Raw genomic sequence first — 57,097 nt, 5'->3', positions numbered from 1 at the left:
TCGCAAATTTATTAATTGAAAAGTCGCATGGCGATCAAAGAAATTTATTTTAATTAAGGTTATCGGGATCGTCGGGCTTTATTTGTCATGCCCAATCCAAAATAAGCAAGTGTAAAATGATAACATGTTCAATTAGATCGAGGTTGTATTTTACATCACCCGATGACTTCACTTTCAAATTTATCAATTTGATTGTTGGTTCCGATGATGACCATTACATCATTCTCATTCACGACATCACCCGCCGTAGGTGCAATGATAATGCCATTTTTTTTATTGATAGCGACAATGCTGCAGCCATACTTAGCACGAGGATCCAGCTCTCTGAGAGCAAAGCCACATAGATTCTTAGGCACAGATAATTCCACGATCGTATACTCTTTGGAAATCTCAATATAGTCCAGAAGATTAGGTGATACTAGTTGATGTGCAACACGAATCCCCATATCTCTCTCCGGATAAATTACACGGTCAACACCTAGCTTATTCAGTACTTTCCCATGCAATTCGGACAATGCCTTAGCGACAACCTTTTTGATCCCCAAATCTTTAAGAACAATGGCCGCTAGGATACTCGATTGAATATCATCCCCAATGGCTACAACAGCGCAGTCGAAATTTCGTACGCCCAGTGATTTCAATACCTCTTCATCCGTCGCATCCGCAACTACCGTATGGGTAAGCACAGAACTCAGCTCGTCAACGACTTCTTCATCTTTATCAATACCCAACACTTCATAACCAAGCTTTATGAGTTCTTTGGAAATACTGGCCCCAAAACGACCCAGCCCGATTACAACATATTGATTTTTTTTCATATTCGTAGTTCCCCTTATCCAATCGTGATTTTACCCTCTGGGTATCTATATAGTTCTTTCTCTTGCTTCGGTTGCAGGGCATAAGCTAATGTGATGGTTCCCAATCTTCCTGCAAACATCGTTATACAAATGAGAACCTTGCCAAATGTCGTTAAATCTGGGGTCAACCCCATAGATAGACCTACAGTTCCAAAGGCAGAAGTGACCTCGAACAAAATTTTCAAAAATTGCGAATCCTCTGTTGTCGATAATAGCATCGTCACTAAGATTACCAGAAATAATGCCATCATCGTTAAAGTAATAGCTTTGAGAATGCGGTCTTTCGCCAAGCGGTAACGATAAATAACAATGTCTTCTTTCCCTCGAATCATGGTAATGATAGCGCTAATAAGAATTGTGAATGTGGTTGTTTTGATACCTCCCCCTGTAGAGCCAGGAGATGCACCGATAAACATCAGAATGATGATAAAAAATTGAGATGCTTGACGAAGAGCTCCAATATCTACTGTATTCGGACCGGCTGTACGCGGAGCAACGGATTGAAAGAAAGAAGCTAATACTTTGCCGCCCATATCCAGTGAACCCATGGTTCTGTTATTTGTAAATTCGAATATAAAGATGACAAGGGCTCCAAACACAATTAGAAAACCCGACATGCTAAGAACAACTTTGGAATGCAGGGTAAGCTTTTTCTTGTTCCGGAAGTCCATCAGATCGGACATAACAATGAATCCAATACCCCCAAGCACAATAAGCGCCATTACAACAAAGTTCACAACAAAATCGTCGGCATAGGCTGTAAAGGAGACAAATGGTGCATCGACAGTTCCAAATAAATCGAAACCAGCGTTATTAAACATCGAAATCGCATGCCAGATTCCGAAATAAAGGGCTTGACCAAAATCCATATCAAATGACCAACGAATCGTTAAAATCACTGCTGCAATGGCCTCAATCGATAACGAATAAATAATAACTTTACGGATAAGTCTGACAATACCTTCCATACTGCCTTGGTTAAAAGCCTCTTGCAGAACCAGTCGTTCTTTTAACGTAATTTTTTTACGGAAGGCAAAAGCGATTAAAGTCGCCATTGTCATGAAACCCAAGCCGCCAACTTGAATCAAGCTCACAATGACGATTTGCCCAAACATCGTGTAGGCACTACCTGTATCCACTACGACCAAACCTGTCACACATGTTGCCGAAGTCGCTGTAAAAAGCGCATCAATGAAAGCAATCGAATGTCCTGTTGCCGAAGCAAAAGGAAGCGTCAAAAGACCTGCTCCTAAGAAAATAATAGCAGCAAATCCGAGAACGAGAATTTGTGGAGGCGTCAATCGCCAAATATTCATTTTTTTAATCATAGTGCCTCCTGTGTTTGCAAAAAAAGACATAAGGATTCCCAATACATTAACGGTAGGATTCCCCCGTTATTATTTAGAAATTCCGAACGTTATCCAATTGATAGGTATTATATAATTGTTTTTAATTCTTTACCACTAAATTGGCTTTCTTTTTAAACTATGATAACGTGAAAGATGTGATTTCAGAATCGAGAATGTAGAAGGGAACTCACTATGATCAGGCCAAAATTAAATCGTTTTCTCCTTTTCCTTGCATGCATTGGAGTAGCTCTTTACTTGGGAATATCCGCTTTATACGGACTTCAGGCCGAAGAAACGTCGGCAGAAGACAATCCATCCATCACGAAGCAGCAGGCTGCGGATCGCGCAGCTCAATTTGTAAGTGAGCGCTACGATGTGCATAACCCGCAAACCTTTGTTGTTTATCAATCCAAGAAGGAACGCAGCGGTTATTTGCAAAAGGAGCATTTATTAGAAGTCTATATGAAGGAATATGGGGAGCGTTACCCCATTGATTATTATCGAGTAAGCGTAGAAGACACCAAGACCAACCGTCAGTTTGAAGTTGAGATTAATTACACGAATGCATCCGTTATTGGATGGCGTGAAACGCAAAATCCATCCGATCAGGCAATCATCAGTAAGCAGAAAGCAGATATTTTGGCCAAGCAGGAAATTCGGAAGCAAGGATTTGAGCCGGATGACTTCGTACCCATAGATAAGGGGACTGCCGAAGACGATCAAGCACATGGAACAACCTTATTTTATGAAAAGCAAACGAAACCGCTTGGTGAAGCAAAGTTACAAGTTCGAGTTGATTTCGATGATAAAAATCTGACCGGTTATAACGTGCTGTTTAGCTTACCGGCGTCGCATCAAATCTGGATCGATCAGCAGGATCGCTCCGCATCAATCATGACTTGGATTTCCATGGGCTTTACTCTCATCATGACCATTGCCGCGATTGTATTCGCCATTATCTATAGAAAATATATGAAATTCAGTAGAGGCCTTCTTTTGACAGCCATTTTCTTAGCCATTTATATCACTAACAACTTTAATATGTACCCTGCTTTTAGATCTATGAGTGGAGCTATGAACGATGAATTCGCAACATGGGCAACTATTATGTTCATGAATGTAGTGACTGTCCTGCTCGGCATATCTCTCTACTTAGCTCTAGTAGCAGGTAATGGATTGTGGCATTCAATCGGAGAGCGGAAATGGCCGGCTTGGAAAGAATCCTCATTTGGGACTGAGGTTTATAGCGGCATGGGGCGCGGCTATTTGCTTGCTCTCTTTATCTTAGGCGTTCAGCAGGTGCTCTTTTATACAGGTGAAGTGAATTTTGATGTTTGGGCTGTGAATGATCCGTCCGATTCTGTTCTTAATATGATTGAACCCCGCTTCTTCCCGCTTATGGCCTGGGTTGCTGCCATATCGGAAGAAGCGACCTACCGGCTGCTTGGCATCATTCTATTCAAGAAGCTGTTTCGCTCAAACTTCATTGCAATTGTTATTCCCAGCGTGATCTGGGCGGCTAGTCATACCCAGTATCCCATTTATCCAGTCTATACTCGGCTAATCGAGGTCACCATCATAGGCATTATTCTTGGTTATGTCTTCCTTAAGTACGGTTTCATTACCGCCGTATTCGCTCATGCCTGCATGGACAGCATCCTCATGGGGATGTCCCTCTTCTACCTCGGACATATAAGCGATGTGCTTGCTGGCATTTTCTACATCCTGCTGCCTGGTTTGATTGGCTTGCTCCTAGCCTGGCTGCATGGAAAAAGGCGGGGTCCCCTTATTCCTGGGGAGCCGCCGCCTCGCCTTGAAGCGCTTTGAGAATTTCGATAGCTAATTTCTCACCTATACCCAGAGGCTTGAAGTCTTGGACTTCAGCCTCTTTTATTTTGCGTACGGAGCCAAAATGCTTAAGCAATGCCTTCCGGCGTTTCTCTCCGATGCCCGGAATCGCGTCCAGCTGTGAAACAACCATTGACTTCGCCCTTGTTTCGCGGTGGAACGTAATCGCGAATCGGTGAACCTCGTCCTGAATCCGCTGCAGCAGGTAGAACTCTTGGCTGTCACGCGGCAATGGCACAACTTCTGCGGGATCTCCGATCATGAGCTGCGCTGTTTTGTGCTTCGCATCTTTGACGAGTCCACAGATCGGAATGAACAGGCCTAATTCGTTCTCAAGCACGTCGACAGCTGCTGAGATCTGCCCTTTCCCTCCGTCCACGACGATCAGGTCAGGCATCGTGAGATTGTCTTTAAGCACACGCTCATACCGCCGGCGGATGACCTCTCGCATCGTTTCGTAGTCATCCGGGCCAACGACTGTTTTGACTTTGTACTTACGGTACTCCTTACGATCGGGCCTGCCGTCCACGAAGACAACCATCGCAGAAACAGGATTCGTCCCTTGAATGTTCGAGTTATCGAACGCTTCAATGCGGCGAATCGTTCCCACGCCGAGCCATTCTCCAAGATTCTCGACCGCTTTGGTCGTACGGCGCTCATCGCGCTCCACCAAACGAAATTTCTCATCCAGCGCATTGCGGGCGTTGTCTTTGGCCATATCGACCATTTGCTTCTTCAGCCCACGCTGAGGGATATGCACCTTGACCTTGAGCCATGATTCCAGTGCTTCGCGGACATCCTTCTCTTCGGCCTCTACTTGAGCCACAACTTCCGCAGGGATTTCGGCAGAGATGTCCATTGATGCTTCAGTGGAGGCTTCAATAAGGGCATCTGTAGGAGCAGCTGTAAGAGTATCCGCAGCACCTTCTGCCCCCGTCATGGGAGCAACAGCCGCATGCACGGGTATCGACGGCAGGAAGATCTCCTTCGGCAGCGCCGGATTATCGCTGTAGACCTGAGTAACGTAGGTGATGAAGTCATTGTACTCATCACCGTAATACGGAAATAGCGAGACGTGCCGCTCAATGAGCTTGCCCTGCCGCATATACTGGATGTGCACAGCCATCCAGCCCTTGTCGACCGCGTAACCAAAGACATCTCGGTCTAGCGCATCTGCCGTCGTGATCTTCTGCTTCTCCATCACGGCGTCGATGTTCATGATATGATCGCGCAGCTCCTTGGCGCGCTCGAAGTTCAGTTCCTCCGCTGCGGCCAGCATTTTGGCCGTCAGCTCTTCCTTAATAACGTCGTGTCCCCCGTTCAGGAAACGGCTGATCTCTTGCACCATCCGCTCGTTCGTCTCGGCGGATACATCTAACACGCAAGGCGCCAGACACTGCCCGATATGATAGTATAGGCATACTTTCTCGGGCATCGTCTTGCACTTGCGCAGTGGATAAAGCCGGTCCAACAGCTTCTTCGTCTGCTGGGCCGCAAAGGCATTCGGATAAGGGCCGAAGTACTTGCCCTTATCCTTGAACACCCGCCGCGTGACTTCTAGGCGCGGCTGCTCTTCATGTGTAATCTTGATGTACGGGAACGTCTTATCATCCTTCAAGAGTACGTTGTACCGCGGATGATGCTGTTTAATCAGATTACACTCAAGAATCAAAGCCTCCATGTTCGAGGAGGTAATTATATATTCAAAGTCGCGGATTTCGCTGACTAGTTTTTGCGTCTTCGCACTGTGGCTCCCCGTGAAATAGGAGCGCACACGATTCTTTAGTACCTTCGCTTTTCCCACATAAATGATGGTACCCTCGCGGTTTTTCATGATATAACAGCCTGGCTTATCCGGTAATAAGCTCAGCTTGTGTTTAATTACTTCCAGACTCTGTTCGCGGACTCCAGCGTCCTCATGCTCATGCTCGGTCATGCATCCAATCTCCTCTCGCACAAAAACTTACACATTTCCTAATTGTCCATCCACTCAAACAATTGTTGCATGTCAAACAACATAATCGTCTAAGCAGCAGCCAATTTAAACGCTCCCCTATTATCGAAAAACAAAAAAAAGCTCTTTTTCAGCATAGCAGAAAAAGAGCTTTTTCTCACGAACAATTGTTTCTAGTTTGTAACAAATTATTGATGACGAGAAACAACATTTTTCAACGCTTCTTTGGATTGGAAACCAACCACTTTATCAACAGGCTGTCCGTCTTTGAAAACGATCAATGTTGGGATACTCATAACACCGAAGCGAGCAGCTGACTCTGGATTGTCATCCACGTTTACTTTTGCGATTTTCAAGGACTCAATTTCTTTATCCAGCTCTTCCAAAACGGGAGCGATCATTTTACAAGGTCCGCACCAAGGTGCCCAGAAGTCTACAAGTACTGTACCTTCTCCTTCAACTTCAGCTTTAAAGCTGTTATCAGAAACATTCACGATTGACATGATAGTTCCTCCTTCTAAGAATGGATTTGATTTATAACATCAAGTAGTACCTAGCTACCGATGAACGTCAACATGTAAAGTATACCACACCAGTGGGTCATTTCAACCAAGCCATAAGTTAGCAAAAAGGTTGAAGTTGGATCTACTTAGCAGGAAAACCTACAGGCAGCCCCTGAAGTCTTTGCTGCTCGATATAAGCAATACGATCCTTCAAATTAGCTTGCAGCAGCTGCAGCATCTTCATCTGTTGTTCGATTTCTTCGAGCTTCTCTGTGTAGAGTGGCAGCAAATCATCGCACATCGACTCCTGATTTTTCATGACGCAGTTCAGAAAGCTTTCAATTTGTTCGGTCGTAAACCCTAAGCTCAAATAAAACTGAATGGTTTTCACGCGCTCAACAGCCATCTGGTTGAACACCCGATATCCGTTTTCTTCACGCTGTGTCGCGATTAGCCCTTTCGCCTCATAATACCGCAAAGAACGAATGCTGGCTCCGGTAAGCTTGGATAACTCACTAATCCGCATGGCCTTCACCTTTTTCCTTTTCCTTGATCAAGTAAGGATGATTTCATTGTAAACCATGACACTAATGTTAGAGTCAAGTCTTATTTTAACCTTTCCGCTGCTATCCGTTATTGTTTGCACAATTGTCACTTTGATAAGCTTTACAACTTTCGACGAATTTGGGTATACTAAACTTAAACATACGAATGTCGGACGTTGGGGGGTAACCACATGAGCGATCCTAAACACCCTGAGCTTCACGTGTACGAAGAACCGCGTAATGATTTCATGGATGTAGGCATTGGCTTTGGCGCTTTCTTTGGCTTTTTGTTTCTAATTGCAGCCATTGCAACCGTGATTCAAGTTATGAAATAGGAATGTCCAAGCTGGCCTGGAAGAGAACCGCTTTGCACGCCGTGTGAAGCGGTTTTTCATACCGTTTGTTATTAGGAAAAACTTATATTTTATTAGATGGTCAAAAAAGCTGTGCAGATGAACTCATCTGCACAGCTTTTTATTATTTCCCACGCTTGTTCGTACCTGTTACCACAACCACATCGACAAAAGGTCGAATTCGGTCCATAATCCGCTGTCCCTTGTACTCCTCGTCACCATCTTTATTCGTGAAGCTAAAATGCTTCTCCAAATCAGAAAGTGCATAATTGGATGTGAAAAAGGTCGGCATACGATTCATGCGATGATTCACGATAGCGCCAATGACATGATCTCGCAGCCACGGATTCAAATTCTCCGCGCCAATATCATCGAAAACTAATAGATCCGTTTCCTTCAGTAGATCAATCGTTTCCTTCAGCTTGTAGGGCTCCTGGAACATCCCCTTCAAGTCCTCGGCAAAATCCGGCATATAGACGATTGCACCTGTCATACCGACTTTGGCCAGCTGGTGCAACATATAGCCCATCAGGAACGTCTTCCCCGTTCCAAATGATCCGGATAAGTAGAGTCCTCTTGTCTGAAGCCCCTCTTCCATTGTCAGGCTGACATAGTCGTTAATTTGCATAACGGCTTTTGCCCGATCCAGATCCGTTTCAAGGATGTCTTCAAAAGAGTAGCTGCGCGAAATCATCCGCGGATCCACATGAAAGGTGCGGATTCGGCTGCTTATGGCATCCTGCAGCTGCTTCGCGTTGAACTTCTTGCAAGCTACCTTTTCCTCATGAACAAACGACTTTTCATTGACGGAGTCTGCTGTTAACATCGTATAATGCCCTGTCATATCATTTGGACAGTTTTCTAAGCCTGGGCAGTTCGAACAGTTTTTGAACTCTGTCACATATTGATACAGCTTGTTCATATTAATCTTAATGGTATAGTCATCGACAAATGGATACTTTTGGCGAAATTTGTGAACTAAGGCGTCATCCATGACGACTTTAATTTTCGCTTCTGCCTTTCGTCTCCATTCGGATTGCGGCATTGATTTGAGTAAGTGAGACAGGGAATCCATGCTTCCTGCACCTCCTTATAATTCTCTTGTACGTTGTCACCTTACCGCTACCTCAGCTCTTCCGATTAAAGCGCTCGTCCAGCTTCTTCGCCATCCTTCTCGCGGCTTCCAGCTCTTCATCTGTCAGCCTCGAAGCAGCCGCTGTGCCGGCATCCGGCACAACGATCGGAATGTGAGGCTTCTGTGTTTTGCCTTGCCGGCCTCTAGTTACAGAGCCACCGCCAGCTTTAGCGGCCTCCACCTTGGAGGCTGCCTTCTGTTTGTAGCTGATTTTCTCACGCACATATTCCACCGCTTGTTCGTAAGTAACAATTTGCTTGCCCAGCATATCCGATGCGACCGCTTCAATCGAAGACTTGGCCCACGAGCGGCGGTCGATATGTAGGAAGTGGATCAAGACATTAATGACTTCCTCTTTCAATCTATAATTCAAATCAATCTTCTCAAATATATTAAGTACACCGTCCGGAATGGAGCCCTGAGTAAAGAACATTTTCAGAACTGCCGTGTACGGCTCATTTCGCATAATGTAATTGTATTGATGATCTGTACATTCGCCGCGCAGCTGCTGCGGCACTTCTAGGTAATAAGCCATTTCAACTGACTTGTCTCCAGACGTATCTAGCATATCCTCATTTGTATCGCTTTGCGACTTCTCTTCTGACCTGGACAACGTGCGCTCTCGTTCCTCATCCCGCTTCTTGCTCTGTCTGTAGAACAGATTCGCATTATACTGCATAAGATCCATCTGCAGCTCGCCCTCTTCGGTGAATGCGCCATCCTCATCCAGCAAACGGCATGTTTCCTGAAGTGATAGGTTGTACTTCTTCGCCACAATATTAATCGCAGCCATCTGATCCGGTTTATGCTTGAGAGCTTCAACGTAAACGCGATTACTCGCTCCTCGCGGAAACCTCATAATGATATCCGCATACTGGAAGCCTTTGGTTGTCACGTCCATGCGAGCGTCTCCCTGTTTACTGGCCGAGGCCTCATACAGGGCTTGCTCCAGTTCGTAATCAACCACCTGGGTATTGAGGCGGAATAGATCATAGAACGGAACAGACAGGTTCTCTTCACTCGCGTCGCGGCACTCTTCCGGCTCCGGCGAGAGCAGCTCTTCCCGAAGGGACAGGAGCATGAACTTCCCGACCTTATCACGGAGCAGCAGCGTCAAATGCTGATTGCGGAAAAACTCATTGGGCCCAAGCGGAGGGAACAAGGTGTATACGAAGATATAGTCTTCTTCACCTGGTAGAAACTTGCGAGTTGTCTGCAGGAGCCCTATGGCTTCTAGCTTCGAAGATTGCTCAATTAGATATTTACGCCCTCGCTCCCCCTGCTCAAGCTCGAGCAGCAGAAACAGCTTTCGCTGTTGTTCTAGAGGCGAATATCCGACTTTTTCTGCACTCATCTGCAGATAAAGTGCTTGATAGAGACTAATAGCCAATCCGCCGATCATAGGCTGATACATAATAGCTAACATTTTATAATCCAGACTGCTCAAAGAAAACTCACGGTTCACACAAAACCTGTGGTTCTCGGTGAAATGCAGCATATTCGTCATTCTCATTCCGTTACAGCACCATCCTGCCTCAACCGATTGCAGCTATGAAAGCTTATCGGTTTCTCTCTATTAGTCTACCACAAAAATCGACACGCTTGGTATCTACGAGAGAAAGATAATATTACCTAATATGAAAAAACCAACCTTTCGGACGGTAAAATTCTGACAACTTAGCCGTTAGACGCGACACTCCGACTTCTTTTTGTAAGCATTGCCCCAATCTTTCATAAGTAAAATAATAGGGACCAATGTTTGTCCGAATTCTGTCAACGAATATTCGACCTTTGGAGGCACTTGATGATACACCTCGCGGTGGACAATGCCGTCCTCTTCGAGTTCCCTTAGTTGTAGAGTCAGCATTCTCTGCGTAATGGATGGACAGATTTTTCTGAATTCATTAAATCTTTTGGTCCCTCCAATCAGGTGATATAACAGAACACCTTTCCATTTGCCCCCGATAACATCCAATGTATATTCAACCGGGCAGCCTTCATCATTATGAAGGTTGCCGTACCCGCTTTTACGATCACGCAATACGATTCAACTCCTTTATAGTATACAAATTGATACTACATAACACGATTTGCGTACTTACTATTTTATGACGGATCGAATAAACTAACAACATAGAAACATTTACTATAAATGAGGAGATGGAATTATGTCTACAAAAGAAACAATGAAAGCGGTAGGTCTTTATAAGTATTTAAATATTGCACATTCAGAAAGCTTGATTGATGTGGAAATTGAAAAACCGGTTCCTGTAGGTAAAGATCTACTTGTCAAAGTTAAGGCTATTTCAGTAAATCCAGTCGACACCAAGGTTAGGGCACCGAAAGATAAGACTGAAGTATCACCAAGAATTCTGGGATGGGACGTCGCGGGAGTAGTGGAACAAACAGGACCGGAATGCACATTATTTCAACCAGGCGATGAGGTGTATTATGCAGGCAGCATTACGCGCCCAGGCGGAAACAGCGAGTTTCATCTTGTCGATGAACGTATCGTCGGAACAAAACCTTCAACGCTTGATTTCGCTCAATCGGCAGCACTCCCGTTAACAGCCATCACAGCTTGGGAGGCACTTTTTGACCGTCTAGGTGTGTCCCAAAATAAAGATAGGAACGCAGGTAAGGTTATTTTGATCATAGGTGCTGCTGGAGGTGTAGGATCCATTGCAACACAACTAGACGAAGTATGCCGGCCTTACGGTGATCGGTACGGCTTCTCGTCCCGCATCGATCGATTGGGTGAAATCAATGGGAGCAGATCATATCATCAACCACTACAGTTCTTTCGTTCCTCAATTGAACGCTATCGGCTTACAGAATGCTGACTATATCCTGTGTTTAAACAGTACGGAGCAGCACTGGCAGAACATGGCCGAAGCGATTGCGCCGCAAGGCAAAATTTGCTCCATCGTTGAGACGGACCAGCCACTCAATTTGACTTTGCTTAAGAATAAAAGTGTAACGTTTGTATGGGAATTAATGTTCACCCGCTCGATGTTCCAAACGGCCGATATGGTCGAACAACATAAACTGCTGAATGAAGTAGCACAATTAATCGATTCTGGCATCATCCGTACCACTTTGGCTGTAAAGTTGGAACCCATCGATGCAACAAATTTGCGGAAGGCCCACGCTATAATTGAGGCAGGCAACACCGTTGGGAAAATTGTTTTGGAACATTTTTAATTCTTATGTAGAAAAAATAGAGCCTGTTGAGTTTTCTCAACAGGCTCTTCCATCTATCAGCTGGTTTAATGGAGTGGCGCTTGACTTTCCTGGATATCCTCGCCATACATGTCTGGATTCAGCTTCTTTGCAATCGCTAAGTCCAAAAGTACACGCTGTGTCTGAATATCTTCCAGGCTGTCTACCCACAGGCGAATCAGGTCATTCATCCGAGAAGGGTTCTTAGTCGGAATTTGATGTTTAGCATCCTTAATGAAATAGAGTGAGCTATGCGGCAGCTCTGCATGAAGTAAGTTCGCATACCGATGAAAGGTGTGGTCCTTCTGACCATAAATCAATAAGATAGGATGCTGGATACTTCTGAGACGGCGTGTACATGTATACGTAAGGGATTGCTCGTAATAGGATTTTACATCATTCGCAGCATCGCTTAATGAGCTCTCATATAGACTATGATAGGTGTTTTCATTATCCGCATTTCCAAAAGTAATTGCTTTTTTCAGTAACTTCATGAGTGGCCCTGAACCCGCCATCCACGAAGCGAGCCACAGCCTGCTTTTGTTATAAATATCCGTTAATTCAGACATCCCACTAACCACGATTCCCCCAAGGAAACGTTTAGGGTACGTAAGCAGCGCTTCCAGCACTAACGCGCCACCTGTTGAATAACCGCACAGGAATACTTTTTCGATACCTAGGTAATCCAGCAGCTGCCTTAAATCCTCAACAATAAGAGCATAGCTAAATGGACGTTCTGACGACTTGCTGGCTCCGTGCCCCCTGAAATCAAAGGTAATGACTTGGAATTGACCCGACAGCTGTTCTCTTTGATAAGCAAAATTCTGCGAGGTTAATAAAGGTGGATGAAAAAAGACGATTGGGGTGCCAGTCCCCGTAATCTCATAATTCAATTTCGTTCCGTTCACGTGGGCGAAAGGCAAAATAGTTTCCTCCGTAAGGTCAATTTAGGCAACTCAACCTTAGGGTGACCAGTTCTGTCTTTTTTTATGAGAACCTTAAAACATTTTGAAGCCTCTAATCCGCAGCGCTTTAATGGCCGATCCACTTAAAATAGCGCCAACCAAACCACCGACAGCAGGAATAATATCAACTATTGTGAAGTTCTCTCCGCTGGAAAGAAAAGACGCCTCTCCAATTGAACCATAAATAACAACACCGATAATCAAAGCAATAAAAGCATAAAGTGGAAACCATGTTGTTTTCATTAGCATATTCAAAATAAACCCGATCCCAAAAAATAACACTATCATTAAGACAGTGGCAATGATCATTTGTAACAATGTATGTTCCCCCTTAACAATGTAAGAAGCCCGTTCATCTATCTGACTTCCTTACTAATTGTAATCGACGAATTGGCACAGGTAAAGTGTATCACAAATTGAACATTTCCCTCTTCACCCTTTGTTCATTTGCCCTTTCCCCATGAATTGGATACAATGTAGGGGATATTAGCCCTTGAATGGAGGAAAACCAATGAGTGAAGCCGTACAAACGCTGGAAGGCTGGTATGCGCTCCATGATTTCCGTCTGATCGATTGGAACGCATGGCATGCCGCAACCCCTCAGGAGCGTAAGCACGCAACGGACGAGCTGAATACATTTCTGTCTCAGTGGCAGCAATTCGAAAACGATAAACTAGGCAGTACTGCCGTTTATAGCATCGTTGGTCAGAAAGCCGACTTTGTATTCATGCAAATGCGCGAAACGCTGGAAGAATTGAATGAACTGGAAAATACGTTTAATAAATCAAGCTTCGCCGCATTTACAATCCCGGTCTATTCCTACGTATCCATTGTAGAATTAAGCAGTTATCTAGCTAAGCCAGGCGTGGATCCTTCGGAAGATCCGGAAATTCAAGCCCGCTTGAAGCCTATCCTGCCTAAATCGAAGCACATCTGCTTCTATCCGATGAATAAGCGTCGCGATGGCAATGACAACTGGTACATGCTCCCTGCGGAAGATCGCAAAACGATGATGCGCAGCCACGGCATGATTGGACGCACATACGCAGGTAAAGTCAAACAAATCATTACAGGCTCCGTAGGACTGGATGATTGGGAGTGGGGCGTAACCCTGTTCTCCGATGATCCTCTTCATTTCAAAAAGCTCGTTTATGAAATGCGTTTCGACGAAGTGAGCGCACGTTTCGGTGAGTTCGGCGACTTCTACGTCGGCAACTTGCTGACACCTGATAAATTTGCTAAATTAATTCAAATTTAAGAGATAACTCAAGAGTGAAGGACTCCGTGTCCTTCACTCTTTTTGCATCACTGTACAATCAACATTGTACACATTTTTGGAAGAGGGTAAACAGCTATTGCAGATGAATAAAGCAAAAAAGAAAGCTCGCTCAATGAAGAGCGAAGCTTTCTTTTCTATGAATTATTCCTCATCATCATCGTCACGCAGGGCAGCTTCTAATTCAGCTTCCATCTGCGCTTTGCGAGCTAGATACACTTCCGTATCACGGTCACGCTGACGACCTTTTTCCTTCAAACGTTCAATCGCAGGAAGAATGAGGATATCAATTTCCTTTTGCACAACAGCTACATGATCATAACGTTTCTCAGTCTCTAAGAAGTGACCGACCTCGATCAAGGCATTGTAACGATCCAGTTCATCCCGGGTAAGAAGTCCTCTTACTTGGACACTGCAGTGCCGCATGGCGATCCCCCCGTTAACTAATGATGATTAGAAACGTCCTTTACGTATAACAAGTGGAATACCGCCGATAATGTAGAGGTATCTCATATCAACCACTTTTTTCATCATGGCTGCAACGTTACCTTTAAGCTTACGGGAACCAACGATACCGATGGCTTGACCTTTACCTAAGGAAGCAACTGTACCTTTGTTGGAGAATTTGAAAGTTTTCATTTGCGAACCGCGAATGGAAGCAATCAGGTTGTGTGCAACAGCTTCACCTTGCTGCATAGCGATTTGAGCTGTTGGAGGGTATGGTCTGCCTTCATCGTTCATCACGATGGAACAGTCACCAACAACATAGATGTTATCGAAACCAGGCGCATGCAGGTGCTCATCAACTTTAATTCTGCCGCGCATCGTTTCGAAGCCGGCTTCATCAAGCATATGGTTACCGCGGATACCGCCTGTCCAAACAACTGTTGCTGCTTTGATGAACTCATCGCCAGCGATCAAAACACCTTCAGGTGTACATTCTTTAATTGCTGTTCCGATTTTGAAAGTAATGCCTTTGTCAGTCAAAACTTTCATCGCATACTCAACAAGCTCAGGATCGAATCCTGGCAGTGCCGTTGGAGCTGCTTCAATATTATAAATCTTCACTAGGGAAGGATCCACGTCGAATTCTTTGCAAAGCTGTGGAATACGGTCAGCAAGCTCACCAATGAACTCGATTCCAGTAAATCCTGCTCCACCGATAACAAATGTCAGGTAATCTTTGCGATCCGGCTCACGCTTGTACTTCGCGAATTGATACTCAATATGTTCACGAATGAAACGAACGCTGTTGATACTGCGAATGTTCAATGCGTTTTCTTTAAGCCCTGGAATACCGAAAGTTTCAGCTTCGCCACCAAGACCAATAACCAGGTAGTCGTAGGAAAGCGTACCATCTTCGAGAATAACCTTTTTCTCATGCGGACGGATTTGTGTAACAGTCGATTTCACGAAATCAACTTTAAATTCATCAATCAATTTCAAAATGTTCACACGTGCATTTTCAGGATTATCTGTCCCTGCAGCAGGCATGTGAAGATGGGTAGTAATGTAATGGTAGTCATGTTTGTTTACAAGTGTTACATCAGCTTCGTTGTAATTTAATTCTTTTTGCAAACGAATTGCGGATAGGATCCCGCCATAGCCTGCTCCTAAAATAACGATTCTTGGTATTCTACTCATTTCTCTCTCACTTCCATATCCGTATTTATAGTTCTATGGTTTCTCTATCTTGTGAAAAATTACACAAACAGCTCCAAAAGTAGTATACTGCTTCTAGTTTGCACTCAGCAGCAGCGAATTATGATGAAACAGGATGAAATTAGTCACAACATGCGTAAACCGATTCTCATGATATAATATAATTTTCATAAGTAAATATCAAGTGCTATTTTGCTTTAAAATAAGGCTTAAAGGCCCGTCTAGCCTGACCATCCTGTGTAAGCATTATTTATCATTATATATAAGCGATTTATATAAAGAAATCGCACTTTCCTGTTTCCTTCAATAGAAGAGACGTTTATAATGAGATAATGATTATGGCAATACCAAATAATTACCACACCAAAAGAATTGAATCGGAGGAGTCTAAGAATGAACGAGAGAGAAACAAATCAAGATATCGTAGATATCATTGTAATTGGTGGAGGCCCTGCTGGAATGTTCGCATCTTTCTATGCGGGTATGCGCCAAGCATCTGTAAAAATTATCGAAAGTATGCCGCAGCTTGGTGGTCAGCTTGCAGCTTTATATCCGGAGAAATATATTTACGATGTAGCTGGCTTCCCAAAAGTAACGGCACAAGAATTAGTGGACAACTTGTTAGCTCAAATGAAACACTTTCAGATCAACACTTGCTTGGAAGAGAAAGTACACCAAGTGATCAAAAAAGAAGAGCGTCTCTTCGAAATAACAACTGACAAAGGCACACACTATAGCCGCGCTGTTATTATTTCAGGTGGGGTTGGCGCATTCGAGCCGCGTCGTCTTGAGTTACCGGAAGCCGCGCAATTCGAGAAGAAAAACTTGCATTACTTCGTTAACGATTTGAATGCATTCGCTGGCCAAAAAGTGTTAATCAGCGGTGGCGGTGATTCAGCTGTTGACTGGGCCTTAATGCTTGAGCCTATCGCGGAGAAAGTCACACTTATCCACCGTAGAGATAAATTCCGTGCACATGAGCACAGTGTAGAAAACCTGATGAACTCCAAAGTAAACATTGTTACTCCTACGGAAATCACCAAACTTCACGGTAGTGACCGCATTGAGCAAGTAACACTTAAAAATATCAAATCGGGCGAAGAAACCGTACATGAAGTCGACGCTGTTATCATCAACTTCGGTTTCGTTTCTTCCCTTGGTCCGATCTCCGAGTGGGGACTTGAGATTGAAAACGGCTCAATCGTTGTTGACTCCAGAATGGAAACAAACATTCCAGGCATCTTCGCTGCCGGGGATATCACAACTTATCCAGGGAAATTAAAACTAATTGCTGTTGGCTTTGGTGAAGCACCTACTGCGATTAATAACGCTAAAGTCTATATCGACCCTAATGCCAAGCTTTCACCAGGACACAGCAGTAACTTAAAATTTTAATCTTCTTAAATAAAATGGGGTATTCTAAACCTAATCTACGGATTAGGAGGAATACCCCTTTGTCATATATATGTCCGGTTTGCAACGGCCTACAAGAGCTGAATATTGAGTGTCCTGTTTGTTCAAAACAGATGAATGATTGCGGGAAATGGAGTGACTATCTTGGCCCCTACTCCCCTTATCGAGAGATTGATGATATCGCCATGTCAGATGGGCCACTTAATCAATGCCTTCATCTGGTAAACTGTACCGACTGCCACCAGAATTTTACCATCCAAATAACTTTATAAAAAAACGCTCTAGTTTAACGGGGTTTCATCCTTGATATAGACGTGAAGTTTTAAATTACGTCTCTGTATTTCTGCGAGCAATAGGTCAACAAAATCTGATTCCAATCTCAAATCCAATGCTTTGTAATAAGAGTCGATCAATGTTTCGTCACTAATTTGTCTCACTGAAATCACCTTTATTCTATAATTTGTAATTATATTATCATGGGGGCAAAATTAGAACAAGCGTTCCGTTATCCACAGATACCTGTGCATATCCTGTGGGTAGATTGTTAATATGTCCCAGAAACGTACTGTATTAATAGGGGATACTGTGTATAAAGTTATGCACACGCTAATCTGTCACTCTGCCGATAAAAAAAATTGATCGAAATATCAGAAATATTTTACTTACACTTAACAAATCCTTAAGCTTGTTCACACAATTGAAAAGAAATTTTAATCGTCATTTAATATTCATAGCCTACAATGATAATAGAAAGACAAAAATAAAGGAGTGAAAGATATGATCGTCTACGATATTGTACTAAATGGCGAAATTAAAGAAACGATTAAACCTCGTAAGAACCGTTTGAAAGAAATTTACGCATTTATGCTAGAGCAAAGTAAGCTCATGAAAGCCAAGTATGGTGATAATGTTAAAATTAAAGGCCGCATGGTGTATTAGGGATTAGTAACCCTGAATACACTCGCGGCCTTTTTTCTTCCATGCCATTAGATGATCCCTTTGCGATGAAGAACCGTTAATAATCGATAGAAATCATAGCTTCCTTTCTCCGGAGTATCGATTAATGAGGCTTTTACCGCAGCTTCTACAGCAGCTTTGGCCCATTGCGGTACGACCTCCATTGCCGCTTGCTCCTCTAGGGAACTAACTCTATTTTGTAAGACTACGATTTGTTCCTGCAGTTTCTCTAACATACGAATGACCTCCTCATCAAAGTGAGTTAAAGCATAGGTTTGAATAATCGTATTCAGTTTACTAGCATAAGAGGGATCCGTTGCATATCCACTGCTTTGTAATGCTTTCACTTGCTCACCAGGACTTCTTGCCATTCTGACACTAGCATAACGAGGGGATCCAAAAAGTAAATCCTGATCACGAAATCCTGCCTCAAGAGTAGGATATGCGCGAAAATCTCCTGGTACGTTATCATAACGTATACCTCCAATGACTTCCCATGTCGTTGCGGAAACGCGATCTCCCTGCCAATAAGGCGTCAACACCCCATTACCAACCTTATATCCGACTAGATTGTTCCACGCGTTCAAATTGCCCCCAGTCTCCTGAATGGCTTGCGCGATTCTCACGGAAGGATAGATCGGTGAGTTCTCTAATCGAAGCTTTACTGCAATAGGTGCAATCATCTCAATAAATTCCTGTCTAATTGCCATCGATACACCTCCTCTTATATCTCTAGTAAACTAAACCTTTCAATCTATTCTATTCTTTCCATGCTTAAAAGGGTTCGGCTATTTTTTATTTTTTAAAAATAATGTAAAAAAGGCTCCCACAAGTGCGACTATCCTGCACTCGGGGAGCTACTGAATCCAATGACCAATCAACATCATAAGTAATCCAAATATAGCCGAATATCGCTTTATCGTTCGGTTCGTCTTCGGGTGAAACAAAAGCAGCCAAATAATAAATCCAATAGGAATTAAAATACCAACCTTTAAATTGAATGTACCTAAAATGTAGTATCCAACTAATTTTAACCCTAAATATCCTTCGTCCTCTTCCCTATTTCTGTAAAACAGTATTAATACGAAAACAACAACAATGGCAGAGATGATTGAAACATTAAAATTCCAATTCACGTATAGGATTCAACTCCTCTCACCAACTGCAGGTTTTCCTTTTTATATATTGTATCACTTGATGGTTTGTCCTTACTAAGATGAAAATAAAAAAACCTCCCAAGTCAGTGTATTTAAACATACACACCTTGGAAGGACTGGTTCTAATTATTCATTAAGCCTCGACTTTATCGTCACACTTCTCAGGTGCGCCTTCTTCATCTTTTACTTTAAAAGAAGAACCACACCCACACGAAGCTACGGCATTCGGGTTGTTGATGGAGAACCCGCCGCCCATGCCTGCGTCCGTGTAGTCAATTTCAACACCGTATAAATATTTGGAGCTATCTTCGTCCACAACGACCTTGAGGCCATGTATGGTGAATACTTTATCGTCGTCTTTCTGCTCATCATCGAAGCCCATGCCGTAAGAGAAACCGCTGCAGCCTCCAGCCTTGACACCTAGACGCAAGAACAGGTTCGGTGATTCTTCAGAAGATAGAAGCTCTTTAATCTTATCAGACGCTGATTCACTAATGTTAATCATAACGGAAATCCCTCCCTAAAGTTCTCCTTATGGAAAACTGGCATTATTCTAAGTTTTCGTAATGCTTACTATCAAGTATACTCCTATCCGGCGCATTGCTCAAGGGCAGCTGCGCAGTCATTCATAGCCATTTCAGCCATAAACTTTACGGTTACGTCGTATCGCGTAATATTGCAACAGCAATTGATCGAGCTCTCGACTGCATTGCTGCACTTCAGGATGAAGGAAGCCGTATGCGGTACCTAAGGAAACCATTTGGCCTCGAAGCTGTTCTATTTCTATATTTAATCGTTCCTGTGGTTCGGTCACGAATACTGGTATCACGATATAATCACCTTTTGCCCTACGTAATCACATTGCAATAGTATACAGGAATTTGTTAATATTGGGAATAACATTTCCTAATATAATAGGAATAAACATGTCATATTTGTATATTGTCAATTTATCTCCATCTAAATGATATTGCCCCTCCCAACACGTAGGTTTATAATGGGATGGATGGATTGCACGTATAGAAGAAACAAAGGGGAGAAACTTTGAGCTACGCTCAAAGACCCCTATATTATTAAGGGTGTGAATGCCTGAACCGAACTGGATGAACAGGTATGCGAGCGTCTCACATCGCCTAACGCATTTGGTCCTTATCAAGCTGAATGCGTCGATTCAGTATGGACTTTATTTACTATTCAGAGGAGGAATAATAATGAGTGTTGTGACTACAGACCCGGTCAAACGGATGGCCGAAATTGCTGACAAAGTTGAGAACGGTCAACGTCTATCTATGGAAGATGGGCTATTTTTGTATGAATCAGACGATTTGCTAACCATCGGTCAATTAGCAAACAAAGTAAATACGCGAATGAACGGAAACAAGGTTTATTTTGTCCAAAATATGAGTTTGTACTTTACGAATGTGTGCGAGGAGCATTGTGCTTTTTGTCATTTCCGCCGCGACGAAGGTGAAGAAGGCTCATACACACTTACACCTAGTCAAATGTTAGATTATGTCGCTGAACATTTTAATCCCGAAATTAAAGAATTCCATATTAGCCAAGGGCATAACCCGCATTTGCCTTTTGAATATTACGTGGACTGTATCCGCCAACTGAAGCAAGCTTACCCTGACGTTACGATTAAAGCACATACAGCGGCTGAAATTGAATTTTTCTCGCGTATCAGTGGTCTCAGCTTCCGAGATGTCCTCAAAACGCTAATGGATGCAGGTTTATCCACTCTTCCAGGCGGAGGAGCCGAAATTCTGACTGAGCGCTACCGGACTAAAATGAAAGTAGAAAAAGCGTCCTCGGAGGAATGGATTGACGTACATCGTAACGCTCATATGCTCGGAATGAAAACTCATGCAACGATGCTGTATGGCTCCATTGAAACGAAAGAGGAACGCATTCGTCATATGTTGCTGCTTCGTGAGCTTCAAGATGAAACAGGCGGCTTCTTAGTATTCATTCCTAATTCCATTCAACCAGCAAGCAAAAACGCAGGACTCAAACATCGAGTAGCAGCTTGGGATGAATTGAAAACCATTGCGATTAGCCGTTTGATGCTGGATAATTTCCCACATATTAAGGCTTATTTCATCAACATTGGTACGAAATTGACCCAGCTATCCTTCACTTTCGGTGCTTCGGACGCACATGGTACGATCGTGAAAGAGAAGATTTCCCATGCTGCTGGTGCATTGTCACCAGAAGGCCTTACACGTGATGAGCTTGTTTATCTCATTAAAGGTGCAGGACGAGTTCCCGTTGAACGTGACACCTTTTATAATGAAATCAGGGTTTATTAGTCATACTAGAGAAGAGATATTGTTCAGAAGGGATATTGGATGGAATGAAAAAGTTTGTGATTCTCGGAGGAGGTTATGGCGGTTTGACCATAGCCTTAAACATGCTGGAGAAGGATTTACCAGAAGATACACTGCTTGTACTGATTGACCGAAGCCCTTTTCAAGGATTAAAAACAGAATATTATGCACTGGCTTCAGGTACGATTGCTGAAACACATATTCGTGTTGCCTATCCGAATGACCCTCGGTTGCTTTTAACATTCGGGGAGGTTTCTAGCGTCGATTTGAACAACAAGCAAATTCTTTTTGCAGACCAAGAACCGCTATCGTATGACTGGTTAGTTATCGGTCTGGGCTGTGTGGATAGTTATCACGGAATAGTCGGTGCTAAAGAGTACTCTTCCAGCATCCAGACTCTTTGCCAAACACGTGCCACTTACCAGCGTATTAACGATATTGCGCCATACGGACAAGTCTCCATTATTGGAGGAGGTCTAAGCGGTGTTGAGATGGCAGCGGAGCTTCGTGAAAGCCGGGCTGATTTGAACATTCGATTAATTGATCGAGGTCCAAGCTTACTTTCGGCTTTCCCAAGCAATCTGCAGCAGTACGTCCGGGAATGGATGACGGAACATCATATTGAGCTCCGTCCGAAGGTAACGTTAGTCCGACTAGATGGTGGAGATTTGTATAACCAGGATGAAATTATTAAAACCGATGCTACGATCTGGACAGCAGGCATTCAGCCCAATCCAATCGTAGAGGCTTTGAATGTGCCCAAAGACCACCAAGGCCGGATCCTGCTTAACGAGTATCATCAAATTCCAGATTATCAAGAAGTGTTCGTCGTAGGCGACTGCGCTTCCCTGCCGTTCTCTCCAAGTGCGCAAGCGGCGCAAGCGCAAGGCAAGCAGATTGCCGAAGCCATGCTATCGATTTGGAAAGGTGATACGCCTCGACTTGGTAAAATTAAACTCCGAGGTACGCTGGGTTCACTTGGTAAAAAGGCCGGCTTCGGCATCATGGGTAAACGTACGTTAATGACGGGTAAAATCGCTCGTATTCTCAAAAGCGGTGTACTGTGGAAGTCCAAGCGTCACTTCGGGTAAGATCAATCTCCGAGAAGTTCGTACATCGCTTCAATTTCTTTTATACGGTCTAAAATGCGCTCGTGAAGAGCATCGGCACTTTCAGCTGCAATGATTTCACCATTCACAAGCGCATAAGGTTCCATGTAGCACTGCCCGCAATTGCCTAGACAGCCGTATTCCATGACGTCGAAGTCAGGGTTTTGTTCCAAAGCTTTCATGACTTTATCGGTTCCATGGTGCATATTACTGGCACAAAACTCAATGATTGGTCTCATTATATAAATTCCACCTTATGTTGATATTCAAGTTGAAAACCATTTTCATTTAAACATTATTGTAATATAATAATAGAAGAAAGGAGATGAATCAAATGACTGAAAAAACAAAAGAAGTAATTTATGATGAAGTCCTTGAGGTTTTAGATAAACTCCGTCCTTTTCTACAACGCGATGGCGGTGACGTAGATCTCGTTGATGTAGAAGACGGTATCGTGAAGCTGAAACTTATGGGTGCCTGCGGCAGTTGCCCAAGCTCAACAATAACGTTGAAAGCTGGTATTGAACGCGCATTGGTTGAAGAGGTAGAAGGCATAACAGAAGTCGTACAGGTATTCTAATTACGACTATATCATAAGAAAGAGCTTACCTCTATGGTAAGCTCTTTTTGCATATATGATAAGGACTAGTTTTTCCGCTGATTAAGCACCGGTAATGGTTGGATCGGATCTAGACCCCCAGAAATATCCATGATATTTCCAGTTATGAAATCAGATGCAGGTAAACATAGGAAATCAATGACTCTAGCTACATCTTCGCCAGTCCCGGGTCTCCCTACCGGTGTTTCCCCATCAATCTCCAGACGCGCTTCTTGCATCGTCCGTTCTTTGTTCTTACCTCGAATATCGCCAGGGCATATCATATTGACTGTGATCCCATGACTCGCTTCTTCTTCAGCCAATGTCTTCGTGAAGGAAACTAAGCCTACCTTAGCCGCGGCGTATACGGCGCGATGGGTCCAACCCCTAGCTTCAGCCGCCTTGCCGAATCCAAAGTGGATAATTCGTCCCCAGCGTCTCTCTCTCATCATAGGCAGAACCAAATGATCGAGCTCCATAACGCCGAGCAAATTGCCGCGCATCAGATATTCAATCTCATCGATGTTATAATCAGCGAAAAAGCGCCGCTCTCTGAAGAAAGGTCCAGCATTATTCACGAGAATATCAATCGGACCGAGTGTAGATGTTGTTTGATCCACCATACGTATAATATCTTCTCGTTTGGCGACATCGCCTTGAACGGCCACGCTGCGAACCCCCAGATCTTCCAATTGAAGGACGAGCTCAGCGGCTTCTTTTTCACTATTAACATAATTGACAGCTACCTGGCAACCGCGCTGTGCTAGGGTGATCGCGGTCATTTTGCCCAAGCCCTTGGCGCTGCCTGTAATAAGAACCGTTCGGCCTCTTAATTCCATGGTCCTCTTACCCCTTTGCAATACTTGCCGTAATATAAGAGAAAGCTATTGTTAAGGTTCGGCAAACCATTTCAAATCCCTGCTGAAGATCGGCTACATTTGATTTCACATTTTCAACATGAATTCGTTCTCCTGGAATCGGTTCTTTTTGCATAAGATCATCCAGCATTTCAGCATTAATATAATGAATCTCCATATTGCGCTGATTGCGCAGTCGATCTAATACCGATTTATAATCCATTTTGAGATTATAAAGCTGGAGCTCCAGTGAACCGTGAATATGTTTTTCATGCATGCGGCGCAGTACGGTAAAGTAAGAGAAACGAGACTTAAGCGTCTCTGTTTTCAGCTCAAATAGATCATTCATAAACGTGCCCAATTTGTCCAAAATCGAAAACAAGCGAATGAAGGCATTTTTATAAAAATAAACAAATTGATGATATTCCTCGATCTCTTGCGGATTCATTTCCTCCAAGAATGCCTTACTGATATGCTCAGCGTAACGCTCACAGCAATATTTGCTCTGTTCCAGCTCATCCAAAGCATCGATAAACCCCTTGCTCCAGATCGCCCGTCTATGGTACTTGGGATACTCTGATGCTAGGTGGCTATGCTCCTTAGATTCCAACAGCTCAATATACGTTCTCACCGCGTTGCCGGCGTCTAGAAGAAGTCCGCTATCGATTCGTTTCGGTTCATTGAACAATACTCGCAGCACGGGCACACCCCTTTTTCATCCTAGCAAATTTGTTCGGTTATAGCTTTGCTGTTTGTTCGCTTAGCAGGGTCTGTTTCGCCTTCTGTGAACGATCCCGCTGTACCAAATACATAGCTGCCAAAACACCAACACCACCCAAACATTGATACAGAGAAATTGACTCATGCAAAAAGATGTAGCCTGCAATAGCTGCTGTTACAGGAAGTAAGTACCCATAAGCAGAGGATTTGAACGGCCCTAGCTTAGCTAAGCTCCAGTTGTGTAAAGAAAATCCTAGGGCAGTAGCCAACAAGGAGGTATAAATTAAGCTGATCCATCCTGTCGAAGAGATAGCCGCATAATAGGCGGCGTCCGCACGCAAGAGTACGAAGGGCAATAACGAAAGCGCCCCTGCTGTCATTTCGAGCGAGATCAGCAGCGGCAGCGGATAGCGCAATACAAGTCGATTCATACCGATGAGATAAATGGCTCCCATAAAACTTCGCATTACTAATAGGATATCTCCTCTAAACGTCTCTCCTCCAAGATGGAATCCATCAACCCCACCTGAGACAATGATGAGTACACTACATAAAGCTAATGGAATTCCTATAAGGATACGCCATGTGAGCCTTACTTGACCGGCTACTACAGCGAACAGAACCGTTATGACGGGCATGAAGCCGCGCCCTAGTACAGCGCCATTCGCGGAGTTAGAAAACTGCAAGGCATACTGCAGAAGGGCTTCCATGCCAATAGCATTGAGAATGCCTAACCCACATATAAGGAGGAGATCTTTACCGGCAATCTGCATCTTCAGCGAACGCGATCGATAATAAAAGTAAGTATAGACCCACAGCATCGGAATCATACTCGCGAAGCGTAACCCGTTAAAAACAAGGGAATCCCATTCTCTTCCCCCAATTTTTAGAGAGGCTAAATTAATGCCCCAAAGGATATACACCAGAACAAACCCGGCATGTGGATAAAAGGAACGGAGCCGATCCGCATTCATGCGAAATATTCCTTCCAGCGGCGATCCACGAGTTCCACGATATCTTCCCGCGGAAACAGCTCATCTGGGTATCCCGGTTTCATACGAGCATCAATCACAATCGGAACCTCATAAGCGATGTGATGACGGTTAACACTGGACTGCGCGTACATATCACTTGCCGGATTGAAACGGGTGAACACGGTCCATAAGAACTTGGTTTGGTCGTTCGCGATGCCGCTGGCGTCATCCACTAAGATGACTAACGGCCACTCCGTTAAGCGGCTGGCTGCATTCGCCAGCAGACGCTGTGGCAGCTCCGGTTCCGCCGCGTAAGACGCTCCTGAGACGAGCAGACATCCGCCACAGTAAACGGCAATGTCATGGATCTCAGGCAGCTCTCCGGCGGTGTAGGCTCTTGGCAGCTCGCGTACAGGGTCGCCTGTACCGAGAAGGACTGCTTTGCTGCCGTGATTAAGCTGGCCACCTGTATAATCAAGCGTATCATGCGATGTTTTGTTGAAGATAAATAGGTCACGACCCGGATCAAAACGCTCCAGCACAGTTTCAAGCAGCTCTGTGAAGTTGGCTAGGACCGTCGGCTTGTCCGTGACGATCAAGAACTTGGTGAGTGACAGCTGGCCCTCTCCTAGAATGCGGAATGCCGTGCCAAGCGCCTCACGGCTATAGCTTTCACGGACGACGGCAGCTGCGAGCGGGTGGAACCCGGTCTCTGCATACGTCCAGAGGTCTTTAACCCCCGGCATCGCCATCGGAAACGCGGGCTCGAGCAATCTTTGCAGGAATTCGCCAAGGAAGTAATCCTCTTGGCGCGGTTTACCCACGATCGTCGCCGGATAGATCGCGTCTTTGCGGTGCCATACATGATTCACGTTGAAAACCGGGAAATCATGGATGAGTGAGTAATACCCGAAGTGGTCGCCGAATGGCCCTTCGGGACGTCTCGTATGCGGCGGAACGCTTCCGCATATCGCGAACTCCGCCTCGGCCACGAGGCGGTGCCCCCCATGAGGGTTCTCCACCATGGGGAGCTTCTGCCCGAGGATAAGCGAAGCGAGCATCAGCTCGGGCAGGTGCTCGGGCACTGGCGCAATCGCAGAGGCGATGAGCGCAGGCGGGCCGCCCAGGAACACGGTAACGGGCAGCGGCTTGTTACGTTTCTCGGCTTCGTGGTAGTGGAAGCCGCCGCCTTTATGTATTTGCCAGTGCATCCCGGTAGTGAAGTCATCATAAACCTGCATGCGGTACATGCCGAGGTTATGATGACCTCCGTCAGGATGCTCGGTGTAGACGAGCGGCAGCGTGACGAACGGACCGCCGTCTTCTTGCCAGCTCGTCAGGACAGGCAGTCCTGCGAGTGGGTTGTCCTGCTTCAAGCCGCCAAGAATCGGCGCTTGGTTCTGCTGTACTTTCTTCGTTCCAACCTTCAGCAGATCCATAATGAGGGCACGTTCGCCCCAGAGCGCTTGCGGCGTTGGGGGCATTAACGTGCTTGTAGCGTTAATAACCGCTTTCATGAATTGTTCCGGTTTGGGACCGAAGGCAAGATCAACGCGTCTTGTTGTCCCGAACAAATTCGAGACGACCGGGAATGAACTTCCTTTGACATTTGTGAACAGCAAGGCTGGGCCCTGCTCGTCGATGACTCTGCGATGAATCTCGGCGAGTTCTAAATTTGGGTCTACTGGAGCGGAGATTTCAATCAGTTGATTTTCGCGGCGTAAAATGTCAAGAAAAGCTCGTAAATTCGTTGGTACCATGTATGTTCCACCTTTAACTGTGAGATTGTAAATGCGTATTTGTGAGTAAAAAGGAAATAGCCTTCCGCATCAGAAGGCCTCCTCTACCGCAAAGGTAGCCCTGCCGTGCTTCCAAGGAGCTCGTCCGTCAGGTATTAAGCTTTGCGGTCGTATAGCGTAAGTACGCATAGATAACATAAGAATCCAAACATGCAAGAAACAATAACCGCATGAATCATGCCGGTAAATAAATAGGCGACTTCATTCCCCATTGACCAGGTCACAACGGCACCGCTAATCACTTGAAGAGACACTAAAATTAGCGCCCATTTGCTGCCAAACCTCAGCTTGTCTGAGCCATGATAATAGCGTTTGGCTTGCAAATAAAGAAATAAAATACATATAAAAAGCAGTAATGCCGCTACACGGTGGGTAAAGACAATACCCGTTGCCCCGCTTAGTTCAGGGACTACTTCCCCATTACATAAAGGCCATCCCGAACATCCACCTGATGAAACGGTGTGACGGACAAATGCCCCCAGATAAACAACCACATAGCTGTAAATCGTCGTTATCCATACAAGGGCTTTAAAACTGCTGCGAATGGCCGTATCACGTTGGAATTGCCCCCATGGCGTAAATACAATGGCTAATAGCAAAGAAAAAGCAAAGGCCAGTAGGGATAATCCGAAATGTAAGGCCAAAACGAGTGAAGATTGGGGCCATACGACAGCCATAGCACCCATAGCTGCTTGAATTAGCGTCATAAATACCGTAGCAGAGATGAAAAATTTGGCATCTTTACGTTTCACATAACGAAATACGAGGATGAATGTAGCAACCAGGATTAACGTCACAATGCCGACAACTAATCGATGGCTGTACTCAATAAGCGATGAAATCGTATGTGCCGGGATGAATTTCCCATGACACAGCGGCCACTCATCTCCGCAGCCTCTACCTGCGTCAGCCTTCGTAACTAAGGCACCCATTGCAAGAATAAGAAACATGCCAATGGCCGAAAGATTCGCTAATCTTTGAATCAATTTTTGCATGATTGCACCTACTTTTATGTCGTGACTTCTGTTAATCATGTCGAATGATGTTGTTCCGCTTTCAATTATAGCTTTAATAAGTAGGCAAATCCATTCGCAATTGTTACAAAGCTCTGAAACCACACCGAAGGCTGTCCTGAAGTTCATAAGTCATTCAATGTTTCATTTTTTGGGACAAGGGTAAATAAAAGATGAGCACCAAATTATTGCTGTTCAACAAAATCGATCGCAGGAGGTTTTATCTATGGGTAAGCACATTATTGGAGTATTCAATTCGGAAGAAGAAGCCATTCGCGTGATTAACCAACTCAAAGCAGAAGGCTACAGAGCAGATGATATCTCAGTTATCGGCAGGAATAACGAGGGTTTAAGTCAAATCGAGGATGAAACAGAATCCAAAGCAGAAGAAGGACTAGCAACCGGTGCTGCTGCTGGCGGTGTACTGGGTGGTGTTACAGGACTACTGCTGGGTATTGGTGCACTTGCCATTCCAGGCGTTGGCCCCATCATAGCCGCTGGCCCCATTGTCGCGACTTTAACCGGCGCAGCCATTGGTGCAGGTGCAGGCGGGCTTGTAGGTAGTTTGATCGGCTTAGGTATACCCGAGAACGAGGCCAAAGATTATGACAATTACGTTAAGGATGGTAAAATCCTGGTCCTTGTCGAATCAGATTCGACCCGCGATCATAAGGCTTATGAAACATTTAGCAAGAACCAATCGTTGAATGCTAATACCTATAGTCCTGAGTATGGCTATCGCTCATAAATATACTTGGTTATAAAAAATCTCTCTTTTGAGTAAATGGGGTCAAGTTTGACCATTTTACCAAAGAGAGATTTTTTTGTGCTTACGACTTTAGTGCATCGGACACTTCGATAGCGCGGTTTAGGAACTCTTCAATTTCTTCGCGTGTTTTGCGTAGTTTACTGACGAAACGAACCAGTTCTTGGCCTCCACGGAAAGCAATAAAGCTTGGTATACCAAGGATGTTCAATTGCTCACATAGATCAGGTACTTCGTCGCGGTCTAACTCGATGAACGTGATACGCCCAGCATAAGCTTGTTCCACTGCTGGCATGAAGGGTTCGATATAGTGGCAGTCTTTGCACCAACTTGCTTTGAATACAGCAATGGTCAACGTGGACTGCGAGATTTGTTCCTGAAAAGCTTGTTCATTGGATACTTTAATCATGACGAGCACCTCGCTGCTTAGAATTTATTAACTTATAGCATGCCCTAACATTTGTGTCAAGATTAAATAATAGGCAGTGTTGCGCCTGATATACATTTACAATAAAAGTAAGAAGTGATATCATATGAATATCAAATAGATATTCTTTGAAGGGGTGCTATAAATGAAAGAAACGAATGCGTGGTCGTTAAACGGTTTTCTTGGTTTATTATTATTTATTATCGGCGGTGGGGTTGGCGTTCTCCTTCTAACACAGGAACGAATTATTCCGGGTATCATTTTAATTATACTGGGGCTGATATTCGTCTCGACGATCACTGCAGTTAATCCGAATGAGGCTTCTGTCGTCACTTTCTTCGGCAGCTACTTAGGTACAATTCGAAAGAGCGGCCTATGGTTAATTGTCCCTTTTTCTAGCAGAAAGAAAATTTCATTGCGGGTGCGCAATTTTAACAGTGTGAAGCTGAAAGTAAACGATATTGAAGGAAATCCTATCGAGATCGCGGCCGTTATCGTGTTTAAAGTAGTCGATACCTACAAGGCCCTTTTTGATGTGGACAGCTACGAAAAGTTCGTCGAAATTCAAAGTGAAACGGCACTGCGTCATGTCGCCAGCAAGTATCCCTATGACCGGTTTGAAAGCGAAGGCTACTCACTTAGAGGCAATGCAGATGAAGTTGCCGCTGAGCTTAGTCTAGAACTGCAGCAGCGTCTATCTGTAGCAGGTGTAGAGGTCATCGAGTCCCGCTTGACCCACCTCGCTTATTCGACTGAAATTGCTAGTGCCATGCTTCAACGGCAGCAGGCTTCTGCTATTCTGTCCGCTCGTCAAATTATTGTCGAGGGCGCTGTGGGGATGGTTCAGATGGCTATCGCTCGGTTGGAGTCCGAGGGCTTGCATCTAGACGAGGAAAGAAAAGCGGCCATGATTAACAATTTGCTTGTTGCGATTGTATCGGACCGCTCAGCGAGCCCGGTCATTAATACCGGTTCGTTGTACTAACGGGACCAGGGCTATGGCTCCTAAGAAAAATTTCCCGCTCCGACTTGATCCTAAGCTGTACGAGGCTTTGGAGCGTTGGGCGGAGGATGAATTTCGCAGTGTTAACGGTCATATTGAGTATTTGCTGCGTGAAGCGCTCCATCGAACCGGACGTGTAATTAAACCCGGAACAGAGCAAACCAATTCGGAAAAGACGGATGAGTAATTTCTATTAATGACCTTGCGATTAACCTTCGCAAGGTTATTTTCTATTTATTAAAGTTTCTAGCCATCGGATTCAGGGTATATAGAAATAAAGATGAGATAAGGAGGAGTGATACAGCATGCCAAGAACAACATACTGGGTTAGCGTTGGAAGGCAAGAAGTCGTGCCAGCTAGTGAGGGGGTCATTCGAGACCATTATGAGTTTGAGATCCATGCCGATGAGGCTGAGCTGCTCCCGCTCGTTGAACAATTCCGAGAAATCAATCTGGTAGATAAACAATTGGTGAAACGGGCAAGTACACCGTATGAGGCGTTCCCGGAAAAAGACCAGGACATGAAAAACCGCGCTTATGATGAGCGGCTTAAGGATATTTATTTTCTTGTGTACCAATTGGGGACGACTGAAACCAAGAAGCATATTGAAGCTATGAATCTGGGGGATTTACCGGAATACCAGAATATCAACAGCAAACCGGAATCGTTGTAACGACAAAATAAACGGCTTACGCCGTCCTTGGGTTAGAGCGTTTGTAAAGGTTGATGCAAAGTAAGTTGCAACGGAAAACGTAAAGCATAAAATTATGTTTGCTTATCTGTGTAAGGTTGTATTTTGTACAACATTAGGCAAGCTAATCCTCTTTTTCCACCCGAATGTTGTAATAAATACAACAAGAACAAGGAAACAAAACGCAAGGAAAACATAGTCATTTACTGAATGATTATGCATATATCCACAATCTCACTTAGCCTGCATAAATCAGTAACTAACTATCTTAAATAAGGTAAGTTGCACACTCCCCCTAAACTTTGCGCTCGATTCCCCTTGGAAAATCAATTTCCCTGTCTTAAGTATGCAACAATACTTCTGGATTTTTCATCATCTGCTCTTTTACGTGCACATCTGTCATACTGATAAACTCATCCTTGAGAGAGCTCACGAAAGAACGATGTTCACGGCGTAATTCCCCTAATCCCACTAGATAATAATATGATGGGAGCCCTAGCCATAATTGGCCGCTTTCCCACATACCTGTAAGTGAATAAGCAAACACTAGAGGCAAGGATTCAGTGAAGGTCGGGGAGGTAAATGGTATTGGGAGGAGTAGTCAAACCAAAAGATAAGAATGTTAGGGGTGTTCTCAGCAAAATGAGAGGACTCCCGAACGCTGTCGCACAGCTGTTCAAACAGCAAGCATCGGTGCTTTTGCATTCCTCTGCTAAAATAGTTGGCCCTTTGGAGGAAATTCCTGTCACGACAGCATTCAAAGGACGGCTGGAAAAGGGCTTAAAACATCAATTAGATCTGCTGCAAAGCGGTGTCGTAAGTTCTCCTCTCTCCACAGATGAATGGGCGATTGTGCATCGAATCAAGGAACGAACCCAGCGGGAAAACCGAAATAATGTGACACGAACTAACGCGTATTGGTCTTGTTATCAAGATAATCCGGAGCTTCACTGGGCACTTCTTGCCCATATGGTTTCACGCAACGGGGGCTGGTGCATGACCGATCTTCGCGGGGAGCTTTTGCCACATTTGATAAGCAATGAACTAGCCCAGCATTTATTTGCTTTTCTGGAACGAGCGAACGGTCTTATTTTTCAAGATGCTTATCCTCAACTACTTCTCTATGGCGAAAGCAAGAGACGAAAGATGAGTTTGTTTCATCTCCTGCCGCATATGGACATCTCATCCTGGATGGTTCCTGTTTGGAGCGACTTTTGGACGTATCAAGAATCGGCCGCGCTAACCATTGCACTTATTGTTAATGAGCAAAACTACATCGAAAAACGCATCGTAAAAAATAAACAGATTCAACAAAACGTATTGAATACACCTTTGTTCAAAACACAAGCATGGCTGCAATTGAATCAAATCGGGTTTCCCTTCTTTCCCACTTCCATCGAAACGCAAGCACCTCAGCCTCATCTGGCTGGACTTATACTTGAGAATTTCGCTAGCTTAACAGAACGCATCGAATTCGGAAAAAGCTTGTATGCGATACTTTTCGGAGCACCGGAGGTACTTCAAGGAGTACTTAAATTTGCAGCCACAACTCCCCATACTGGATCACGTTCCGATTACTGGCCTCACTTGTTTGCCCAAATAAGAAAAACCCCTCCCGAAGTGAAATATCAGGAGAGGCTGAATGGCAGCACCCTTAAGAAAGGTACACAACCGTTTTATAGTCCTAAGCTTACATCGGTATGGCCTGACAGGAGCATGGCACCCGTAGAGCCCGGTGACTGGTTTACGAATGTGAAGGAGCCACTGGTGCATATGCGCTCCATTCCTGTACCGATTCCTTATGATTTAACGAAAGAAGTGTACTTTGGTTTAAGCAAGATTGAGTTAGGCATTGTAGCTGCCCAAGCGATTAAGAAAGTGATTCGGTGACTCCGCTTGGCTTGGCTAGGAACGTTTGATAAGACGACTCACTTTGCCGATTAGCTTTTGTACTGGCGATGGGAAGTTTTTCACATCGTCCTTCGTTACAACACGAGTTACCATCAGCATCAATGGATACAAGGCAGCCGAGAAGCCACAAACAAGTACAGCATTTATTCCTTCATTTAGTCGATACCAGTTAGTTGGATGCACATACGTATGTGTGAGCCATTCCGCCCCTAGACCAAGGATAACTATGACAACAATGGAAAACAGTAATCCGATGAAACGACGTCCGAGGATCGTAAAGTCGACTTCTTTACGAAGCGATCGTAAATTAAGCCAAGACATGACAATAAAACAAAGACCCGTGGAGCCGATGATTCCATAGATGCCAAACCACTGCGCAAGTAAGAAGCTGCCAGCTAGCTTGACCGCAATACCAACAGCAACATGCATCATCAGCGGTTTCATTCGGCCCATGCCCATAAGGACAGCGCCCGATGTCTGCATGACAATTTGAAACATAGCTCCTAATGTGAGCAGTGAAATCATGTGAGGTCCATGACTCATACCAAAAGCAGTATCCTCATGCCCGAACATAAAAAAGTCTAACGGACGGGCAGCAATGGCAATTACCAATACAGCCGGTAACCCAGAAAGTATCGAGAGTTGAAGCACCCTGGTTGTGTGGTGACCAACCTGTTTCATATCTTTCCGTGAATAGGCTGCTGAGATGATGGGAACGACGGATTGACTCAGCGCGATGGCCAAAATAATCGGAATCCCCGCCAAGGACTGAGCACGTCCTCCTATAATACCAACAAGCCCAAGCGCTTCTCTTCTGCCGATTGTCCCTTCTAAGAGCGGGATAATGATAGAAGTATCGATCGCATACACAAGTGTAACCGTCACTGAGAAAATAACGATCGGAATCGACAGCTTCAATAAGCTGCGATAGATTTCTCGATAACGAACTGGCGTATGTGATTGCGGCGATAGCGCGCTTCCCGCAGCTATCTGTTCGGCCGCTATGTTCGACTGCGCATCTCTACGCTTCAGCTTCAAGGCATAGTAAAGCATAACGGCAAGTGCCGCAATCCCTCCCATAACCCCTCCGAATGATGCGCCCGCAACTCCCCAACCTAGGCTGATGTTCAATAATATAAATGCCAGTCCAATTGAGGTTACGAGTCTGAATATTTGTTCCACAACCTGTGAAATCCCGTTAGGCATCATGTTTTGTCTACCTTGGAAATAGCCTCGCATAATGGCAATAAGCGGGAAGAACAGCATGGCTGGCGCTATAGCGCGAGTAGCTAGTGTGGCATCCGGTCCACCCTGTGAAATGTGCTCGGCATAGATCGGTGCAAAAACATATAACAGAGCCGTCATCACGACTCCCGCTACGATCGCAAACCAAATTGCCGCGCGATAAATCCGCTGCGCTTCAGCAGGTCTTCCGATCGCATATTTCTCTGACACCATTTTGCTAAGTGCACTGGGGATACCGGCTGTTGCTACAACAAGTAAGATCGAGTATAGATTAAAAGCAATGGAATAACTGCCCATTCCTTCTTCATGAAGCAAGTGTACTAGCGGAATTCGCTGAAAAACGCCGAGAAACCGCGCTATAAGCGCGGCCACGGTGAGAATGAGCGTCCCTTTTACTAGAGAATCTTTCGTTTCCTTCGTCAAGTCCGTTCCTACTCTCTTACAGTATTCATTCCATTAGAAAACCCAGATAAAAAAGATAATAATCATCGCCAGCTGAAGCGCAATTTTCACAGCACTGCTTGCAAAGAAACCGAGTACAGAGCCGACACCGGCACTTATCGCCTTTTTCCACGACGTACCGATGATGATTTCACCAATCACTGCGCCTAGGAAGGGGCCAATGAGTAAGCCGAAAGCTGGAATAACAAAAGGCCCAATGATAAGACCAATTGTACTACCGATGATAGCCGCCTTAGAGCCTCCAAACTTCTTAACCCCTAACGCCCCTACTGCGTAATCGGCCACCAAAATGATGATAACAATCAAGGATTGGATAAGCCAGAACCAGACGCCGAACGGCTCGAAGCTAATCAACCAACCATAGATGAAGAAAGCTCCATAAATCGCTAACACACCGGGCAGTACCGGATAAACAGCACCAATCATACCCACTACAAATAAAAGGATAACTAATGTCCAGCCTAAGGTGATCATAGATCGCATTTCCTCCAATCCTAGCGATTTATCACTTCTACTTTTACAGCATATAAGTGTGAATCACTTTGGCAATCGCATGTTCATTGTTGGTAACAGTGGTAATATCCGCAATACGCTTTACTTCATCCTGTGCATTGCCCATAGCTACACCAAGACCTACTTCACGAATCATCGCGATGTCGTTTTCACTATCCCCCATCGCAATGACCTCGGACATGCTAATGCCTAGAAGCTGACATACAGTCTCCACGCCGCTCGCCTTACTAATACCTAATGGGTTAAGTTCAAGATTAGATGGATGAGAATTCGTTATTTCAAGTGTTCCCCATCCCTCTACGATTTCCCGGATTTGCTGAAGTTTCTCCATATTTTCGGTGAAATAACCGAACTTTAGCCATTCTTGGCCGTCAATGTCCATGTCTTCGCTCTCACGATTGAACACACCTTGCACCGAATAAGCCCACCACCAACAATCATACTTTTGTGCTAGATTATGCAAATTACGTACCGTCTCGGCAGGAAGCAGGGTCCGCTTTAGTAATTTAGATGGAGACTCCCATACTTCACTCCCATTGACCACAACAAGCGGTGAGGTAAGCCCTAGCTCCTCAATATAAGGCATGGCGCTTACAGCTCCGCGTCCTGTGGACATAATAACGATCTTACCCGCTTTAGTGGCTTTCTGAATCGCTTCTCGGTTTTCAACTGATATTTTTTTGTCATCGTCCAGCAAGGTGCCATCCATATCAAGGGCAATTAATTTATAAGATCCCACGTCTTCCCATCCCCTGTCTCTACGTCATTAGTAGACCTAGTAAGCAGCGAGCACTTTCTTAGGCAGTTCTTCCATGAATGTCACATGCCAGAGGGCAAAAATATAGATGGTCCAAATGCGGCGAGCATAGTCGCCATGACCATTACGATGCTTATGCAGCATGCGCTCCACAGCATTGATATCAATATAATCTTCAATCCCGCTGGACTTAATTTGCTCCAGGACCATATCGCCCATCGAACCTTTCATCCAATCGCGCAGCGGTACCGGGAAGCCCAGCTTCGGACGGTTCAGGATAGGATCAGGTATGATACCTTCCATGGCCTTACGGAAAATGTACTTCGTCGTGCCATTCGCGATTCGGTACTTTGCCGGAATGCGGCGTGCCACTTCGAACAGTTCCTTATCAAGGAAAGGAACACGCAGCTCGAGTGAGTGTGCCATTGTCATCTTATCAGCCTTCATTAGAATATCGCCAGGCATCCACAGATTCATGTCGATATACTGCATCCGGCTCACTGGATCAAGATGCTTCGTCTTGCTGTAATAATCGCCAGCAATTTGCACGGGATTCTTATAGGCGCGCAGCATCTCACTATCAAGGCGCAGCACCTCCGCTTTCATATCCTCGGAGAAAATTTTGGCGTTGCCGAGGAAGCGCTCCTCAAGCGGTGTCGTGCCGCGCAGTAAATAGTTGCGGCCCTTCACACTGCTTGGCAGCATCCGGGCAAAGCGGTTCAGCATGCGCTTCAAGGGTGGCGGCAGCTGGTCGATCGGACGCAATGATTGCGGCTCGCGATAAATCCGGTAGCCGCCGAACAGCTCGTCCGCGCCTTCGCCGGACAGCACAACCGTCACGTGCTCGCGCGCAAGCTTCGCCACGTGATATAGGGCAATGGCCGAAGGATCGGCGACAGGCTCGTCCTGGTGCCAGATCGCCTTCGGCATCGTGCCGAAGAAATCATCCTGCGTGATGATTTTGTCGTAATGCTCTGTGCCGAGTGTCGCAGCCGTTTGGGCGGCAATCGGCGTTTCATTGTTGGCACCTTCGAAGCCAACGGAGAACGTGCGGATTGGCTCGATATTCCGCATATGTGTAGCAATCGCCGTCGAGTCAATACCGCTCGACAAGAAGCAGCCGCGATCCACATCACTCACCATATGGAGCTTGACCGATTCCTTCAATGTTTCACGAATTTGTTCCACATACTCGTCAAACGGGCGCTCCTCCGGCTCAAACATAGGATCCCAATATTTATGTATCGACATTTCTCCGTCGAACGTTATTTTGACCGTATGCCCTGGGGGAAGCTTATGTATGCCATGGAACATAGTGTTAGGCTCCGGCACGTATTGAAAGGTCAGATAGTTCAGCAAGCTGTCCGTATGGATCAACCGGTTCATGCCTTCCGCAGCAAGCAAGCTCTTGATTTCGGAGCCGAACAAGAACTGACGGTCATTGACATGATAGTAAAATGGCTTAATGCCGAAGTGGTCTCTCGCACCGAACAGCTGCTTCTTTTTCTTGTCCCAAATAACGAAGCCAAACATGCCGCGCATGTATTTGACGCATTCCTCTCCATACTCCTCATAGAGGTGAACGATAACCTCCGTATCACTTTGCGTGCGGAATTGATGCCCACGCTCCTGCAGCATACTGCGCAGGGCTTTATAATTATAAATTTCCCCGTTGAAAATGATCCACACAGAATCATCCTCATTAGCCAAAGGCTGATGCCCTTCTTTCAGGTCAATAACAGACAATCGGCGAAAGCCAAGACCAATCCGATTATCCGTCCAAAAACCGGAATCGTTCGGACCCCGATGAACAATTACATCTGTCATTTGCTGCAGCATTGCAGTGGTTGGTTCTCTATCTTCAAAATACATGACACCCGTAATACCACACATGGTGAAACTCACTCCTCCGTACCATTCATCAATCTTCTATTCGACAACCGATATATTAGTATACCATATCTGTCCGTCATTCTGGAAATGCGATGAAAGTACGTGAAAGCGTTGTATCCTATAGAAAAATGATGGAAATCAGAAGTCGCTTTAATGAAGCTGATAACCTGGTTTTTTTCATACATTCCCCCACCTTTCCTCTGTGCATAAAAGTTTGCCTCGTGCAACTTTTGGGGTGGAAAATGTCCTTTCCCCTACTCTAGGATATGCGCAAGGATGGGAAACGGTTCCTTACACTTGTGTAAGGCTTGATTAAGCATAGAAAAAGGACCTGCTTCTGCAGATCCCCTTTATTACTCACCATTTGCGATTACCGTTTGATAATTTCAATTTTACGGATTCGATTGGCGTCTCTTTCACGGACAATGAATGTCAATGAACCGTATTGCCACTCTACACCTATTTGTAGCTCCGGCTGCTTGCCATATAACCAACCACCAATCGAGTCCACATTCTCATCAATAATGTCAGTTCCTAATACATCATTGATCTCATTTAACAAAGCAATACCTTCGACTACATAATGATTTTCTCCTAAGGTCTCTATTTCCTTCTTTTCATCTTTATCAAATTCGTCACGAATTTCACCAACAATTTCCTCCAGAATATCCTCAATCGTGATCAGACCTGAAGTTCCCCCATACTCATCTAAAAGCAGAGCAATATGAACATTTTCTTTCTGCATTTTCTTGAGAAGGGCTTTGACTGGCATGACTTCTGGAACTGTCATCATCGGTTGAAGCAAGGATTTAAAATTAAAATCTGGGCTACTGAGATAGCTCAAAAAAAACTGCTTGGTGTTGACGAATCCAATAATATGATCCTTGCTTTCCTTAGCAACTGGAAAACGGGTGTATTGTTCTTTTGTAATAATACCCATGTTTTCTTCCAATGATTTATCCGCATAAAGGCAAATCATATCCGTACGCGGCACCATAATTTCGCGTGCTAGCAGATCATCGAATGAAAAGACCCGATTCACATAACCAAACTCCGTCTTATTTATTTTACCGCTCAAATAACTATCCGATAAAATAATACGAATCTCCTCTTCCGAGTGTGCTTCTTCATGCTCGCCCGCAGACTTAATTCCAAAGATTCTTACGAGCTTATTCGCCGACCCATTTAACATCCAAATGAATGGATACATGATTTTATAAAAAAAGATAATTAATGGTGCAGTTAGTACAGAAATAGCTTCCGCTTTTTGAATAGCTAATGTTTTGGGCGCTAGTTCACCAAGTACAACATGTAGATACGTAATGGATAGGAATGCAATGCCGAATGATAAAATATGAGATAGGCTTTCTCCTACCCCCATCATGTGGAACAATGGGTTAAGAAGTTTCTCAACCGTTGGTTCCCCTAGCCAACCAAGTCCCAAGGCCGTAATCGTGATGCCTAGCTGACAAGCAGACAAGTACCCATCTAAATTAGAGGTAACCGTTTGTACAGCAAGGGCATTTTTCTTACCTTCCAATACCATTTGATCCACTCTACTGGGACGAATTCGAATAACAGCGAATTCAGTAGCGACAAAAAAAGCGGTGAGTAGGATAAGAATTGCAATTAAGAACAAGTTGATTAGCATAGTTACCTTCCTTTAGCTTCTTTTCATGTCTTTGCGGTTTCGTTTAATCTTGCCGCGTCAAGCTAATTTCAGTAATCCTAGTCTATTACCAAGGCCTTTTCCCGCCGCCTAGCTTCGTCAGAATACCGTCGTTTGCCGCGTCATAAGCCTCAAAGATTTTGGCTGCTATCGGGGATGCCCCGTAACGTCCGAATCCACCTTCAGGTACAACAACAGCTACCGCAAGCTTTGGATTCTCTACAGGAGCAAAGGCGATAAATACGGCATTTTCTACCGTGCCTCCCGATACTGCTTGCGTAGATGTACCTGTTTTACGTGCTACGTTAAAAGGTAATTCCTCAATGCCCTCGGCGCCACTTTTCATCCCATGAATAATGACATTCCAATCTTCTTTAGAAAATTCAGAGGAAGAATCCTGAATAACCTCAGGCTCAACTTTTTTAACTAATTCACCTTGGTAGTCTCGAATTTCATCTACGAAAAGAGGCTTCATACGTTTCCCTCGACTGGCCAACGTTGCTGTATATTGAGCGAGCTGCAGCGTAGTCGTTTTTTCATTTTGTCCCCATGACGCATAGACCATTGCAGATTGGTAACTGTCTTTTTGAGCATTTTTAATAAAATCGTTGGAACCTGCAAATTCACCCGGAAGTCCGCTTCCCGTTTTAACTCCCATACCGAATTTCGCAAGGTATTCTGCCCATTTCGCTGTGACCTTTGGTGTTTCTCCCCCATATTTCAAATAAAAGGGAATGCCCACTTTTGCTGACATATACGTGTTAGAAGAGTGTTCAATAGAAGACGAAGCATTAATCGGTCCGTAAGCAGCTTTACCAGAGTTCGAGATTGTGCTGCTGCCACCCTTACCAAAGCTAAATGATCCAGAATCGTAATAGGTCTCATAGGGTCCAAACAACTTTTCCTTCAGACCGATTAGTACAGACAAGGGTTTAATCGTTGAACCCATAAAAACAATGGAAGATGGATGCTTTGCATTCTCTTTTTCGTCCGGATATTTGGCTTTAGCTGTCATAATAGAGCCATTGGATATATAAGTACCAATTTCTTTGTATATGTTTGGCGAAATACCTCCTGTCCAAGCATTAGCATCGTAATCCGGATAGTTTGCCATAGTGACAACGCGCCCCGTATCCACTTCCATCGCAACAGCAAAGCCAGAGGAGGCCTTCATCCCCGTTTTCATATACAGATCATTGGCATGAGAGGGGCTGCGTAAATATTTGATATGTTCCTCCAGCATTCTCTCTGTTGCCTTCTGGATATCTTTATTAATCGAAAGATATAGATTATTCCCTTTGATAGGCGCTGTCACTTCGGCTCTGCCGATAATTTTCATAGCCGCATTTACTGGGTATTTCCTACTCCCGTTTTTACCGCGCAGCTCATCCTGATACAAACGTTCAATGCCGTCAAATCCTACATTTTCTGTGTTCAGGTATTCTTCGCTATTAGGGCTATCTTTATAGATATCTTTGGCTGTCTGCGTAGAAAATGATTTTAAATATCCAACCAAATGTGTGGCAATCGTGGTCTTGTTGTTGTCATCATCCAATTCATAAGTACGGATACTCTCCTCCGTCACTTCAAGCCACTTAAATTCGTCTCGGTGCTCTAGTAAATAGGCCATTTCCTCCTTGGACAAATCTGCTTTAATTCGCCGCGGAACCCAATAGTAACTTGGGTCTTTCACCTTATTTTTATTAATATCGTAACCTAAATCCATCGCTAAAACGATCTCTTCTGGAGTTGGGCTGACCGAATTCGGTTTGGCATATTTATCAAAAACATCAACCTTTAGCCGCTGAGCAAGCGCAATCACTTCATCTTTGTTTTGTTGACCTGGCTCAATACGGAAAAACAAGGACTGAACAGGAATTGTATAAGCCAGAGGAGATTTTGTAGAGTCATAGATATTGCCTCGAATGGGAGCGATACTTGTGGTCTGATTCGTATTCGTATTTTCCGCCGCTTTCAGATCTTTGGCTTGAACGAATTGTAAGATAGCCAATCGTACGATTAATATTGAAAATAATAAAAATGTTATAAAGAAAAATATATTGATCCGAAACGAAAAGTGCCGCTTTTTGGTAATTTCTTTTTTCTTCGGATCATCCATAATGGATGACTTCATCGCTTCTCAGATCCTTTCTTACGCTATGGCTTGTTCATGAAACAGCTCAAGTAGGGAATGAATACCCTCCCCTGTATGATAGGAATAACGGATAATTCGTACAGCATCGATACCGACTTGATTTGGCGCCCAGATATCATTCGTTTCATGGTCGCCGATATAAAGAATATCCTTAGCTTCTAACCCCGCCTTATCCAGAGCAAGCTGGAAAATCGCCGGATCTGGCTTCTCTAGACCAACTTCTGTTGAAACAATGACCGGGTCAAAATCATGCAAAATCCCCTTATCCTCCAATATGGCTTTCAAGGTAGGAGCAAAATTGCTGATAATCCCAATTCGAAAACCTTGGGCCTTCAAACCATCTAAGAATGGCTTAACATCATCAAACAATTCATAATACTCGGGTGCCGTGTAAATGTCGTAGAGCTCGTGGCAGCAGGTATAAATCTCTTCCTCTGACCACTCCTCGTGAATGCCCAATTTATGAAGCACATATTTATATAGATTAACCCAGAACTCACGGTCTGAATCTGGACTGCAAGCCACGAAATTGTCCTGCTTATTCACATAATAAAAAAGACGAAAAGCTTCCGTAAATAGTTCACTAATATGAGCTTCATCACGATCCACAGATCGCAATTGTAAATACTGTTTGAGTATCGTCTGGGCTGCTGGAATCGTAAGTAAAGTATCCCCAGCATCTAAGTAAATCATCTTATATTCCTGAAGTGGTTTCCTCATACAATCTCCCTCATTACTTATAAACAATCCTATCTTATTAGTGTACCACATTTAATCATCATATGAGAAAACCCACCGGATCTATCCATGATTTCCCTTAAAAGATCGGTCGACTTAAACGAAAAGAAGCCCTCCTTTGATCTCCAAAGGAAAGGCTTCTTGCCGATACTGTCTAAGCGTCCTTGATATGAGTTTGATCGAAATTAGGCGGATTGAACCAGTTGCCTCCGCTTGCTACCCAGGTGGAATCTAGAGGAACCCAGCGATCAAACTCCTTCAGGTAAACCTCATTCCAAGCGTGAGGCCCGTAGCTGCCCTGCCCGTCATAGCCTAGCCCTGTCACAACTTTCACATCAAGGCCAATGGATCTGGCCATCTGGGCATACAACCTAGAGTAGTCTATACAAACCCCTTCTTTGGTGTTGAAGGTATCCTCTGGCGTCTGTTCCTTCCAGATCCGTTTCTCTTCATATAGAGTTACCTTATCCCAATCATATTGGATGCGGCTGCCTACCCATTTATACAACAGCTTGGCCTTCTCTTCATCCGTCTTTCCACTGGCGGTTACTTCTTTGGCGGCATCGGCAATATTGCCTGGAACTTTTGCGTCTAGAACTTCATACTTACGCTGCAGGATATTCGTAAATTCCTGTTCCACAGCACGTGTGAACACGGGCACTTTGTCAGCAATGAAGTCACCTGTGAAGGGTGAAATAACCTCTTTGGCACCTTTCTGATACATCTGTGATGATTCAATGTAGGGTGTGACCAAAGAGTGCGGGAATAACGTTACATAAATGAAAAGCACAGCAATAAGAATGAGCGCCCTCGCGATTCCGGCGACAGAACCAATGGCTCCACCAGAGACAGAACTAATAAAAGAGTTGCTGCGCTCCCTGTAAGGATCACGATTAGCCAACCAACTTCCTAACAAGGGATCAACCAATAGGTTCAGCAATTGCTTCACGATCATATAGCCAAGTAAAAACAATACACCGAAACGCAGCAGCGGGAAATCGCGGATACTCGTCATGGCCGTATAATAAATTTGTTTAAGCATGCTTATCTCTACGGATGGAATTTGCAAATTCTGCTCTTTCAACCAGATTTGAATCACAGGCGATACCCACTGAACCCCTTTCCACGCGATAAACATGGATAGAATGACGATAACCGCCTCCACGAGCATAGACAGAAGATGTTTGGCTGAACCTGACCCTCCCCGGAAAAACCCTTGAACGACAGAGCCTACAAATGTGAGAACGATCACGATGGATATTAAATTTATCGAAGTTGATTGTAACCACGTCATATCCGTCATGATTTCTCACCATCCTATTTTTAATAAAAAATGACTCATCTTATTGCTTAGCGTTATTCTTTGCTTGCTCGATGAAAGCATTAACGGCTGCGTTCGCGTTCATCTTAAACGTTTTACCAAGAAAGGTAACTTGTACTTCATCCGTCCCAGCTTTGCCTTCGACTTTTAAGCTCTTCGTCGTAATGAGAAAGGAACCGTCGGGATTCGCTTTAAATTGTGCCTCTTTGGCTTCCGAAGTCAACGTGCTGACAGCCTTATCTTTGATTTCATCACCGACTTGCGAAACCACGCTTGCCCCAATATCCTTTATTTTATCCTTATAACTTGCTCCATAAACAATGAGAGCCCCAACAATCGCGATGACCACAATCCATTTCACCACGGTTTTCACAATTCCGATCACGATAAAAAGCACAATAATAGCGGCCACAATTAAGTACCAACGATCCTGCGCAAATGAAATCCACTGATCCAAACTAACCCCTCCTAATTATCCAAAAGTCCCTTCCTATCATACTACAGGGAATCCTTAATCTTCATCTCTTTTTTTCCTTAACAGGGCTAACTTTCGTTCTATCTCTTCTGTTTTATCGACTCTACTTCTCGTCTTGCGAAAAGACTGTCTCAAGCGAAAAATCAGGAAAATAGCTGCGCCAGCGAGTAACACAATGACATATGCGTCCATAAAGCCTCCTAAAAACAGAATTGTGTCATTTGTATGGAAAGGTCATATCTATGGGACGAGCGGCGTACATCTTAAGAAGAGACAAGTCTAAATGATTGAGGTGGTGAGAACATGCGAACAGCTATTTGGTTGTACTTATTTATGTTTGTTGCTTTTTTTGATTTACACGCGCAGTACCCGATTCTTTCTCCTTTTGCCTTATCTTTAGGAGCAGCTCCTTCATTTATAGGGCTAATTATGGGCGTATACTCGATTACACACTTGCCTGGGAATCTAATCGCTGGCTATGGCGTAGACAAATACGGAAGTAAAATCTTTATTGTCTTTAGCCTGATTGTAGCAGGGATCATCTTACTTTTTCAATCCAATGTGAAAGATCCTTGGCACTTGCTATACATTCGTTCGATTAGCGGATTCGTACTCGCCTTCTTATCCCCTGCTTGCTTATCGCTGCTTGCACGTATAGCTAAGGATCGTATCCATCAAAGTAAACTGATGGCTGGCAACGGTCTCATACATACCCTTGCTTCCGTGGTATCTCCAGCAGCAGGTGCTGTTTTAGTTGCCAAAATCGGATTTACAACAGCCTTCTCTGTCTTAGGTTGGATTCTTATTATCACAGGCATACTTGCCATCTTTGGTGTGAAAGAAAAGCAACTTTTAACGCAAACAGAGAGCAAATCCCCCATTTTAGATCATCATGGTCATGGCATGCTTGGTGATGAATCAGATCTACCCGGCAGCGTAACGATTCCATGGTTATTCTTTCTCATTCCGATGGCACTCTCCTGCTCGCAAGGCATTCTTTTCTTTGAGCTGCCACTTATGCAGTCGGCCAGAGACTCTATCCTAACGTCCGGCGTCTTTTTCACCTTAGTCAGTTTAGGCGCCCTGTTAAGCATCAGCTTCTGGTTCTTAAATAAGATCCCCCCGTTTATCCGAACGGTCTGTGGAAGTATCTCGCTTGCGATCGTGTTCTTCGGTTTAGCTATTCAATGGCCGATACCGCTCACTGCTTCCCTTTTCCTAATCGGAATGGCGAAAGGTATCATTTATCCCGCTCTCGCTGCCCTTCTTGCCGGTATAACTAGCAGCAACCGATATGGACGCGTCTTTTCCCTTCTTTCCATCTCCTATTCCGTTGGCGCCTTTATCGGTCCCATGATGGCCGGGCAGCTTCGTGACCACATTTCCTCTTACTTCATCGCGTTCTTCATCTTAATGCTGGCACTTTCCCTCTTACCGCTGCGCACATTTAAAACGCCGATCACGACATAATTTCCCGATAAAATGGCGGCTTGAGCTTATCAAGCCGTTTTTCGCGCTGTCAATCCCTGTCATTTCCCGGGAAATGGCACACTCATTTTTGCCAAATCGTCGAATGAAATCCTTGGATCACTTGCGAAAACGGGTTATACTACAAAAAAACCTAAAGCGAGGAAATCCCATGTCGATTGTCATCATTGTAGAAGGTAAAAATGATAAAAGCCGGTTAAAACGCGTGGTTGATGAAAGTGTCATCATCCTCTGTACATTCGGTACCCCCAGCTCATTAACTCTCGAAGAACTAAGAAAAAAAGCGGATGATAATCATGTTTTCATATTGACGGATAATGATGCTTCCGGTAAAAAAATACGTTTTCTATTGCGAGAAACGTTTCCAGACGCAGAACACATATATACACGCAGAGGGTATGCTGGCGTGGAAGGAACACCTGAGGAATACCTCATTCAGCAATTAGAAAAAGCAGGGTTGGAAGAGTATATCAAATACCCTGCTCCAGACCCTGCTTTTGAATAGTTAATACGATGAAAGATTAACTTATTTACCTTTTGATAAGGTTATGACATCTTTGACAATATGGTCAACATCCAACTCTGGGTTGCTCGCATCATAATAATTCCGGAGTTTTCCTTTTGGGTCAACCAGCAAAATCGCATTCGAATGCGAGAAATTACCATCCTTCTCTTTGATCACCATAATGCCGAAATCTTCTGCAAGCTTGTGAATTTTCGATTCCTCACCACGGAGGAATGTCCACCCACCCGGAACTGGCTTCGATTCAAATCGGTTACCGAATTCTTTAAGCACTTCCGGTGTATCGCGTTTTGGATCGACTGTTATGGATACAATTTCCGCTTTAGTACCCAGCAGATCTTTTTTCTTCAAAGATTCCTGAACCTGAGAAAGCAAGAAAGTCGTCGGCATGCAAACATCCGGGCAAAAGGAATAAAAGAAGTATACAAGTCTGACCTTACCATCCATATCCTGAGAGGCGACAGGTTTACCGTCTAAGTCCTGCAGTTGAAACGAAGGAGCTTGTTTCATTGCTGTTAATCGTTGGTCAGGTTCACTGCCGTTTGCCCATAATTTATAGGCAAATGATGCAATCATGGCAATTAATATCGCGCCCAGCGCTAGTTTAAACCAATTTTTCCCCAAAAACGTACTCATTACTTCAGCCCTCAATTCTAACTAATTTTCACGGTATCAATGACCATGAGGAACGATAAGAGAGTTAAATACAACAGTGAGAACAGGAACATACGCTTAGCCCATACCACTTCGGCCTCACCTGTTGCCTTAAAGCCTTTGATACTCATGAAAGCCCAAACCAATCCTAAGGTGGTTGATGCGAACAAGAACATATAACCCACATATCCATAAGCCGTCAACATCACGGTTACAGGAACAAGTAAAACCACATAACGCACCATACTGATCTTGGTCACGTATGTCCCCTTCACGACGGGTAAAAGCGGGAATCCTGCAGCGCGATATTCTTCCATACGGCGAATCCCAAGAGCCCAGAAATGCGGAGGCTGCCAGAGGAACAAGAAAGCAAAAAGGAGAATAGCACCTAGATCAACCGTACCACTTACAGCACAGTAACCAATAACGGGAGGTGTAGCACCAGAGAAAGCCCCAACGAATGTACTCCATACCGAAGTTCTCTTAAACCATGCTGTATAGAGCCAAACATATAAGAACAGTCCAATCAGTCCAATTAATGTTGCAAGCGGCGATTGCGCTCCAAAATATAGGACTCCCAGACCAATCGTTCCTAAAATAATACCGTACCATAGAACGAGATTAGCACTCATTCTTCCACTTGGAAGAGCTCTATTCTGCGTCCGCTCCATCTTCGCATCCATTTCACGGTCCAAATAATTGTTAAGCACCGTGCCTCCTGCCATTACAAGGGCTGTTCCTAGCATGGTCATAATCAGGTGCACCCAGCTTACTTCCCAATGAGCCGCCATCCAATAGCCAGCAAAAGCTGTCATTAGATTGGAATAAATAATGCCTGGCTTAACCAAGCGATAAAAATCTTTCAAGGTCACAGGCTCAGCCGATGCCTGAGTATTGCTAGCTTCTATGGATTCTGTCCCAATAGACCCTTGTGACGAACCGTTCGCAACGCTTTCGTAGCTAACTTGATTTCCCACGTAAACGTCCTCCTCTATGTCGAATTTCCGAGCAAACTGAATAATGAACATTCTCATCATACCAACCCTTACATCGTTTGACAATGAAGTGCAGCCAGTTGTCATCATATTGTCGATTCTCCTTCCAGTATGCGTGAAAAATGATCTGTGCATTCGATTACATGCAAAAAGGAGCCCCTAGGGCTCCCTCAAACGTTTAATCCTATTATTTATTAATCATAAGTGGCGTTAATGCTAATAAGCTGTGGCGAATATCATGCCATGCCTTCGTCAAAGCTAGCTGTAATTCCCAAGCATGTCTTCCCATGACGGTGACAATTAAACCGTATTTATACGTAAGACTGGCTCCAATGCGGACCTCTGTACCCTCAAGCTTCTCAAGACTCTCCAGTACTTTCTCGAGATGCTGCTGTTTAAGGCGATTCGAGAAAATGTACAGATTACCGAGATGTGTTTCCCGCTCCCAGCAACCTGGCGCTGATAGCTGCATGTTCTGTGGTTCAATTCTTTGGTTCTGATAAAAAATCAATTCCTTGTCGTGCCAAACTTTCATACGATTCATATAACGGGTGTACTGAAATATTTCGCCTCGCTGGGTACGTCCCGGACAACACACATCCGAGAAAATCAATGCAGACCCCGGTGATAAATGAACATCCATTTCTGCGACAAGGCTTGCATCCTTATAGAGCATCAAGGGCTCTGGCATGTATTCCAGCAGTGCGTCAGCTTCCAAATGCAGCGTCTGACGCTGCGTGCTTCCGTGACCCTCCTCAGACGGATGAACCTTCGTGAACGATTGGTTCGTTAGAAAAACACGTGCGCCCTCTCCAAGGCGCACGTTGATTTCGTAATGATCCCCCGACATGAGTCCTGGGGAGCAGTCCATCATGTAGACGCCCAATTGATCCACAGGATGATCGTCCTGGAGCAGCGTTTCGTTCTCGTAACGAAACGTTTTGGCGATTTTGAGCGGGGAGGCGTGGTATTTGCGGACAAGCTGCGTCAAGCCGCTGCGTACCGCAAATTCCGCCTTAATCTCCCCGGTCACACTAGGCATGGCTGAACTCCTGTTCCACCCATGTGACAATATCGTCCAACCCTGTACCGCCCATCAGGTTTGAGAAAATATACGGTCGGTCGCCGCGCATCTTCTTCGTATCCGAATCCATCACTTCCAGGCTGGCGCCTACATACGGGGCTAGATCGATTTTGTTAATAATAAGCATATCGGAACGCATAATGCCTGGACCGCCTTTGCGTGGTATTTTCTCCCCTTGGGCGACATCTATAATGTAGATGAAACGATCTACCAGCTCTGGGCTGAACGCTGCAGCCAAGTTATCGCCACCGCTCTCGATGAAAATAATATCGAGATTATCGAAACGCTTCTCCAGCTCTTCGATGGCTTCGAAATTCATCGAGGCATCCTCACGGATCGCTGTATGCGGGCATCCGCCTGTTTCCACCCCAATAATGCGGTCCTCAGGCAGTGCCTCGGAGCTTATCAACATACGGGCATCTTCCTTTGTGTAGATATCATTCGTAATCACCGCGATACTGTAGCGGTTGTTGAGTTTCCGAGCCAGACGCTCCACTAGCGCTGTTTTACCAGAGCCTACAGGTCCACCAATTCCAATACGCATTGGGCGGCTCCGATCCACAGCTGGTTTTTCCCATTGGTGGTGATGATGACCTTGACCTTGACACATAGTCATTCCTCCTAAAATGATAATTAGGGCATAATTGCCTCATTAAGACATGAATAATCGCGAATACAGCGTTTCGTGCTGCATCATGGCCAGATCTGCGGTTGGTGTATTCGTATACGCATCCAAGGGATCCAAATGCGCTACACGCTGCCACTCGCTTCCGGTCAATGGGAGCAGCTTCGCAAGAAGAATTTGTCCCTGGGTTTGACCCATGGACATGAGTCTGAGCGCACTGTTGATGCAAGTCATGATACAGCTGTAAAGATAACCTTCCGCCGCTTGATGTAAGGGTACACCGAGGTGATAGCTCACCCATCCGTGGACAATCGGATGATTGGAGCTGCAGCGCCCGGCTTTCACAGCTTCGTCCAGAGGCAGCCAGTTCAACTCGGGATACATGGACTGCGATAGTTGGAGCAGCCTGCGGCCCATCTTTTGAACGCCGCTCCTCGCTTCACTCGATACACGCTGCACATGCAGCATGTGGTCGATCTCCCAAAGCTGATCCCATTCCTGTCTTGGAATATGGATATAGGCAGCTTTGATAACCATGGCATCCGATGTTGCCCAGCTATTGGCGAGCATCGTGCGAATATAAGCTTCGAGCTCTTCCATCGTTGTTAATCGCTCTTGCTGTACGAGTGTTTCCAAACCAAAGGAATGAGAGAATCCGCCAATGGGCAATGCTGAGTCCAGAAGCTGCTGATAAGCAAGCCAGTGAAACTTCGGAGTCATCTCTTCAATGAATGTCGTTGTCTTTGTTGTCATCGCTGTTATTTCGTCACCTCGATCAGGGACTTCCCACTCTTTTAAAATAAGAAATATAACTGCGCCATCGGCAGCTCGGTTGCCGGCTCACAAGTAATGGCTTCCCCATCAACTTTCACTTCATAGGTCTCTGGGTTTACTTCTATTGAAGGCGTACCGTTATTATGAATCATGTCTTTTTTCGATATATGGCGACAACCTTTCACGGGCTCGATGCGCTTTTGCAGCCCTAATTTCTGAGCGATGCCACGATCATAGGCTGCCTGAGAGACGAAAGTAATCGAGCTTTGTGTCAAAGCTTTACCAAAAGCAGCAAACATCGGTCGCCCAAATACAGGCTGCGGTGTTGGAATTGAAGCATTCGGATCTCCCATCTGCGCATAGGCAATGCTGCCGCCTTTGAGTACTAGATCAGGCTTAACTCCGAAGAACATCGGGCTCCAAATGACAAGATCCGCGAATTTCCCAGGCTCAATGGAACCGACAAGGTGCGAAACACCATGCGTTATCGCTGGATTTATCGTATATTTGGCGATGTAACGTTTAATTCGGAAATTGTCGCCATCTTCCGTATCGGGAGCCAGCGGTCCACGCTGCTTCTTCATCTTATCAGCAGTTTGCCATGTACGAATAATAACCTCGCCGACCCGGCCCATTGCCTGAGAATCCGAGCTTAGCATACTGAACACACCTAGATCATGAAGAATATCTTCCGCAGCAATCGTTTCCGGACGAATCCGGGAATCTGCGAAAGCAACATCCTCAGGAATACGGCTATCCAAATGATGACACACCATGAGCATATCCAAATGTTCTTCAATGGTATTGATCGTATACGGACGTGTCGGGTTTGTCGAAGACGGCAGTACGTTAAGCTCTGCAGCTGCACGGATAATATCCGGCGCATGCCCCCCTCCTGCTCCTTCGGTATGATACGTATGAATCGTACGGCCCTTAATGGCAGCCAGTGTATCCTCGAGAAATCCCGCTTCATTTAATGTATCGGTATGAATGGCTACTTGAACATCATATTGGTCCGCTGCTTCGAGACAAGTGTCGATTGCTGCCGGCGTCGTTCCCCAATCTTCATGAAGCTTCAATCCAATAGCTCCCGCTTCAATTTGTTCCGTCAACGGGGCTAGAAAAGATGCATTACCTTTACCCGTAAAGCCCAAGTTCATAGGAAAAGCTTCAGCTGCCTCCAGCATACGCTGCATGTGCCATGCACCTGGTGTACAAGTTGTGGCATTCGTCCCTGTGGCAGGCCCCGTCCCTCCACCTATCATTGTCGTCACCCCAGAGGAAAGTGCCGTTTCAATTTGCCCCGGGCAAATAAAATGAATGTGAGCATCGATCCCGCCCGCGGTTACAATTTTACCTTCACCCGCAATGACTTCCGTGCTCGCACCCACGATCATATTGGGATGCACGCCATCCATAATGTCTGGGTTCCCCGCTTTACCGATACCCACGATATGACCATCCTTGATGCCGATGTCACCTTTGACAATACCCCAGTGGTCGATAACAACCGCATTCGTAATCAGGGTATCCAGAACACCTTGATCGCGAGTAGCTCCACTGGATTGCCCCATCCCGTCGCGAATGACCTTGCCGCCGCCAAATTTACATTCATCACCGTAAACGGTGTAATCATGCTCGATTTGCGCCCAAAGTTCCGTATCAGCCAAACGAATGGCATCTCCCGTTGTAGGCCCAAACATTAGAGCATAACTTTTACGATCTATTCGATTCACCGAGCTTCCCCTCCCATGCTTGCCATCTTTCTCTCGCAGCACTTGACATATTCCCATTAGCTGCTAAGCCTTTACTCAAGTTATTTAGCCCATAAGAAAGTTTGGCTCCACCCAGTTCAACGAGCTGAATAGGTTTCTGTTCTCCCGGCTCGAAACGGACAGCCGTTCCCGCTGGGATGTCCAATCGCATGCCATAGGCTTTTTCTCTCGTGAAGTCCAACGCTCTGTTCACTTCAAAAAAATGAAAATGCGAGCCCACCTGAATGGGACGATCTCCTGTATTGGTAACGATAAGTTCAATCGTTTGTCTGCCTATATTCATTTCAATATATCCCTTACCTGTTCGATATTCTCCTGGAACCATCTTCTCGCCCCTTTCGATTATTCATTTGTATAGTTAGGTTATTGGTTCGTGTACGGTAACTAATTTAGTCCCATCGGGAAACGTAGCCTCTACCTGTACCTCATGAATCATTTGAGGTACACCTTCCATAACTTGCTCCGCTCTCAGAATCGTTGTGCCGAATGCCATCAATTGAGCAACGGTCAATCCATCCCTGGCTCCTTCCATAATCTCGGATGTTAGCAGCGCTATGCTTTCGGGATAATTCAGTTTCAAGCCTCTGGCAAGTCTTCGGCGTGCTAGATCAGCAGCTACAGTAATGAGCAGCTTTTCTTTTTCTCTCTCCGTTAAATGCACATCTTCACCTCATTAAAAATCCGAATAATGGTAATCCTTTATCCTTATTATATTCGTGTATTCTAGGATTGTAAATCATCAATGTTAGATATCATGACATGTAAACAACGATTCCTGAAGTCTTTTTTCGTATTTTATGTGATTTCCACAAAAAAATAGCAAATTCTTGTGCGCAGTTAACAAAAAAATTTTGATACATGTCATCTATATTGACATCAACTTGTTTCCCACTTTATCATAAGCCTTGTAATCCAAATCTTGTAAGCAAAGGGAGTGGGACGTGAATGAGAGAGATAAGAAACAAAGGTAAGCTCACAGTTGCATTGAGTATGGCTTTGATGATGGTCGCGGCTGGCTGTGCAAAGACAGAGTCAACTACATCCACGACAACTACACCTATGGCGACAAAAGCCGCTGAAGCAAAGGCCGAGGCGAAGGATGAAACTGTACCTGTTGGGATTCTTCACTCACTAACAGGCACGATGTCCATTAGCGAGGTGTCTGTAAGAGATGCTGAACTTATGGCGATTGACGAAATTAATGCAGCTGGGGGACTCTTAGGTAAAAAAATTAAGCCCGTGATTGAAGACGGAGCATCCGACTGGCCGACTTTTGCAGAGAAAACTAAGAAGTTACTGCAAAAAGACAGCGTCGTAACGATCTTTGGGTGCTGGACATCTGCCAGCCGCAAAGCGGTACTTCCAGTCGTTGAACAAAACAAAGGATTACTATGGTATCCGGTACAGTACGAAGGCGTGGAATCATCACCTAATATCTTCTACATTGGTGCAACAACGAACCAACAAATTATTCCCGCGGTAACATGGCTTTTGCAAAACAAAGGCAAGAAATTCTACCTCCTCGGTTCCGACTATGTATTCCCAAGAACAGCCAACAAAATTATTAAAGAGCAGTTGAAAGCTGAAGGCGGCTCACTCGTGGCCGAAGAGTACACGCCACTTGGACACACAGACTACAACACAATCATTAGTAAAATCAAAAAAGAGAAGCCGGATGTCATTTTCAATACGCTGAACGGCGACAGTAACGTAGCCTTTTTCAAGCAATTGAAAGATGCAGGCATTTCGTCCAAAGATCTAACAACTATGTCCGTCAGTATCGCTGAGGAGGAGGTCCGCGGTATTGGAGCATCTGTCCTAGATGGTCACTATACGGCTTGGAATTACTACCAAACAACAGATACGCCTGAGAATAAAAAATTCGTTGAAGCTTATAAAGCTAAATACGGCAAAGACCGCGTTACCGATGATCCAATCGAAGCTGGTTACACAGCTGTTTATCTATGGGCTGAAGCTGTGAAGAAAGCAGGCTCCTTTGACGTAGAGAAAGTGAAAGCTGCTGCCAAGGGTATCGAATGGAACGCACCGGAAGGTAAAGTAACAATTGATGGCGAGAATCAGCATATTTCCAAAACGGCTCGTATCGGCCAAATCCAAGCGGATGGGCAGATCAAAGAAATATGGAACTCTGGCCAACCTCTCAAACCCGACCCATTCCTCAAAACATACCCATGGGGCGGAGAAGTAACGAAAAAATAAGGATGACTAAACCATTAGTTATTTTGGAACCAGGACTGCCTAATAGCGGTCCTGGATTTCATCATTTACTTGGGGATTACTAGGGGGAATTGTCATGAGTCTACTGCTTCTTCAATTGTTTAACGGCTTAAGCCTAAGCTCCATTCTACTCTTGATTGCCATCGGTCTCGCAATTACATTCGGTCTTATGAATGTGATGAATATGGCACATGGCGAATTCATCATGATTGGCGCCTACATGGCTTATCTAGTCCAGCAGTGGTTCCAGAAGTTTCTACCGGCCTCCGCTTTCGGGTGGTATTTCATCGTGTCGTTAGGTGTTGCCTTTGCAGTAGCCTTCTTAGTCGGCTGGCTGCTCGAAGTTTTTCTCATTCGCTTCATGTACGGCAGACCGTTAGACAGCCTACTTGCTACATGGGGAGTAAGCCTTGTCTTGCAACAGCTTGCACGTACCATTTTCGGTGCTCCTAATGTGGCTGTTAAAGCCCCCGAATGGCTGGAAGGCGGACTCCATCTATCGGCTGACCTCATTCTACCCTACAAACGCCTCTTTATTATTGCTTTGGTTGCGCTATGTATCTTGGTGATTTATATGTATCTGTATCACTCTGCCGGCGGAAGACGTATGAGAGCTGTTATGCAAAATCGTGAAATGGCTGCTTGTCTTGGTATTTCCACACGTAGAGTAGATGCTCAGTCCTTCGCGTTTGGCTCCGCTATGGCAGGAATTGCCGGATGCGCCTTAACGCTGCTTGGACCCATTGGACCAACCATAGGCACTTATTATATTGTGGATGCTTTCATGGTTGTTGTACTTGGTGGAATTGGCAAGCTGATTGGAACCGTAGCAGGAGCATTAGGTATTGGAGTTTTCAATACAGCTTTGGAATACACAACAAGTGCTACGCTCGGTAAAGTGCTTGTCTTTACGCTCATAATCGCCTTCTTACAATGGAAACCGATGGGACTTGTGACGATCCGTTCAAGATCCTTAGATTGAAGAAAGGATGTGACATCTTCCATGCTCTTAACGGGACAATCCAAGATCAAACTGATCATCTATTCCGTTTTTTTGGTCGCTATCGCTTTGACTCCTCTGTTCATGTCAGACTTCCGACTTTCGCTTCTTGGCAAGTTTCTCGCTTATGCCATCATTGCCATGGGAATTGATCTGATTTGGGGCTATACGGGCATTCTTAGCCTCGGCCATGGCGTCTACTTTGGACTTGGCGCTTATTGTATGGCCATGCATCTTAAACTCGCCGCGACACCTGAACATCTGCCTGATTTCATGTCGTGGAGCGGTGTTGAAAGCTTACCCTGGTTCTGGGTTCCTTTCCACCATGCAGGAGCTGCATTCCTACTCGCCCTTATCGTTCCAATGATCGTCGCATTCATCTTAGGATATTTTACATTCCGAAACCGCATTAAAGGTGCCTTCTTCTCCATTTTGTCTCAGGCGTTGGTCATTATTACCGTCACCTTATTCGTTGGCCAACAAGGCTATACAGGTGGAACTAACGGACTAACTAATTTCACCACCTTTCTTGGCTTAAACCTGCAATCACAATCTACGAAATTATTATTTTTTTATCTCACTTTAACTGTTGTTGTTATTGTTCTTATTCTATGCAGTCTGCTCGTCAAAAGTCGTATGGGGAACATTCTCACAGCCATTCGTGATGGGGAAAATCGGGTCCGCTTTATTGGCTATAATCCAGTCACTTTTAAAGTGTTCATTTACTGCGTTTCAGCAGGATTGGCCGGACTTGCCGGTGTGCTCTTCGTCCTTCAGGAAGGCATTATCTCACCTGCACAAATGGGCATTGTCCCTTCGATTGAGATGGTTCTATGGGTGGCTATCGGAGGGCGTGCAACGATCGGAGGTGCCGTTCTTGGCGCGTTAATCACCAACGCAGCCAAAACAACCTTTAGCGAAGCTTACCCCGCTTGGTGGCCTATTATGCTCGGAGCCATGTTCATTATTGTTGTACTGCTGCTGCCCAAAGGTATCGTTGGTACGATTACACATTACACTTCCAATTGGAAAAAACCCGTGCTTCCTAAGCCGATTTCTTCATCGCAAGAAGCAAGCTGACCATACACCAAATCCTTATAGTTATGAAATTTGAAGGGGGAACATCCCAATGCTAGGACAATTAGCGAACCAACAACCTGTAACCGGAGAGAAAATCCTTAGTGTTAAAGGGCTGGAAGTGAGTTTTGACGGATTTAAAGCCTTACGCAATCTGGACTTTTCCTTGCAATATGGCGAGCTTCGGTTTCTCATTGGGCCGAACGGAGCAGGTAAAACAACGCTCTTGGATGTCATTTGC

At 44.8% G+C, this 57,097-nt stretch carries 61 protein-coding genes and 1 pseudogene (1 of these 62 cut by a window edge); 20 read left to right on the top strand and 42 right to left on the bottom strand.

All coding sequences use genetic code 11. The features are described 5' to 3' along the window. Positions 1 to 155: 155 nt before the first annotated feature. The gene (locus QFZ78_RS30190) at positions 156 to 818 is read right to left on the bottom strand and encodes a potassium channel family protein (RefSeq protein ID WP_307553045.1); all 663 of its coding nucleotides are present in this window, start codon (positions 816 to 818) and stop codon (positions 156 to 158) included. A 14-nt stretch (positions 819 to 832) separates the two neighbouring features. Then, on the bottom strand, positions 833 to 2,185 hold the full coding sequence (locus QFZ78_RS30185; RefSeq protein ID WP_307553043.1) for a TrkH family potassium uptake protein: 1,353 nt from the start codon (positions 2,183 to 2,185) through the stop codon (positions 833 to 835). Positions 2,186 to 2,461: 276 nt separating this feature from the next. Between QFZ78_RS30185 and QFZ78_RS30180 the strand changes: the two genes are divergently transcribed. Next, positions 2,462 to 4,033, top strand: a complete 1,572-nt coding sequence (locus tag QFZ78_RS30180; protein ID WP_307553041.1) for a CPBP family intramembrane glutamic endopeptidase — start codon at positions 2,462 to 2,464, stop codon at positions 4,031 to 4,033. Here QFZ78_RS30180 and uvrC read toward each other — a convergent pair. The 3 genes from uvrC to QFZ78_RS30165 form a co-directional block, all read right to left on the bottom strand. Beyond that, positions 3,993 to 5,990: an excinuclease ABC subunit UvrC gene (uvrC, locus tag QFZ78_RS30175; RefSeq protein ID WP_307553039.1), complete on the bottom strand. Its 1,998-nt coding sequence runs from the start codon at positions 5,988 to 5,990 to the stop codon at positions 3,993 to 3,995. The genes QFZ78_RS30180 and uvrC overlap by 41 nt on opposite strands. Before the next feature lie 206 nt (positions 5,991 to 6,196). Then, on the bottom strand, positions 6,197 to 6,511 hold the full coding sequence (gene trxA / locus QFZ78_RS30170) for a thioredoxin (RefSeq protein ID WP_057307540.1): 315 nt from the start codon (positions 6,509 to 6,511) through the stop codon (positions 6,197 to 6,199). A gap of 142 nt (positions 6,512 to 6,653) precedes the next feature. Further along, complete coding sequence (locus QFZ78_RS30165; RefSeq protein ID WP_307555952.1) at positions 6,654 to 7,037, bottom strand: MerR family transcriptional regulator; 384 nt, start codon at positions 7,035 to 7,037, stop codon at positions 6,654 to 6,656. Positions 7,038 to 7,247: 210 nt separating this feature from the next. On the opposite strand from QFZ78_RS30165, the gene QFZ78_RS30160 reads away from it, so the two are divergent. Beyond that, entirely contained in the window at positions 7,248 to 7,391 is a 144-nt protein-coding gene (locus QFZ78_RS30160; protein ID WP_082562634.1) for a YqzM family protein, read from the top strand. Between the two features lie 142 nt (positions 7,392 to 7,533). Here the strand turns inward: QFZ78_RS30160 and dnaI are convergent, their stop codons facing one another. From dnaI to QFZ78_RS30145, 3 genes are all read right to left on the bottom strand, one after another. Further along, positions 7,534 to 8,484, bottom strand: coding sequence for a primosomal protein DnaI (gene dnaI / locus QFZ78_RS30155; protein ID WP_307553037.1), 951 nt, complete (start codon positions 8,482 to 8,484; stop codon positions 7,534 to 7,536). A 52-nt stretch (positions 8,485 to 8,536) separates the two neighbouring features. Beyond that, positions 8,537 to 10,057, bottom strand: a complete 1,521-nt coding sequence (locus QFZ78_RS30150; RefSeq protein WP_307553036.1) for a replication initiation and membrane attachment family protein — start codon at positions 10,055 to 10,057, stop codon at positions 8,537 to 8,539. A 171-nt stretch (positions 10,058 to 10,228) separates the two neighbouring features. Beyond that, positions 10,229 to 10,585 carry a winged helix-turn-helix transcriptional regulator gene (locus QFZ78_RS30145; protein WP_307553034.1) on the bottom strand — a complete coding sequence of 119 codons (357 nt, stop codon included), beginning with the start codon at positions 10,583 to 10,585 and terminating at the stop codon, positions 10,229 to 10,231. A gap of 127 nt (positions 10,586 to 10,712) precedes the next feature. Between QFZ78_RS30145 and QFZ78_RS30140 the strand changes: the two are divergent. Then, positions 10,713 to 11,748 (top strand): annotated as a pseudogene (locus QFZ78_RS30140) (zinc-binding alcohol dehydrogenase family protein). A gap of 65 nt (positions 11,749 to 11,813) precedes the next feature. On the opposite strand, the gene QFZ78_RS30135 reads toward QFZ78_RS30140, so the two are convergent. Further along, the gene (locus QFZ78_RS30135) at positions 11,814 to 12,689 is read right to left on the bottom strand and encodes an alpha/beta fold hydrolase (protein ID WP_307553032.1); all 876 of its coding nucleotides are present in this window, start codon (positions 12,687 to 12,689) and stop codon (positions 11,814 to 11,816) included. 75 nt (positions 12,690 to 12,764) lie between these two features. Then, entirely contained in the window at positions 12,765 to 13,049 is a 285-nt protein-coding gene (locus QFZ78_RS30130) for a YuiB family protein (RefSeq protein ID WP_307553030.1), read from the bottom strand. Positions 13,050 to 13,242: 193 nt separating this feature from the next. Here QFZ78_RS30130 and hemQ point away from each other — a divergent pair, with 193 nt between their 5' ends. Then, a complete protein-coding gene (gene hemQ / locus QFZ78_RS30125) occupies positions 13,243 to 13,989 on the top strand; it encodes a hydrogen peroxide-dependent heme synthase (RefSeq protein WP_029194770.1) in 747 nt (248 codons plus the stop codon). A 162-nt stretch (positions 13,990 to 14,151) separates the two neighbouring features. Here hemQ and QFZ78_RS30120 read toward each other — a convergent pair whose 3' ends face one another. After that, entirely contained in the window at positions 14,152 to 14,433 is a 282-nt protein-coding gene (locus QFZ78_RS30120; RefSeq protein WP_307553028.1) for a hypothetical protein, read from the bottom strand. Between the two features lie 27 nt (positions 14,434 to 14,460). Beyond that, positions 14,461 to 15,651, bottom strand: a complete 1,191-nt coding sequence (locus QFZ78_RS30115; RefSeq protein WP_307553026.1) for an NAD(P)/FAD-dependent oxidoreductase — start codon at positions 15,649 to 15,651, stop codon at positions 14,461 to 14,463. A gap of 411 nt (positions 15,652 to 16,062) precedes the next feature. Here QFZ78_RS30115 and QFZ78_RS30110 point away from each other — a divergent pair, with 411 nt between their 5' ends. Further along, positions 16,063 to 17,064, top strand: coding sequence for an NAD(P)/FAD-dependent oxidoreductase (locus QFZ78_RS30110; RefSeq protein ID WP_307553025.1), 1,002 nt, complete (start codon positions 16,063 to 16,065; stop codon positions 17,062 to 17,064). 299 nt (positions 17,065 to 17,363) lie between these two features. Here the strand turns inward: QFZ78_RS30110 and sda are convergent, their stop codons facing one another. Continuing rightward, a complete protein-coding gene (gene sda / locus QFZ78_RS30105; RefSeq protein WP_082562636.1) occupies positions 17,364 to 17,519 on the bottom strand; it encodes a sporulation histidine kinase inhibitor Sda in 156 nt (51 codons plus the stop codon). 340 nt (positions 17,520 to 17,859) lie between these two features. Between sda and QFZ78_RS30100 the strand changes: the two genes are divergently transcribed. After that, positions 17,860 to 18,021: a hypothetical protein gene (locus tag QFZ78_RS30100; protein ID WP_029194774.1), complete on the top strand. Its 162-nt coding sequence runs from the start codon at positions 17,860 to 17,862 to the stop codon at positions 18,019 to 18,021. A gap of 47 nt (positions 18,022 to 18,068) precedes the next feature. Here the strand turns inward: QFZ78_RS30100 and QFZ78_RS30095 are convergent, their stop codons facing one another. The 4 genes from QFZ78_RS30095 to QFZ78_RS30080 all read right to left on the bottom strand — a co-directional run bounded on the left by QFZ78_RS30095 (position 18,069) and on the right by QFZ78_RS30080 (position 20,025). Beyond that, a complete protein-coding gene (locus QFZ78_RS30095) occupies positions 18,069 to 18,749 on the bottom strand; it encodes a glycoside hydrolase family 73 protein (RefSeq protein WP_307553023.1) in 681 nt (226 codons plus the stop codon). A 147-nt stretch (positions 18,750 to 18,896) separates the two neighbouring features. Next, a complete protein-coding gene (locus tag QFZ78_RS30090) occupies positions 18,897 to 19,175 on the bottom strand; it encodes a hypothetical protein (protein ID WP_307553021.1) in 279 nt (92 codons plus the stop codon). Positions 19,176 to 19,329: 154 nt separating this feature from the next. Next, positions 19,330 to 19,701, bottom strand: a complete 372-nt coding sequence (gene erpA, locus QFZ78_RS30085) for an iron-sulfur cluster insertion protein ErpA (RefSeq protein ID WP_307553020.1) — start codon at positions 19,699 to 19,701, stop codon at positions 19,330 to 19,332. A gap of 132 nt (positions 19,702 to 19,833) precedes the next feature. Next, positions 19,834 to 20,025, bottom strand: a complete 192-nt coding sequence (locus QFZ78_RS30080; RefSeq protein WP_307553018.1) for an aspartyl-phosphate phosphatase Spo0E family protein — start codon at positions 20,023 to 20,025, stop codon at positions 19,834 to 19,836. A gap of 382 nt (positions 20,026 to 20,407) precedes the next feature. On the opposite strand from QFZ78_RS30080, the gene mqnE reads away from it, so the two are divergent. Together mqnE and QFZ78_RS30070 are read left to right on the top strand one after the other, a co-directional pair. Continuing rightward, positions 20,408 to 21,508, top strand: coding sequence for an aminofutalosine synthase MqnE (gene mqnE / locus QFZ78_RS30075; protein ID WP_307553016.1), 1,101 nt, complete (start codon positions 20,408 to 20,410; stop codon positions 21,506 to 21,508). Positions 21,509 to 21,552: 44 nt separating this feature from the next. Beyond that, positions 21,553 to 22,617, top strand: coding sequence for an NAD(P)/FAD-dependent oxidoreductase (locus QFZ78_RS30070; RefSeq protein WP_307553014.1), 1,065 nt, complete (start codon positions 21,553 to 21,555; stop codon positions 22,615 to 22,617). A 2-nt stretch (positions 22,618 to 22,619) separates the two neighbouring features. Here the strand turns inward: QFZ78_RS30070 and QFZ78_RS30065 are convergent, their stop codons facing one another. After that, positions 22,620 to 22,874, bottom strand: a complete 255-nt coding sequence (locus QFZ78_RS30065; RefSeq protein WP_047681593.1) for a YuzB family protein — start codon at positions 22,872 to 22,874, stop codon at positions 22,620 to 22,622. Positions 22,875 to 22,969: 95 nt separating this feature from the next. On the opposite strand from QFZ78_RS30065, the gene QFZ78_RS30060 reads away from it, so the two are divergent. Beyond that, a complete protein-coding gene (locus QFZ78_RS30060) occupies positions 22,970 to 23,215 on the top strand; it encodes a NifU family protein (protein ID WP_056829608.1) in 246 nt (81 codons plus the stop codon). A 65-nt stretch (positions 23,216 to 23,280) separates the two neighbouring features. Here QFZ78_RS30060 and QFZ78_RS30055 read toward each other — a convergent pair whose 3' ends face one another. The 5 genes from QFZ78_RS30055 to QFZ78_RS30035 form a co-directional block, all read right to left on the bottom strand. Continuing rightward, positions 23,281 to 24,072 (bottom strand): SDR family oxidoreductase, encoded by a 792-nt coding sequence (locus QFZ78_RS30055; protein ID WP_307553013.1) that lies wholly within the window; start codon positions 24,070 to 24,072, stop codon positions 23,281 to 23,283. 7 nt (positions 24,073 to 24,079) lie between these two features. Beyond that, the gene (locus tag QFZ78_RS30050; RefSeq protein ID WP_307553012.1) at positions 24,080 to 24,790 is read right to left on the bottom strand and encodes a Cthe_2314 family HEPN domain-containing protein; all 711 of its coding nucleotides are present in this window, start codon (positions 24,788 to 24,790) and stop codon (positions 24,080 to 24,082) included. 37 nt (positions 24,791 to 24,827) lie between these two features. Continuing rightward, a complete protein-coding gene (locus tag QFZ78_RS30045) occupies positions 24,828 to 25,784 on the bottom strand; it encodes a DMT family transporter (protein ID WP_307553010.1) in 957 nt (318 codons plus the stop codon). Beyond that, on the bottom strand, positions 25,781 to 27,544 hold the full coding sequence (locus tag QFZ78_RS30040; RefSeq protein WP_307553008.1) for a UbiD family decarboxylase: 1,764 nt from the start codon (positions 27,542 to 27,544) through the stop codon (positions 25,781 to 25,783). The genes QFZ78_RS30045 and QFZ78_RS30040 overlap by 4 nt, the downstream gene beginning before the upstream one ends. A gap of 134 nt (positions 27,545 to 27,678) precedes the next feature. Further along, complete coding sequence (locus tag QFZ78_RS30035; protein WP_307553007.1) at positions 27,679 to 28,578, bottom strand: COX15/CtaA family protein; 900 nt, start codon at positions 28,576 to 28,578, stop codon at positions 27,679 to 27,681. A 244-nt stretch (positions 28,579 to 28,822) separates the two neighbouring features. Between QFZ78_RS30035 and QFZ78_RS30030 the strand changes: the two genes are divergently transcribed. Beyond that, positions 28,823 to 29,344 carry a general stress protein gene (locus QFZ78_RS30030; RefSeq protein WP_307553005.1) on the top strand — a complete coding sequence of 174 codons (522 nt, stop codon included), beginning with the start codon at positions 28,823 to 28,825 and terminating at the stop codon, positions 29,342 to 29,344. Between the two features lie 82 nt (positions 29,345 to 29,426). Here the strand turns inward: QFZ78_RS30030 and QFZ78_RS30025 are convergent, their stop codons facing one another. Then, positions 29,427 to 29,771: a thioredoxin family protein gene (locus QFZ78_RS30025; RefSeq protein WP_307553004.1), complete on the bottom strand. Its 345-nt coding sequence runs from the start codon at positions 29,769 to 29,771 to the stop codon at positions 29,427 to 29,429. Positions 29,772 to 29,934: 163 nt separating this feature from the next. Between QFZ78_RS30025 and QFZ78_RS30020 the strand changes: the two genes are divergently transcribed. From QFZ78_RS30020 to QFZ78_RS30005, 4 genes are all read left to right on the top strand, one after another. Next, positions 29,935 to 30,774, top strand: coding sequence for an SPFH domain-containing protein (locus tag QFZ78_RS30020; RefSeq protein ID WP_307553002.1), 840 nt, complete (start codon positions 29,935 to 29,937; stop codon positions 30,772 to 30,774). A gap of 13 nt (positions 30,775 to 30,787) precedes the next feature. Next, positions 30,788 to 30,979: a type II toxin-antitoxin system antitoxin gene (locus QFZ78_RS30015; protein ID WP_171692761.1), complete on the top strand. Its 192-nt coding sequence runs from the start codon at positions 30,788 to 30,790 to the stop codon at positions 30,977 to 30,979. 118 nt (positions 30,980 to 31,097) lie between these two features. Further along, entirely contained in the window at positions 31,098 to 31,466 is a 369-nt protein-coding gene (locus QFZ78_RS30010) for a hypothetical protein (protein WP_307553000.1), read from the top strand. A 606-nt stretch (positions 31,467 to 32,072) separates the two neighbouring features. Then, positions 32,073 to 33,374 carry a DUF2515 family protein gene (locus tag QFZ78_RS30005; RefSeq protein ID WP_307552998.1) on the top strand — a complete coding sequence of 434 codons (1,302 nt, stop codon included), beginning with the start codon at positions 32,073 to 32,075 and terminating at the stop codon, positions 33,372 to 33,374. Positions 33,375 to 33,389: 15 nt separating this feature from the next. Here the strand turns inward: QFZ78_RS30005 and QFZ78_RS30000 are convergent, their stop codons facing one another. The 10 genes from QFZ78_RS30000 to QFZ78_RS29955 all read right to left on the bottom strand — a co-directional run bounded on the left by QFZ78_RS30000 (position 33,390) and on the right by QFZ78_RS29955 (position 44,815). Further along, positions 33,390 to 35,063, bottom strand: a complete 1,674-nt coding sequence (locus QFZ78_RS30000) for a putative polysaccharide biosynthesis protein (protein WP_307552996.1) — start codon at positions 35,061 to 35,063, stop codon at positions 33,390 to 33,392. Positions 35,064 to 35,096: 33 nt separating this feature from the next. Beyond that, a complete protein-coding gene (locus QFZ78_RS29995) occupies positions 35,097 to 35,576 on the bottom strand; it encodes a DUF456 domain-containing protein (RefSeq protein ID WP_307552994.1) in 480 nt (159 codons plus the stop codon). A 43-nt stretch (positions 35,577 to 35,619) separates the two neighbouring features. Continuing rightward, complete coding sequence (locus tag QFZ78_RS29990) at positions 35,620 to 36,354, bottom strand: Cof-type HAD-IIB family hydrolase (RefSeq protein ID WP_307552992.1); 735 nt, start codon at positions 36,352 to 36,354, stop codon at positions 35,620 to 35,622. Positions 36,355 to 36,390: 36 nt separating this feature from the next. Continuing rightward, positions 36,391 to 38,265 (bottom strand): asparagine synthase (glutamine-hydrolyzing), encoded by a 1,875-nt coding sequence (gene asnB, locus QFZ78_RS29985; RefSeq protein ID WP_307552990.1) that lies wholly within the window; start codon positions 38,263 to 38,265, stop codon positions 36,391 to 36,393. A 370-nt stretch (positions 38,266 to 38,635) separates the two neighbouring features. Further along, entirely contained in the window at positions 38,636 to 39,916 is a 1,281-nt protein-coding gene (locus QFZ78_RS29980; RefSeq protein WP_307552988.1) for a hemolysin family protein, read from the bottom strand. An 85-nt stretch (positions 39,917 to 40,001) separates the two neighbouring features. Then, on the bottom strand, positions 40,002 to 42,068 hold the full coding sequence (locus QFZ78_RS29975) for a peptidoglycan D,D-transpeptidase FtsI family protein (RefSeq protein WP_307552986.1): 2,067 nt from the start codon (positions 42,066 to 42,068) through the stop codon (positions 40,002 to 40,004). An 18-nt stretch (positions 42,069 to 42,086) separates the two neighbouring features. After that, the gene (locus tag QFZ78_RS29970; protein ID WP_307552984.1) at positions 42,087 to 42,809 is read right to left on the bottom strand and encodes an HAD-IA family hydrolase; all 723 of its coding nucleotides are present in this window, start codon (positions 42,807 to 42,809) and stop codon (positions 42,087 to 42,089) included. Positions 42,810 to 42,981: 172 nt separating this feature from the next. Beyond that, entirely contained in the window at positions 42,982 to 44,130 is a 1,149-nt protein-coding gene (locus QFZ78_RS29965; protein WP_307552982.1) for a transglutaminase domain-containing protein, read from the bottom strand. Positions 44,131 to 44,170: 40 nt separating this feature from the next. After that, on the bottom strand, positions 44,171 to 44,605 hold the full coding sequence (locus tag QFZ78_RS29960) for a hypothetical protein (protein WP_307552981.1): 435 nt from the start codon (positions 44,603 to 44,605) through the stop codon (positions 44,171 to 44,173). Positions 44,606 to 44,659: 54 nt separating this feature from the next. Next, on the bottom strand, positions 44,660 to 44,815 hold the full coding sequence (locus QFZ78_RS29955; protein WP_307552979.1) for a hypothetical protein: 156 nt from the start codon (positions 44,813 to 44,815) through the stop codon (positions 44,660 to 44,662). Positions 44,816 to 44,926: 111 nt separating this feature from the next. Here QFZ78_RS29955 and QFZ78_RS29950 point away from each other — a divergent pair, with 111 nt between their 5' ends. Continuing rightward, positions 44,927 to 46,093, top strand: a complete 1,167-nt coding sequence (locus QFZ78_RS29950; protein WP_307552977.1) for an MFS transporter — start codon at positions 44,927 to 44,929, stop codon at positions 46,091 to 46,093. Positions 46,094 to 46,262: 169 nt separating this feature from the next. Beyond that, positions 46,263 to 46,616, top strand: a complete 354-nt coding sequence (locus QFZ78_RS29945; RefSeq protein ID WP_307552975.1) for a ribonuclease M5 — start codon at positions 46,263 to 46,265, stop codon at positions 46,614 to 46,616. Between the two features lie 21 nt (positions 46,617 to 46,637). Here QFZ78_RS29945 and QFZ78_RS29940 read toward each other — a convergent pair whose 3' ends face one another. The 8 genes from QFZ78_RS29940 to QFZ78_RS29905 form a co-directional block, all read right to left on the bottom strand. Next, the gene (locus QFZ78_RS29940) at positions 46,638 to 47,270 is read right to left on the bottom strand and encodes an SCO family protein (protein ID WP_307552973.1); all 633 of its coding nucleotides are present in this window, start codon (positions 47,268 to 47,270) and stop codon (positions 46,638 to 46,640) included. Between the two features lie 17 nt (positions 47,271 to 47,287). Further along, positions 47,288 to 48,265 (bottom strand): heme o synthase, encoded by a 978-nt coding sequence (cyoE, locus tag QFZ78_RS29935; protein ID WP_307552972.1) that lies wholly within the window; start codon positions 48,263 to 48,265, stop codon positions 47,288 to 47,290. A 205-nt stretch (positions 48,266 to 48,470) separates the two neighbouring features. Continuing rightward, positions 48,471 to 49,325: an urease accessory protein UreD gene (locus QFZ78_RS29930; protein WP_307552969.1), complete on the bottom strand. Its 855-nt coding sequence runs from the start codon at positions 49,323 to 49,325 to the stop codon at positions 48,471 to 48,473. After that, positions 49,318 to 49,977, bottom strand: coding sequence for an urease accessory protein UreG (ureG, locus tag QFZ78_RS29925; RefSeq protein ID WP_307552967.1), 660 nt, complete (start codon positions 49,975 to 49,977; stop codon positions 49,318 to 49,320). The genes QFZ78_RS29930 and ureG overlap by 8 nt, the downstream gene beginning before the upstream one ends. A gap of 42 nt (positions 49,978 to 50,019) precedes the next feature. After that, the gene (locus QFZ78_RS29920; RefSeq protein ID WP_307552965.1) at positions 50,020 to 50,745 is read right to left on the bottom strand and encodes an urease accessory protein UreF; all 726 of its coding nucleotides are present in this window, start codon (positions 50,743 to 50,745) and stop codon (positions 50,020 to 50,022) included. Between the two features lie 41 nt (positions 50,746 to 50,786). Beyond that, positions 50,787 to 52,469 carry an urease subunit alpha gene (gene ureC / locus QFZ78_RS29915; RefSeq protein ID WP_373460437.1) on the bottom strand — a complete coding sequence of 561 codons (1,683 nt, stop codon included), beginning with the start codon at positions 52,467 to 52,469 and terminating at the stop codon, positions 50,787 to 50,789. A gap of 13 nt (positions 52,470 to 52,482) precedes the next feature. Further along, positions 52,483 to 52,866 carry an urease subunit beta gene (locus QFZ78_RS29910; protein ID WP_307552962.1) on the bottom strand — a complete coding sequence of 128 codons (384 nt, stop codon included), beginning with the start codon at positions 52,864 to 52,866 and terminating at the stop codon, positions 52,483 to 52,485. 33 nt (positions 52,867 to 52,899) lie between these two features. Beyond that, positions 52,900 to 53,202 (bottom strand): urease subunit gamma, encoded by a 303-nt coding sequence (locus tag QFZ78_RS29905; RefSeq protein WP_029194808.1) that lies wholly within the window; start codon positions 53,200 to 53,202, stop codon positions 52,900 to 52,902. 284 nt (positions 53,203 to 53,486) lie between these two features. Here QFZ78_RS29905 and urtA point away from each other — a divergent pair, with 284 nt between their 5' ends. From urtA to urtD, 4 genes are all read left to right on the top strand, one after another. Continuing rightward, positions 53,487 to 54,761, top strand: a complete 1,275-nt coding sequence (gene urtA, locus QFZ78_RS29900) for an urea ABC transporter substrate-binding protein (protein ID WP_307552960.1) — start codon at positions 53,487 to 53,489, stop codon at positions 54,759 to 54,761. A 94-nt stretch (positions 54,762 to 54,855) separates the two neighbouring features. Beyond that, positions 54,856 to 55,761, top strand: coding sequence for an urea ABC transporter permease subunit UrtB (gene urtB / locus QFZ78_RS29895; protein ID WP_307552958.1), 906 nt, complete (start codon positions 54,856 to 54,858; stop codon positions 55,759 to 55,761). A gap of 21 nt (positions 55,762 to 55,782) precedes the next feature. Next, on the top strand, positions 55,783 to 56,859 hold the full coding sequence (gene urtC / locus QFZ78_RS29890; RefSeq protein WP_307552956.1) for an urea ABC transporter permease subunit UrtC: 1,077 nt from the start codon (positions 55,783 to 55,785) through the stop codon (positions 56,857 to 56,859). A 49-nt stretch (positions 56,860 to 56,908) separates the two neighbouring features. Next, a protein-coding gene (urtD, locus tag QFZ78_RS29885) for an urea ABC transporter ATP-binding protein UrtD (protein ID WP_307552954.1) crosses the window boundary here: on the top strand, positions 56,909 to 57,097 show its 5' end (the start). Its footprint extends 603 nt past the window's final position; 189 of the gene's 792 nt are visible here — the first part of the coding sequence; the start codon lies at positions 56,909 to 56,911; the stop codon falls past the right edge of the window.

This window comes from Paenibacillus sp. V4I5 (assembly GCF_030817255.1).
In the GTDB taxonomy this organism is placed as follows: Bacteria; Bacillota; Bacilli; order Paenibacillales; family NBRC-103111; genus Paenibacillus_E.
The sequence above is the reverse complement of the archived record's forward strand: the minus strand, read 5'-3'. Positions and strand labels throughout refer to the sequence as shown.

What these genes read in the sequence shown, in the direction of transcription:
- QFZ78_RS29940 (WP_307552973.1), bottom strand. Translation starts at nt 47,270, where the DNA reads ATGAGTACGTTTTTGGGGAAAAATTGGTTTAAACTAGCGCTGGGCGCG.
- QFZ78_RS30120 (WP_307553028.1), bottom strand. Translation starts at nt 14,433, where the DNA reads ATGCGGCACTGCAGTGTCCAAGTAAGAGGACTTCTTACCCGGGATGAA.
- ureG (WP_307552967.1), bottom strand. Translation starts at nt 49,977, where the DNA reads ATGTGTCAAGGTCAAGGTCATCATCACCACCAATGGGAAAAACCAGCT.
- QFZ78_RS30010 (WP_307553000.1), top strand. Translation starts at nt 31,098, where the DNA reads ATGCCAAGAACAACATACTGGGTTAGCGTTGGAAGGCAAGAAGTCGTG.
- QFZ78_RS29945 (WP_307552975.1), top strand. Translation starts at nt 46,263, where the DNA reads ATGTCGATTGTCATCATTGTAGAAGGTAAAAATGATAAAAGCCGGTTA.
- QFZ78_RS30065 (WP_047681593.1), bottom strand. Translation starts at nt 22,874, where the DNA reads ATGAGACCAATCATTGAGTTTTGTGCCAGTAATATGCACCATGGAACC.
- hemQ (WP_029194770.1), top strand. Translation starts at nt 13,243, where the DNA reads ATGAGTGAAGCCGTACAAACGCTGGAAGGCTGGTATGCGCTCCATGAT.
- trxA (WP_057307540.1), bottom strand. Translation starts at nt 6,511, where the DNA reads ATGTCAATCGTGAATGTTTCTGATAACAGCTTTAAAGCTGAAGTTGAA.
- QFZ78_RS30045 (WP_307553010.1), bottom strand. Translation starts at nt 25,784, where the DNA reads ATGAATGCGGATCGGCTCCGTTCCTTTTATCCACATGCCGGGTTTGTT.
- QFZ78_RS29910 (WP_307552962.1), bottom strand. Translation starts at nt 52,866, where the DNA reads ATGGTTCCAGGAGAATATCGAACAGGTAAGGGATATATTGAAATGAAT.
- urtA (WP_307552960.1), top strand. Translation starts at nt 53,487, where the DNA reads ATGAGAGAGATAAGAAACAAAGGTAAGCTCACAGTTGCATTGAGTATG.
- QFZ78_RS30185 (WP_307553043.1), bottom strand. Translation starts at nt 2,185, where the DNA reads ATGATTAAAAAAATGAATATTTGGCGATTGACGCCTCCACAAATTCTC.
- QFZ78_RS29955 (WP_307552979.1), bottom strand. Translation starts at nt 44,815, where the DNA reads ATGGACGCATATGTCATTGTGTTACTCGCTGGCGCAGCTATTTTCCTG.
- asnB (WP_307552990.1), bottom strand. Translation starts at nt 38,265, where the DNA reads ATGTGTGGTATTACGGGTGTCATGTATTTTGAAGATAGAGAACCAACC.
- QFZ78_RS30020 (WP_307553002.1), top strand. Translation starts at nt 29,935, where the DNA reads ATGAAAGAAACGAATGCGTGGTCGTTAAACGGTTTTCTTGGTTTATTA.
- QFZ78_RS29970 (WP_307552984.1), bottom strand. Translation starts at nt 42,809, where the DNA reads ATGAGGAAACCACTTCAGGAATATAAGATGATTTACTTAGATGCTGGG.
- QFZ78_RS30040 (WP_307553008.1), bottom strand. Translation starts at nt 27,544, where the DNA reads ATGGTACCAACGAATTTACGAGCTTTTCTTGACATTTTACGCCGCGAA.
- urtB (WP_307552958.1), top strand. Translation starts at nt 54,856, where the DNA reads ATGAGTCTACTGCTTCTTCAATTGTTTAACGGCTTAAGCCTAAGCTCC.
- urtC (WP_307552956.1), top strand. Translation starts at nt 55,783, where the DNA reads ATGCTCTTAACGGGACAATCCAAGATCAAACTGATCATCTATTCCGTT.
- QFZ78_RS29920 (WP_307552965.1), bottom strand. Translation starts at nt 50,745, where the DNA reads ATGACAACAAAGACAACGACATTCATTGAAGAGATGACTCCGAAGTTT.
- QFZ78_RS30015 (WP_171692761.1), top strand. Translation starts at nt 30,788, where the DNA reads ATGGCTCCTAAGAAAAATTTCCCGCTCCGACTTGATCCTAAGCTGTAC.
- QFZ78_RS29950 (WP_307552977.1), top strand. Translation starts at nt 44,927, where the DNA reads ATGCGAACAGCTATTTGGTTGTACTTATTTATGTTTGTTGCTTTTTTT.
- QFZ78_RS30070 (WP_307553014.1), top strand. Translation starts at nt 21,553, where the DNA reads ATGAAAAAGTTTGTGATTCTCGGAGGAGGTTATGGCGGTTTGACCATA.
- ureC (WP_373460437.1), bottom strand. Translation starts at nt 52,469, where the DNA reads ATGTTTGGGCCTACAACGGGAGATGCCATTCGTTTGGCTGATACGGAA.
- QFZ78_RS30190 (WP_307553045.1), bottom strand. Translation starts at nt 818, where the DNA reads ATGAAAAAAAATCAATATGTTGTAATCGGGCTGGGTCGTTTTGGGGCC.
- QFZ78_RS29980 (WP_307552988.1), bottom strand. Translation starts at nt 39,916, where the DNA reads ATGCTAATCAACTTGTTCTTAATTGCAATTCTTATCCTACTCACCGCT.
- mqnE (WP_307553016.1), top strand. Translation starts at nt 20,408, where the DNA reads ATGAGTGTTGTGACTACAGACCCGGTCAAACGGATGGCCGAAATTGCT.
- QFZ78_RS30060 (WP_056829608.1), top strand. Translation starts at nt 22,970, where the DNA reads ATGACTGAAAAAACAAAAGAAGTAATTTATGATGAAGTCCTTGAGGTT.
- QFZ78_RS30100 (WP_029194774.1), top strand. Translation starts at nt 17,860, where the DNA reads ATGATCGTCTACGATATTGTACTAAATGGCGAAATTAAAGAAACGATT.
- QFZ78_RS29930 (WP_307552969.1), bottom strand. Translation starts at nt 49,325, where the DNA reads ATGCCTAGTGTGACCGGGGAGATTAAGGCGGAATTTGCGGTACGCAGC.
- QFZ78_RS29975 (WP_307552986.1), bottom strand. Translation starts at nt 42,068, where the DNA reads ATGAAGTCATCCATTATGGATGATCCGAAGAAAAAAGAAATTACCAAA.
- QFZ78_RS30035 (WP_307553007.1), bottom strand. Translation starts at nt 28,578, where the DNA reads ATGCAAAAATTGATTCAAAGATTAGCGAATCTTTCGGCCATTGGCATG.
- QFZ78_RS30150 (WP_307553036.1), bottom strand. Translation starts at nt 10,057, where the DNA reads ATGAGAATGACGAATATGCTGCATTTCACCGAGAACCACAGGTTTTGT.
- QFZ78_RS29965 (WP_307552982.1), bottom strand. Translation starts at nt 44,130, where the DNA reads ATGACGGATATGACGTGGTTACAATCAACTTCGATAAATTTAATATCC.
- QFZ78_RS30165 (WP_307555952.1), bottom strand. Translation starts at nt 7,037, where the DNA reads ATGCGGATTAGTGAGTTATCCAAGCTTACCGGAGCCAGCATTCGTTCT.
- QFZ78_RS30115 (WP_307553026.1), bottom strand. Translation starts at nt 15,651, where the DNA reads ATGAGTAGAATACCAAGAATCGTTATTTTAGGAGCAGGCTATGGCGGG.
- QFZ78_RS30025 (WP_307553004.1), bottom strand. Translation starts at nt 29,771, where the DNA reads ATGATTAAAGTATCCAATGAACAAGCTTTTCAGGAACAAATCTCGCAG.
- uvrC (WP_307553039.1), bottom strand. Translation starts at nt 5,990, where the DNA reads ATGACCGAGCATGAGCATGAGGACGCTGGAGTCCGCGAACAGAGTCTG.
- QFZ78_RS30160 (WP_082562634.1), top strand. Translation starts at nt 7,248, where the DNA reads ATGAGCGATCCTAAACACCCTGAGCTTCACGTGTACGAAGAACCGCGT.
- QFZ78_RS30095 (WP_307553023.1), bottom strand. Translation starts at nt 18,749, where the DNA reads ATGGCAATTAGACAGGAATTTATTGAGATGATTGCACCTATTGCAGTA.
- QFZ78_RS30110 (WP_307553025.1), top strand. Translation starts at nt 16,063, where the DNA reads ATGAACGAGAGAGAAACAAATCAAGATATCGTAGATATCATTGTAATT.
- erpA (WP_307553020.1), bottom strand. Translation starts at nt 19,701, where the DNA reads ATGATTAACATTAGTGAATCAGCGTCTGATAAGATTAAAGAGCTTCTA.
- dnaI (WP_307553037.1), bottom strand. Translation starts at nt 8,484, where the DNA reads ATGGATTCCCTGTCTCACTTACTCAAATCAATGCCGCAATCCGAATGG.
- QFZ78_RS30030 (WP_307553005.1), top strand. Translation starts at nt 28,823, where the DNA reads ATGGGTAAGCACATTATTGGAGTATTCAATTCGGAAGAAGAAGCCATT.
- QFZ78_RS29995 (WP_307552994.1), bottom strand. Translation starts at nt 35,576, where the DNA reads ATGATCACCTTAGGCTGGACATTAGTTATCCTTTTATTTGTAGTGGGT.
- QFZ78_RS30055 (WP_307553013.1), bottom strand. Translation starts at nt 24,072, where the DNA reads ATGGAATTAAGAGGCCGAACGGTTCTTATTACAGGCAGCGCCAAGGGC.